78 protein-coding genes (1 of these 78 only partly in view) are annotated in these 49,944 nt (G+C 63.5%); 55 read left to right on the forward strand and 23 right to left on the reverse strand.

Translation table 11 applies throughout. From position 1 onward, the window contains the following. From KIP89_RS03630 to KIP89_RS03680, 11 genes are all read right to left on the reverse strand, one after another. Positions 1-496, reverse strand: the 5' portion of a protein-coding gene (locus KIP89_RS03630; protein ID WP_213754051.1) for a hypothetical protein. Its footprint begins 119 nt before the window's first position; only the first 496 of its 615 coding nucleotides appear in the window; it begins with the start codon at positions 494-496; its stop codon lies off the left edge, out of view. Then, entirely contained in the window at positions 489-701 is a 213-nt protein-coding gene (locus KIP89_RS03635) for a hypothetical protein (RefSeq protein ID WP_213754052.1), read from the reverse strand. The genes KIP89_RS03630 and KIP89_RS03635 overlap by 8 nt, the downstream gene beginning before the upstream one ends. Continuing rightward, complete coding sequence (locus KIP89_RS03640; RefSeq protein WP_213754053.1) at positions 701-901, reverse strand: hypothetical protein; 201 nt, start codon at positions 899-901, stop codon at positions 701-703. Before KIP89_RS03640 ends, KIP89_RS03635 begins: the two co-directional genes overlap by 1 nt. Before the next feature lie 3 nt (positions 902-904). Then, on the reverse strand, positions 905-1,213 hold the full coding sequence (locus tag KIP89_RS03645; RefSeq protein WP_213754054.1) for a hypothetical protein: 309 nt from the start codon (positions 1,211-1,213) through the stop codon (positions 905-907). Between the two features lies 1 nt (position 1,214). Next, positions 1,215-1,511: a hypothetical protein gene (locus KIP89_RS03650; RefSeq protein WP_213754055.1), complete on the reverse strand. Its 297-nt coding sequence runs from the start codon at positions 1,509-1,511 to the stop codon at positions 1,215-1,217. Beyond that, positions 1,504-1,671 (reverse strand): hypothetical protein, encoded by a 168-nt coding sequence (locus KIP89_RS03655; protein WP_213754056.1) that lies wholly within the window; start codon positions 1,669-1,671, stop codon positions 1,504-1,506. Before KIP89_RS03655 ends, KIP89_RS03650 begins: the two co-directional genes overlap by 8 nt. A gap of 81 nt (positions 1,672-1,752) precedes the next feature. Then, a complete protein-coding gene (locus KIP89_RS03660) occupies positions 1,753-2,142 on the reverse strand; it encodes a ProQ/FINO family protein (protein ID WP_213754057.1) in 390 nt (129 codons plus the stop codon). After that, entirely contained in the window at positions 2,132-2,365 is a 234-nt protein-coding gene (locus KIP89_RS03665; RefSeq protein ID WP_213754058.1) for a hypothetical protein, read from the reverse strand. The genes KIP89_RS03660 and KIP89_RS03665 overlap by 11 nt, the downstream gene beginning before the upstream one ends. After that, a complete protein-coding gene (locus tag KIP89_RS03670) occupies positions 2,362-2,619 on the reverse strand; it encodes a ribbon-helix-helix domain-containing protein (protein ID WP_250152179.1) in 258 nt (85 codons plus the stop codon). The genes KIP89_RS03665 and KIP89_RS03670 overlap by 4 nt, the downstream gene beginning before the upstream one ends. Before the next feature lie 9 nt (positions 2,620-2,628). After that, a complete protein-coding gene (locus tag KIP89_RS03675; protein WP_213754059.1) occupies positions 2,629-2,985 on the reverse strand; it encodes a helix-turn-helix domain-containing protein in 357 nt (118 codons plus the stop codon). Between the two features lie 91 nt (positions 2,986-3,076). Then, on the reverse strand, positions 3,077-3,589 hold the full coding sequence (locus KIP89_RS03680) for a hypothetical protein (protein WP_213754060.1): 513 nt from the start codon (positions 3,587-3,589) through the stop codon (positions 3,077-3,079). Between the two features lie 244 nt (positions 3,590-3,833). Between KIP89_RS03680 and KIP89_RS03685 the strand changes: the two genes are divergently transcribed. The 4 genes from KIP89_RS03685 (at position 3,834) to KIP89_RS03700 (ending at position 6,086) form a co-directional block, all read left to right on the forward strand. Then, positions 3,834-4,082, forward strand: a complete 249-nt coding sequence (locus tag KIP89_RS03685) for a hypothetical protein (RefSeq protein WP_213754061.1) — start codon at positions 3,834-3,836, stop codon at positions 4,080-4,082. Positions 4,083-4,110: 28 nt separating this feature from the next. After that, positions 4,111-4,359, forward strand: coding sequence for a hypothetical protein (locus tag KIP89_RS03690; protein WP_213754062.1), 249 nt, complete (start codon positions 4,111-4,113; stop codon positions 4,357-4,359). An 84-nt stretch (positions 4,360-4,443) separates the two neighbouring features. Then, positions 4,444-5,235: a HipA family kinase gene (locus KIP89_RS03695; protein ID WP_369807039.1), complete on the forward strand. Its 792-nt coding sequence runs from the start codon at positions 4,444-4,446 to the stop codon at positions 5,233-5,235. Beyond that, positions 5,232-6,086, forward strand: coding sequence for a DUF3037 domain-containing protein (locus tag KIP89_RS03700; RefSeq protein ID WP_213754064.1), 855 nt, complete (start codon positions 5,232-5,234; stop codon positions 6,084-6,086). The genes KIP89_RS03695 and KIP89_RS03700 overlap by 4 nt, the downstream gene beginning before the upstream one ends. Positions 6,087-6,121: 35 nt before the next feature. Here KIP89_RS03700 and KIP89_RS03705 read toward each other — a convergent pair whose 3' ends face one another. Beyond that, on the reverse strand, positions 6,122-6,811 hold the full coding sequence (locus tag KIP89_RS03705; protein ID WP_213754065.1) for a LexA family protein: 690 nt from the start codon (positions 6,809-6,811) through the stop codon (positions 6,122-6,124). Between the two features lie 56 nt (positions 6,812-6,867). On the opposite strand from KIP89_RS03705, the gene KIP89_RS03710 reads away from it, so the two are divergent. Both KIP89_RS03710 and KIP89_RS03715 read left to right on the forward strand, forming a co-directional pair. Then, the gene (locus tag KIP89_RS03710; protein ID WP_213754066.1) at positions 6,868-7,182 is read left to right on the forward strand and encodes a hypothetical protein; all 315 of its coding nucleotides are present in this window, start codon (positions 6,868-6,870) and stop codon (positions 7,180-7,182) included. Beyond that, positions 7,179-7,442: a hypothetical protein gene (locus KIP89_RS03715; protein ID WP_213754067.1), complete on the forward strand. Its 264-nt coding sequence runs from the start codon at positions 7,179-7,181 to the stop codon at positions 7,440-7,442. Before KIP89_RS03710 ends, KIP89_RS03715 begins: the two co-directional genes overlap by 4 nt. Positions 7,443-7,547: 105 nt before the next feature. Here KIP89_RS03715 and KIP89_RS03720 read toward each other — a convergent pair whose 3' ends face one another. Continuing rightward, entirely contained in the window at positions 7,548-7,832 is a 285-nt protein-coding gene (locus KIP89_RS03720) for a hypothetical protein (RefSeq protein WP_213754068.1), read from the reverse strand. 174 nt (positions 7,833-8,006) lie between these two features. Between KIP89_RS03720 and KIP89_RS03725 the strand changes: the two genes are divergently transcribed. The 15 genes from KIP89_RS03725 (at position 8,007) to KIP89_RS03795 (ending at position 18,056) form a co-directional block, all read left to right on the forward strand. Beyond that, a complete protein-coding gene (locus KIP89_RS03725) occupies positions 8,007-8,489 on the forward strand; it encodes a phage regulatory CII family protein (protein WP_213754069.1) in 483 nt (160 codons plus the stop codon). Positions 8,490-8,582: 93 nt separating this feature from the next. Then, positions 8,583-8,744, forward strand: coding sequence for a hypothetical protein (locus KIP89_RS03730; RefSeq protein ID WP_213754070.1), 162 nt, complete (start codon positions 8,583-8,585; stop codon positions 8,742-8,744). A 22-nt stretch (positions 8,745-8,766) separates the two neighbouring features. Continuing rightward, positions 8,767-9,054: a DUF2312 domain-containing protein gene (locus KIP89_RS03735; protein WP_213754071.1), complete on the forward strand. Its 288-nt coding sequence runs from the start codon at positions 8,767-8,769 to the stop codon at positions 9,052-9,054. A gap of 6 nt (positions 9,055-9,060) precedes the next feature. Then, entirely contained in the window at positions 9,061-9,366 is a 306-nt protein-coding gene (locus KIP89_RS03740; RefSeq protein ID WP_256441418.1) for a helix-turn-helix domain-containing protein, read from the forward strand. Further along, entirely contained in the window at positions 9,363-10,325 is a 963-nt protein-coding gene (locus KIP89_RS03745; RefSeq protein WP_213754073.1) for a helix-turn-helix domain-containing protein, read from the forward strand. The genes KIP89_RS03740 and KIP89_RS03745 overlap by 4 nt, the downstream gene beginning before the upstream one ends. 11 nt (positions 10,326-10,336) lie before the next feature. After that, complete coding sequence (gene dnaA / locus KIP89_RS03750) at positions 10,337-11,731, forward strand: chromosomal replication initiator protein DnaA (RefSeq protein ID WP_213754074.1); 1,395 nt, start codon at positions 10,337-10,339, stop codon at positions 11,729-11,731. Next, positions 11,728-12,327 (forward strand): MT-A70 family methyltransferase, encoded by a 600-nt coding sequence (locus KIP89_RS03755; RefSeq protein ID WP_213754075.1) that lies wholly within the window; start codon positions 11,728-11,730, stop codon positions 12,325-12,327. The genes dnaA and KIP89_RS03755 overlap by 4 nt, the downstream gene beginning before the upstream one ends. Then, entirely contained in the window at positions 12,324-13,241 is a 918-nt protein-coding gene (locus tag KIP89_RS03760; protein ID WP_369807040.1) for an adenine nucleotide alpha hydrolase family protein, read from the forward strand. The genes KIP89_RS03755 and KIP89_RS03760 overlap by 4 nt, the downstream gene beginning before the upstream one ends. Next, positions 13,238-13,552, forward strand: a complete 315-nt coding sequence (locus tag KIP89_RS03765) for a hypothetical protein (RefSeq protein WP_213754076.1) — start codon at positions 13,238-13,240, stop codon at positions 13,550-13,552. The genes KIP89_RS03760 and KIP89_RS03765 overlap by 4 nt, the downstream gene beginning before the upstream one ends. Further along, a complete protein-coding gene (locus KIP89_RS03770) occupies positions 13,549-13,911 on the forward strand; it encodes a hypothetical protein (RefSeq protein ID WP_213754077.1) in 363 nt (120 codons plus the stop codon). The genes KIP89_RS03765 and KIP89_RS03770 overlap by 4 nt, the downstream gene beginning before the upstream one ends. Beyond that, positions 13,902-15,557 carry an SNF2-related protein gene (locus KIP89_RS03775; RefSeq protein WP_213754078.1) on the forward strand — a complete coding sequence of 552 codons (1,656 nt, stop codon included), beginning with the start codon at positions 13,902-13,904 and terminating at the stop codon, positions 15,555-15,557. Before KIP89_RS03770 ends, KIP89_RS03775 begins: the two co-directional genes overlap by 10 nt. After that, a complete protein-coding gene (locus KIP89_RS03780; protein WP_213754079.1) occupies positions 15,554-15,886 on the forward strand; it encodes a hypothetical protein in 333 nt (110 codons plus the stop codon). The genes KIP89_RS03775 and KIP89_RS03780 overlap by 4 nt, the downstream gene beginning before the upstream one ends. After that, positions 15,883-16,917, forward strand: a complete 1,035-nt coding sequence (locus KIP89_RS03785) for a helix-turn-helix domain-containing protein (RefSeq protein ID WP_213754080.1) — start codon at positions 15,883-15,885, stop codon at positions 16,915-16,917. Before KIP89_RS03780 ends, KIP89_RS03785 begins: the two co-directional genes overlap by 4 nt. 88 nt (positions 16,918-17,005) lie before the next feature. Then, the gene (locus KIP89_RS03790; RefSeq protein WP_213754081.1) at positions 17,006-17,578 is read left to right on the forward strand and encodes a hypothetical protein; all 573 of its coding nucleotides are present in this window, start codon (positions 17,006-17,008) and stop codon (positions 17,576-17,578) included. Between the two features lie 247 nt (positions 17,579-17,825). Beyond that, on the forward strand, positions 17,826-18,056 hold the full coding sequence (locus tag KIP89_RS03795) for a hypothetical protein (RefSeq protein WP_213754082.1): 231 nt from the start codon (positions 17,826-17,828) through the stop codon (positions 18,054-18,056). Between the two features lie 19 nt (positions 18,057-18,075). Here the strand turns inward: KIP89_RS03795 and KIP89_RS03800 are convergent, their stop codons facing one another. Continuing rightward, on the reverse strand, positions 18,076-18,288 hold the full coding sequence (locus KIP89_RS03800; RefSeq protein WP_213754083.1) for a helix-turn-helix domain-containing protein: 213 nt from the start codon (positions 18,286-18,288) through the stop codon (positions 18,076-18,078). A gap of 831 nt (positions 18,289-19,119) precedes the next feature. Between KIP89_RS03800 and KIP89_RS03805 the strand changes: the two genes are divergently transcribed. The 16 genes from KIP89_RS03805 to KIP89_RS03880 all read left to right on the forward strand — a co-directional run bounded on the left by KIP89_RS03805 (position 19,120) and on the right by KIP89_RS03880 (position 29,942). Beyond that, complete coding sequence (locus tag KIP89_RS03805; protein WP_213754084.1) at positions 19,120-19,551, forward strand: P27 family phage terminase small subunit; 432 nt, start codon at positions 19,120-19,122, stop codon at positions 19,549-19,551. Continuing rightward, positions 19,496-21,343: a terminase large subunit gene (locus KIP89_RS03810; RefSeq protein WP_213754085.1), complete on the forward strand. Its 1,848-nt coding sequence runs from the start codon at positions 19,496-19,498 to the stop codon at positions 21,341-21,343. The genes KIP89_RS03805 and KIP89_RS03810 overlap by 56 nt, the downstream gene beginning before the upstream one ends. 8 nt (positions 21,344-21,351) lie before the next feature. Further along, on the forward strand, positions 21,352-21,492 hold the full coding sequence (locus KIP89_RS03815) for a hypothetical protein (RefSeq protein WP_213754086.1): 141 nt from the start codon (positions 21,352-21,354) through the stop codon (positions 21,490-21,492). A 2-nt stretch (positions 21,493-21,494) separates the two neighbouring features. Then, on the forward strand, positions 21,495-23,222 hold the full coding sequence (locus KIP89_RS03820; protein WP_213754087.1) for a phage portal protein: 1,728 nt from the start codon (positions 21,495-21,497) through the stop codon (positions 23,220-23,222). Between the two features lie 10 nt (positions 23,223-23,232). After that, a complete protein-coding gene (locus tag KIP89_RS03825; RefSeq protein ID WP_213754088.1) occupies positions 23,233-23,955 on the forward strand; it encodes an HK97 family phage prohead protease in 723 nt (240 codons plus the stop codon). Positions 23,956-23,980: 25 nt separating this feature from the next. Further along, positions 23,981-25,426: a phage major capsid protein gene (locus tag KIP89_RS03830; RefSeq protein ID WP_250152180.1), complete on the forward strand. Its 1,446-nt coding sequence runs from the start codon at positions 23,981-23,983 to the stop codon at positions 25,424-25,426. An 83-nt stretch (positions 25,427-25,509) separates the two neighbouring features. Then, a complete protein-coding gene (locus KIP89_RS03835; protein WP_213754089.1) occupies positions 25,510-25,938 on the forward strand; it encodes a hypothetical protein in 429 nt (142 codons plus the stop codon). A 62-nt stretch (positions 25,939-26,000) separates the two neighbouring features. After that, positions 26,001-26,438 carry a hypothetical protein gene (locus KIP89_RS03840; protein ID WP_213754090.1) on the forward strand — a complete coding sequence of 146 codons (438 nt, stop codon included), beginning with the start codon at positions 26,001-26,003 and terminating at the stop codon, positions 26,436-26,438. A gap of 5 nt (positions 26,439-26,443) precedes the next feature. Continuing rightward, positions 26,444-27,010 (forward strand): head-tail connector protein, encoded by a 567-nt coding sequence (locus KIP89_RS03845; protein WP_213754091.1) that lies wholly within the window; start codon positions 26,444-26,446, stop codon positions 27,008-27,010. 26 nt (positions 27,011-27,036) lie between these two features. Beyond that, positions 27,037-27,447, forward strand: a complete 411-nt coding sequence (locus KIP89_RS03850) for a hypothetical protein (RefSeq protein WP_213754092.1) — start codon at positions 27,037-27,039, stop codon at positions 27,445-27,447. Next, complete coding sequence (locus KIP89_RS03855) at positions 27,444-27,797, forward strand: phage head completion protein (protein ID WP_213754093.1); 354 nt, start codon at positions 27,444-27,446, stop codon at positions 27,795-27,797. The genes KIP89_RS03850 and KIP89_RS03855 overlap by 4 nt, the downstream gene beginning before the upstream one ends. 179 nt (positions 27,798-27,976) lie before the next feature. After that, on the forward strand, positions 27,977-28,450 hold the full coding sequence (locus tag KIP89_RS03860; RefSeq protein WP_213754094.1) for an HK97-gp10 family putative phage morphogenesis protein: 474 nt from the start codon (positions 27,977-27,979) through the stop codon (positions 28,448-28,450). Beyond that, positions 28,450-28,851: a DUF3168 domain-containing protein gene (locus tag KIP89_RS03865; RefSeq protein ID WP_256441419.1), complete on the forward strand. Its 402-nt coding sequence runs from the start codon at positions 28,450-28,452 to the stop codon at positions 28,849-28,851. The genes KIP89_RS03860 and KIP89_RS03865 overlap by 1 nt, the downstream gene beginning before the upstream one ends. Before the next feature lie 61 nt (positions 28,852-28,912). Further along, positions 28,913-29,356, forward strand: a complete 444-nt coding sequence (locus tag KIP89_RS03870; protein WP_213754096.1) for a phage tail tube protein — start codon at positions 28,913-28,915, stop codon at positions 29,354-29,356. Then, complete coding sequence (locus KIP89_RS03875; protein ID WP_213754097.1) at positions 29,356-29,772, forward strand: gene transfer agent family protein; 417 nt, start codon at positions 29,356-29,358, stop codon at positions 29,770-29,772. The genes KIP89_RS03870 and KIP89_RS03875 overlap by 1 nt, the downstream gene beginning before the upstream one ends. Positions 29,773-29,798: 26 nt before the next feature. Next, the gene (locus KIP89_RS03880) at positions 29,799-29,942 is read left to right on the forward strand and encodes a hypothetical protein (RefSeq protein ID WP_213754098.1); all 144 of its coding nucleotides are present in this window, start codon (positions 29,799-29,801) and stop codon (positions 29,940-29,942) included. Here KIP89_RS03880 and KIP89_RS03885 read toward each other — a convergent pair. Next, positions 29,919-30,194, reverse strand: a complete 276-nt coding sequence (locus KIP89_RS03885; protein WP_213754099.1) for a hypothetical protein — start codon at positions 30,192-30,194, stop codon at positions 29,919-29,921. The two genes, KIP89_RS03880 and KIP89_RS03885, sit on opposite strands and share 24 nt — an antisense overlap. Positions 30,195-30,277: 83 nt before the next feature. Between KIP89_RS03885 and KIP89_RS03890 the strand changes: the two genes are divergently transcribed. The 15 genes from KIP89_RS03890 (at position 30,278) to KIP89_RS03960 (ending at position 45,236) form a co-directional block, all read left to right on the forward strand. After that, on the forward strand, positions 30,278-33,016 hold the full coding sequence (locus KIP89_RS03890) for a tape measure protein (RefSeq protein WP_213754100.1): 2,739 nt from the start codon (positions 30,278-30,280) through the stop codon (positions 33,014-33,016). Position 33,017: 1 nt separating this feature from the next. Then, positions 33,018-33,584, forward strand: a complete 567-nt coding sequence (locus tag KIP89_RS03895) for a hypothetical protein (protein WP_213754101.1) — start codon at positions 33,018-33,020, stop codon at positions 33,582-33,584. Next, positions 33,572-34,033 (forward strand): hypothetical protein, encoded by a 462-nt coding sequence (locus KIP89_RS03900; RefSeq protein WP_213754102.1) that lies wholly within the window; start codon positions 33,572-33,574, stop codon positions 34,031-34,033. Before KIP89_RS03895 ends, KIP89_RS03900 begins: the two co-directional genes overlap by 13 nt. Further along, positions 34,033-35,817: a phage tail protein gene (locus KIP89_RS03905; RefSeq protein WP_213754103.1), complete on the forward strand. Its 1,785-nt coding sequence runs from the start codon at positions 34,033-34,035 to the stop codon at positions 35,815-35,817. Before KIP89_RS03900 ends, KIP89_RS03905 begins: the two co-directional genes overlap by 1 nt. Continuing rightward, on the forward strand, positions 35,814-36,482 hold the full coding sequence (locus KIP89_RS03910) for a hypothetical protein (RefSeq protein WP_213754104.1): 669 nt from the start codon (positions 35,814-35,816) through the stop codon (positions 36,480-36,482). Before KIP89_RS03905 ends, KIP89_RS03910 begins: the two co-directional genes overlap by 4 nt. Before the next feature lie 34 nt (positions 36,483-36,516). Continuing rightward, on the forward strand, positions 36,517-38,916 hold the full coding sequence (locus KIP89_RS03915) for a right-handed parallel beta-helix repeat-containing protein (RefSeq protein WP_213754105.1): 2,400 nt from the start codon (positions 36,517-36,519) through the stop codon (positions 38,914-38,916). 47 nt (positions 38,917-38,963) lie between these two features. Then, on the forward strand, positions 38,964-39,995 hold the full coding sequence (locus KIP89_RS03920; protein WP_213754106.1) for an acyltransferase family protein: 1,032 nt from the start codon (positions 38,964-38,966) through the stop codon (positions 39,993-39,995). 65 nt (positions 39,996-40,060) lie between these two features. Then, positions 40,061-40,912 (forward strand): hypothetical protein, encoded by an 852-nt coding sequence (locus tag KIP89_RS03925; protein ID WP_213754107.1) that lies wholly within the window; start codon positions 40,061-40,063, stop codon positions 40,910-40,912. Continuing rightward, positions 40,909-43,230 carry a sialidase family protein gene (locus tag KIP89_RS03930; protein WP_213754108.1) on the forward strand — a complete coding sequence of 774 codons (2,322 nt, stop codon included), beginning with the start codon at positions 40,909-40,911 and terminating at the stop codon, positions 43,228-43,230. The genes KIP89_RS03925 and KIP89_RS03930 overlap by 4 nt, the downstream gene beginning before the upstream one ends. Before the next feature lie 36 nt (positions 43,231-43,266). Further along, positions 43,267-43,500: a DUF7940 domain-containing protein gene (locus KIP89_RS03935; RefSeq protein WP_213754109.1), complete on the forward strand. Its 234-nt coding sequence runs from the start codon at positions 43,267-43,269 to the stop codon at positions 43,498-43,500. Next, positions 43,487-44,071 carry a lysozyme gene (locus KIP89_RS03940; protein WP_213754110.1) on the forward strand — a complete coding sequence of 195 codons (585 nt, stop codon included), beginning with the start codon at positions 43,487-43,489 and terminating at the stop codon, positions 44,069-44,071. Before KIP89_RS03935 ends, KIP89_RS03940 begins: the two co-directional genes overlap by 14 nt. Further along, the gene (locus KIP89_RS03945) at positions 44,068-44,496 is read left to right on the forward strand and encodes a hypothetical protein (RefSeq protein ID WP_213754111.1); all 429 of its coding nucleotides are present in this window, start codon (positions 44,068-44,070) and stop codon (positions 44,494-44,496) included. The genes KIP89_RS03940 and KIP89_RS03945 overlap by 4 nt, the downstream gene beginning before the upstream one ends. Before the next feature lie 10 nt (positions 44,497-44,506). After that, positions 44,507-44,689 (forward strand): hypothetical protein, encoded by a 183-nt coding sequence (locus KIP89_RS03950; RefSeq protein WP_369807041.1) that lies wholly within the window; start codon positions 44,507-44,509, stop codon positions 44,687-44,689. After that, positions 44,689-45,045 carry a hypothetical protein gene (locus tag KIP89_RS03955; protein WP_213754113.1) on the forward strand — a complete coding sequence of 119 codons (357 nt, stop codon included), beginning with the start codon at positions 44,689-44,691 and terminating at the stop codon, positions 45,043-45,045. The genes KIP89_RS03950 and KIP89_RS03955 overlap by 1 nt, the downstream gene beginning before the upstream one ends. Then, positions 45,042-45,236, forward strand: coding sequence for a hypothetical protein (locus KIP89_RS03960; RefSeq protein WP_213754114.1), 195 nt, complete (start codon positions 45,042-45,044; stop codon positions 45,234-45,236). Before KIP89_RS03955 ends, KIP89_RS03960 begins: the two co-directional genes overlap by 4 nt. A gap of 11 nt (positions 45,237-45,247) precedes the next feature. Here the strand turns inward: KIP89_RS03960 and KIP89_RS03965 are convergent, their stop codons facing one another. The 8 genes from KIP89_RS03965 to KIP89_RS04000 form a co-directional block, all read right to left on the reverse strand. Continuing rightward, complete coding sequence (locus KIP89_RS03965) at positions 45,248-45,433, reverse strand: hypothetical protein (protein WP_213754115.1); 186 nt, start codon at positions 45,431-45,433, stop codon at positions 45,248-45,250. After that, entirely contained in the window at positions 45,430-45,819 is a 390-nt protein-coding gene (locus KIP89_RS03970) for a hypothetical protein (protein ID WP_213754116.1), read from the reverse strand. The genes KIP89_RS03965 and KIP89_RS03970 overlap by 4 nt, the downstream gene beginning before the upstream one ends. Then, positions 45,816-46,130, reverse strand: coding sequence for a hypothetical protein (locus KIP89_RS03975; RefSeq protein ID WP_213754117.1), 315 nt, complete (start codon positions 46,128-46,130; stop codon positions 45,816-45,818). Before KIP89_RS03975 ends, KIP89_RS03970 begins: the two co-directional genes overlap by 4 nt. 7 nt (positions 46,131-46,137) lie before the next feature. Then, positions 46,138-46,458 carry a hypothetical protein gene (locus KIP89_RS03980; RefSeq protein ID WP_213754118.1) on the reverse strand — a complete coding sequence of 107 codons (321 nt, stop codon included), beginning with the start codon at positions 46,456-46,458 and terminating at the stop codon, positions 46,138-46,140. 231 nt (positions 46,459-46,689) lie between these two features. Continuing rightward, positions 46,690-46,950 (reverse strand): hypothetical protein, encoded by a 261-nt coding sequence (locus tag KIP89_RS03985; protein ID WP_213754119.1) that lies wholly within the window; start codon positions 46,948-46,950, stop codon positions 46,690-46,692. A gap of 17 nt (positions 46,951-46,967) precedes the next feature. Beyond that, a complete protein-coding gene (locus KIP89_RS03990) occupies positions 46,968-47,183 on the reverse strand; it encodes a hypothetical protein (RefSeq protein WP_213754120.1) in 216 nt (71 codons plus the stop codon). 3 nt (positions 47,184-47,186) lie between these two features. After that, positions 47,187-47,441, reverse strand: a complete 255-nt coding sequence (locus KIP89_RS20095; protein WP_213754121.1) for a Lar family restriction alleviation protein — start codon at positions 47,439-47,441, stop codon at positions 47,187-47,189. 336 nt (positions 47,442-47,777) lie between these two features. Further along, the gene (locus tag KIP89_RS04000) at positions 47,778-47,963 is read right to left on the reverse strand and encodes a hypothetical protein (protein WP_213754122.1); all 186 of its coding nucleotides are present in this window, start codon (positions 47,961-47,963) and stop codon (positions 47,778-47,780) included. Between the two features lie 168 nt (positions 47,964-48,131). Here KIP89_RS04000 and KIP89_RS20100 point away from each other — a divergent pair, with 168 nt between their 5' ends. The 3 genes from KIP89_RS20100 (at position 48,132) to KIP89_RS04015 (ending at position 49,924) form a co-directional block, all read left to right on the forward strand. Then, positions 48,132-48,584 carry a DUF1488 family protein gene (locus KIP89_RS20100; RefSeq protein ID WP_369807042.1) on the forward strand — a complete coding sequence of 151 codons (453 nt, stop codon included), beginning with the start codon at positions 48,132-48,134 and terminating at the stop codon, positions 48,582-48,584. A gap of 405 nt (positions 48,585-48,989) precedes the next feature. Beyond that, positions 48,990-49,355 carry an NADH-quinone oxidoreductase subunit A gene (locus KIP89_RS04010; RefSeq protein ID WP_213754123.1) on the forward strand — a complete coding sequence of 122 codons (366 nt, stop codon included), beginning with the start codon at positions 48,990-48,992 and terminating at the stop codon, positions 49,353-49,355. After that, a complete protein-coding gene (locus KIP89_RS04015) occupies positions 49,346-49,924 on the forward strand; it encodes a NuoB/complex I 20 kDa subunit family protein (protein WP_213754124.1) in 579 nt (192 codons plus the stop codon). Before KIP89_RS04010 ends, KIP89_RS04015 begins: the two co-directional genes overlap by 10 nt. The last annotated feature ends 20 nt before the right edge of the window (positions 49,925-49,944 follow it).

Genomic DNA, 49,944 nt, shown 5'->3' on the forward strand with positions numbered 1-49,944 from the left:
TGATCTTCTGGAGCAGCAGAATTCTGGCGCGATTTGCTGCATAATTATTGCGCTTGCGCTGCCTGTGCGCCTCTGGGTCGCGATCACGCCGCCTTTTCTGTATAGAGCGACGATACGCGAGATACTCGGGATCAGTCTTGCGTATAGAATAGCGGTTTCGCTCAAGTTGCCGGCGGCGATCCGCGTATTCATGTTTTTTATGTAATTTATATTCAGATTTGCAAGTTTCACTGCATGTCACTGCCAAACCATGGCAGTCAGCAAGGCTATTACCGCATATTTGGCACTTCTTATTTGCCTTGATGACGCCACTAGTACGTCTCTTATAAATTCTGTCCCGCTCCTGATGCGCTGCTTTGTTTCTTGACCTATATCGTAAAACGCTTTCTTGCTGGCGTTTCCGCGCGCACGGGTCGCCACAGACTATAGACCTCTTGGCTCTATGCCCAATATTTGCCCCGCAGATGACGCAGGTCCGTTCCGTAACTTCAGCCATGACGAGCCTCGTGCCGTCCGGCGCACAGGGCTTCGACATTGCGCGCATTGGCGGCGAGGGCCACGGCTTCGTGCCGATGGTTGGCGACCTCGCGCTCGTCATAGCCGGCGCCCAGCAACAGCAGCGCCGTGTCGCGATCGTTGGTCAGGTCGACCGAGGATTGGGCGAGGGTGATCGCCATGGCCTTCACCAGGGGCGTTTCCATCACTTGGGCCTCTTGCCGTCGACGATGACGCAGGTGACCTGCGGCTCACCAATGAGGGTGAAGCGAAAGCCGATGCCCTTGCGGATCGAGCAGACGGCGCTCTCCGCCGCCTGCGTCGTGACCTGCTCGAGGGTGTGCTCGGGGCCCCAGGTATCGTTGACCTCGACATCGAGGGTGAGCTTGACGCGTGCGGTGGCCATGGCTCAGGCCTCCCGCGTCGCAAACTGGTGCAGAGTGTTGTCCTGCCGCTCGCCGTCGAGGGGGAAGCGGTACGGGTAGACCGCGTCCATGGCGATGGCCCGCAGGACATCCGGCCGCTCGCCGCGATCGATGCCGTCGATGATCTGGATCAGCGCCGTCGATTCCCGGCTCACGGCCTCGAAATAGCGGGAGGTCTGGAGCCGCGCCCGGCGATTGGCTCGCGCGTCGTAAGCGGCCAGGCCGATCGCGGTGACGGCCATGGCAACGACCAGCACGAGCAGCGCGAGGGCGAGGGTGTCGGTGTTCGACATGTCACACCCCTCCCGGCACATAGATGCAGATGGTCGGCGCCGTGGTGACACCGCCATGCATGCAGCGATGCATGGCGCCATCGCCTGACGGCCGGACCTTCGGTGAGTTGAACGGCACCACCTCCCCGGTGGGCGCGACTTCGTAGCCATTGGGCGAGGCCGTGACCTCGCCGGGCTCGACCGGCCGGCAGTCCTGGCCGGAGCAGCAGGCCATGTCATAGGACCAACCACCGGGCGCCTGATGGGCGGCCGCCGGCAGGGAGGAGAGGCACGCGAGGGCCAGAAGCGCCTTACGCATGGGGCACCTTTCCGGGGTGATCGCCGTAGGGGGCGGCGTGGGGATCGGGGAAATCGTCCTGTGCGCATGAGCGCCGGCCACAGACGAAGCCGAGAACGAAGAAGGTGGCGCCGACGGCCAGCCAGATCAGCAGCGTCCAGACCGCGGAGGAGAGGGACATCACAGCGCCCCCGTGAACACACCGGACCAGACGCCGACGGCGGCCAGGAACAGCCCGAGCGCGCCAAGGGCGGCGGATTCCTCAAGCAACGCTTGCAGCATGGGGAGCCTCCCTCGGGGAGTTGCGGGCGTCGATGTCGCGCAGGGTCTGCGCGGCGATCACGGCTTCCTCGGTAGTGACGACACCTTCGGGCCATCCATCGAGGTCGATGCGGTGGGCGCCGGCGACGAGGGCGCGCAGATAGGTGCGGCCCGTGGTGTAATCGTGCAGCGCATCGGCCATCTTGCGGGCCGATAGATCGGGCGCGGCGATGCGCAAGTCCTGATAGATGCCTACCTTGAGCGGGATCTTTCGTTCGCCCTTGGGCATGAAGGTGCGAGGGAAGCGTTCCACCAGCACTTCGCGGGTGGCTTCCGCGCGCAGCCAGCGATTGCGCCGGGCCACACGGCCTTTCTTCGACCTAGCCGACATGGGACGCCTCCGAGGGAGGCGCATGGTGATCAAAGCCGCGGCGCCGGAAGGCGTTTGCCTCGTTGCGCAAGCGAGCCACGAGAGCGCGCAGCTTCTCGAGGTTGTCCTCCTGCGGCTTGATCAGCCGCGCATAGGTGTCGGCCAGGGCATCGAGTTCGCCAGCCACCTGATATTCATGCGTATCGGCGAGCGAGGCCGGCGCGAGATTGAGGGCGGTGTTCACCGGGCACCTCCGTTCTGCAGGTGCCGCAGCACATGAAGGCGGAGCGCCGAGGAGAGATTGGCGTTGGCCCGCATGTTGTCGATCTGGGCGACCAGGTCGGAGACCGTCCGCTTCTCGGCAGTGGCGATGCTCTTGAGCGCGGCCCAGAATTCGTCTTCCAGCGACACGCTGGTCTTGTGCCCGGCGATGACGACGGACCGTTTGACCACGGCGTGACACAGGGCGGGCGCGGCTAGGGACGTGGTGGACGACATGGTGCGCTCCTAGATGAAGGCTCGGGACACGCTCTCGACGGCGCGGACCGCGCCAATGCGAGGGGCTCCCGGGGGCATCTGCTGAATGATGGCGGCCGCGCGCTGGGCGTGGACGTCGACGATCGCGGGGGAGGGCATCTTCCCGGTAAGCATCCAGTCGGTTGAGACGCCCAGGACCTCGGCGAAGACCATCATCACGCCGGCGGAGAGGCGGTTCTCGCCCAGCTCGTAGCGACGGACCTGATCTTTGGTCAGGCCAGCACAGGCGCCGAGCTTGCGCTGGCTCAGCTTTGCGGCTGTCCGCGCCTGACGAAGGCGGGAGCCAATCTGCACGTCCAGTGCTCGCAGGATCTCGTCGATGGACATGGAACGGGCCTCGAAAGAGAAGACGGCCGGGTCGACTTGGGATTGGGGAGGAGCGACCCGGCCGGGCGCGCAGTACGCAGCGGCCAGAGTTTCAGGAGGCGAGGGCCGGCTCGGTCGCCAGGCGCGCACGCTCAAACGCGATGACCCAACCGCCCTTGTCGCCGAAGTGGTGTTCGATGGCTTCTTCGGGCTTCAGCGGCTGGATGATGATCTGCGCCGTCCCGGGATAGACATCGACGATGCGGCCGGTCTTCTCGCCCTCGGCGCACTGATAGGTGACCACATCGCCGGCCGAGAAGGGCACGGTGATGCCGTAAGCCGCGACCCATTTGATAACAGCCGCGCGGGTGGCGCTGTATTCGTCATAGCCGCTGAGGATTTCGACCAGGTCGGCATCCGCGTCCCAGAACCGGGACTCGAGATTGCGGGCAAACCGGTAGGCATCATCATCTGCGCAAAGGATCAGCAGCTTGCGGACGCCTTCGGCCTCTGCCTGGTCCGCCTTCAGCCATTCCATCACATCCTTCAGGATGTCATCGACCGCAGCTTCCTTGATCTCGGGAGAGCGGCACGGGCGGGGCGGGACGCCGTTGGGAAGGGCCATGGCAAGCTCCATCAGAATTGGCGCGCCCGGCAGGCCTTGGGGGCTGGGGGGGGGCAGGAGACCCGCCGGGCGCATCAGCAGGAGCGCTGATGGGATGAAGCATTTCGGAAAATCAGAAACGTGTCAACACATGAAATTCGGAAAAACAGAAATTTGTGACTGTTAACCGATTCGACTCGACAATAGGGCTACCTCGCCTCACGATAAGAACAGAACAAGAACATTCTAGTCAGGGTGTCTGGTCATGCAGTCCAACGGAAGTGGCGTCGTCGCCGCGCGGTTCCGCCTTCATCTGCGCTGCGAGCAGTGTGTCACGGAGTGCAAGAGGATCCTCGACGTGCCGCGGGCAGACGATGCCCCGACCGACATCGAGGAACTGCTGGAGAGTGCATTTCTGCGGCGCCAGAACTTCATCTGCGGGGTTTGCGAGAGCCCCATTGGCGTGATCGCGGCCGTGGCAAAGCTGCGGGTGCCTGATCTGGCACAGACGTAGCGGCAGCCATCAACGACAGGAGACAGAGATGCCGAAGAAGACGTTCTTCGTGGTGCAGCCCTTTGAGGCTGGCAAGCGCGGCGCGCTAAAGCCGGGCCAGGCGATGGAGGTGCGGACGGCCGAGGATGCCGACCGTGTGGCGAGGCGCATGAGCCTGATCAAGAAGGGCGCTATCGCGTTCTCCCGCGAGGTCGACCCGGAATCCGATGATGCCGATGCGCCGGTGCTGATCGCCAGCTATGGGGAGGTGCCGGACGGGGTGCTGGAGGCTACATAGTTTCAGACGTGGCCGCCTCAAGACTCGACTCTTGGCAACCTGTTGTTACCTTTCGCTGGGGAATTAGTAGCGAAGGGCCGGGGCGTGCTAAGACGGATTATTCCTGTTCAGTTCGATCTAGCAGCTAAGAATGGGCGAACAAAGCCGTCGTTTGTAACTTGTGAAGCAGATGACGATGAACGAATTGAAGTTGTAGCAAAGTTTTCCGCGGGATGCGACCAAGGGAATATAAACTTGGCGCGCGAAGTGCTGGGCGCCTGCCTAGCAGGCGACCTAGGGCTTCCCGTGCCCGAGCCATTTCTGATCGATGTGGACAGGGAGTGGGCCCTGACTATTCAGGATGAGGCTCGCCAGTCCGCCATTTTACGCAGTTCGCCTGTGGCATTTGGATCGCGGACGCTGGTCGGTCAGTTCGGCATATGGGGGCCGGGAAGCTGGATCACCGACATAATGCTGCCTGTGGCTGCGGGCATCTTTGTTTTTGACGCCGTTATCCAGAACCCAGATAGGCGAACGGAGAACCCGAATTGCCTGGTGCGCGGAGATCAGGTGAGGATCTTCGATCACGAACTCGCTTTTTCACACCAGTTGGTGATCGGCTGGCGGCCGCCGTGGCAGCCTGGGAGCCTCAGAACGTTGGAACACAACGGGAATCATATTTTCCGCGATGGCCTTCGGCGGAGAGAGATTGATTTTGAGGGCATCCGCGATGCGTGGGGGCGCTTGTCTGACGCGCAGATCGCGGACTATGAGGCTGCCATCCCCGCAGAGTGGCACGATGCGAAGGAGTCTGTTGCGGCCTCCATTGAACTGATAAAGGGCGCGCGCGACAACATCGATGCGGTTCTCGAGGAAGTCAGGCGGGTGCTGGCATGACAGACAAGTTGCCATATAGCTACACGCTGCTTCGCTACGTCCATGACGTACTGACGGGCGAGTTCGTAAATGTCGGGGTTGTCGTTTTCGCCCCCTCGGGTGGCCAGGTCCGTTTCAAAGTGCGCCGAACGATGGGGCGCCTAAAGGGGGTTTTCCCCGACCTGGACAGAGCTGCGTTCATGTCGGCCATGGCCTCGACCCGCCGAGCGTTGCAGCAGATTGCGAAGCGCGAGCAGGATGCCGGCATGTTCAGCAGCTTGGTGAATGCTGGTGACATAGCTCGGCGGGCCCTACCTTTGGACAGCAGCTCCCTGCAGTGGTCGGACTGCGGAACGGGGGTGACGAAGGATCTCGACGCTACCCTAGACCGCATCTTCGAACGATTTGTCGCCCGCTATGACACGCATGCTCGTGATCGGAAGACGGATGAGGACGTTTGGCGACCTGTTCGTCAGAGGCTGGAGGAGCGCGATCTCGCCCAATGCCTCCAAGAGAAGTCGATTCAAGGTGGTCTGGATGCCATTTTCTTCAAGCACGCTTGGAAGAATGGCAAATGGCACGTCTATGAGCCGCTGTCCTTCGATCTGGTGGATGCCGACGGCATAAAGAGTAAGGCCCGTGAATGGTTGGGGCACCTATCAGCTGTCGTCGCCGACGGCCGGGCGGAAGACTTCAAGCCGCACTTCATCGTAGGCGCGCCGAGTGACCCCTCTCTGCATGATGCTTATCGAACTGCCATTGCAATTCTTGAGAGGGCCCCGAATGGACCAGAAGTGTTCGAGGAAGGGGAGCTTGACGCTCTTGTGACCCAGATCGAGGACGAGGTGAGGGCCCACCGCCAGAGCCATTAGAGGCTGCGGTAGGCCGCCGCCGTTCGTTTGGGCTCTCACGATATCGGAATGGTGTTCATCACTTTCCGGACAAGGCCGATCACCTCTACCGTCCGCCCGTCGTCGGCCGTGAAGTCCCGGTCGACGACGATCGGCTTGTGCTTCGCATTCGTTGAGCGCGGGTGGAACTCGTAGTGGTCCTCGAAAAGCTCCAGCTGCTTGATTGACCGTTCGCGCATGTCCCCGCCAGCCGTGCGCTGTTCGATGATCAGCACCATGCCGTCGCGTAGTGGCACGCGCCCCCGCAGATCTTCGAAGACGACGCTGATGACCCGGTCGCCCGGCAGGATGGGGCGGGGCTTGAGGTCGTTCATGGAATCGCCGGCAATATCATTCGCCATGAGGCGGGCGTGCGGGAATTCCAAATCCCGCGTGTCATAGGTCATCTCATCCTGGACGTCGTCGAACGCGTCGACCTCGCGCCACGATCCCGCTTCGACCGCCCCCTGTACCCTCACCGGCACCAGGCTCTGAGAAGGCACCTTGATCAGGTCGCCCTGAGCACCAGGTGGATCGACCTCAAGATAGGCCGCGATGACCGGGATCTCCCGCGCCTTCAGTTGCCGCTGGCCTGCCAGCATCGCTGTGACCGCTGACGCGCTTCGCCCAAGGGCCGCCGCAAGGCCGCCCTTGGTTTTGCCCGGCTTGGCGAGGCCGGCAACGATCCAGTCGAGGTCAATGCTCATGTCGCTATTTTCTGGAAAACAGAAAGGAAGGCTATTGCGAATTTCCGAAATCGCACTTGACAGAAATTTCGGAAAATCAGAAGTTCGAGGCTATGGAACCTGCTAGCTCTGTCATCGAACTGCTTGGCGGCGAAAAGGTCGTCAGCAAGATCACCGGCACCGCCTACACCGCTCCCTACCGCTGGCAGCAGCCGCGGGAAAAGGGCGGTACGGGTGGCACGATCCCCCAGCGCCATCACAACGCGCTGCTGGCCTATGCTCGTGAAAACCGCTTGCCGCTCACGGCGGAGGCGTTGCTGCCTCGCGCCAGCGACCAGGAGCGTCGTGATGACTGGGCGAACAATTTCAGCGCGGTAGGGGAGCCGGCATGAGCCAGGCGAGCCTGATCCGCGCGCTGATGCGCAGACATTTCATTGGGCCGCTTACCTTGGTTGAGCGGCGCACATTATTGGATGGGGGTGGATGGGTTGAGCTGACGGCCGTTGAGAAAGACGGCCGCAGCCCGCACAAATCTCGCTCGTCAGCCGTGCTGGTCGACTTCATCCTTTCGCTTGCGCTTGCCGAGGCTGAGCGCCAAGAGGCGCAAGACGCTCTTGCTGCTTGCGACACCGCACAGGGAGACGCCGCATGACGGCTACCCTCCCATCTCTCCCCCCCCTCTTGCAGCAGATTGCTGCCCAGATCGTGAAGCGCGCCCGGCCGGACGCCGACGCGGTGCGCGGGGCTGTTGATGCGCTCAAGCCTGGGCATCGCCAGCATTTCGGATTGATTGAGAGACGGCCGAAATGATGTCGCTTACACGGATCATCGCATGCTCTCGCACGACCGTAAGATCGGTTGCGCTGATGCCCGGTATCGGCAGCATGCGAACGGCCTCATACCCGGCTTCTTCCAGCTTTCTGAGCACATCGTCGCGCTGCTCGGCTGGGACGCAGGCCTGCGCGAAAAGCTGCAACGTCATTACCAGCACGGCCGACTGCGCGGCATGCTCGCCGAGCAAGGCGGTTTCGATAGGGCTCATCTGGGCTCTCCTCAAGCTGTGGCGTTCTGTTGGACTTGGACAGTGCCGTTTCCCGTTGACCCGGCCTCCGCCGTGATCTGACGGGAAGACTATCGCACCTGACTGACCTTTCCCCCTCCGGGAAAACGCACGTCGTTTTCCCGCGTGAGAACTCTTGACTTTTGCGAGGATGACATGAGCGAGCGTGCTGTTTCCGATGTCTGGTTCCACCGGATCAAGGCGGCGACGCGTGATCTTGTGAAGGCCTGCGGCGGGGTGGAGCGCGCCGCCGACATGGCCCGCGTGAGCAGCTCGACCATTCAGCGCTGGTACAGCCCGAAGGACAATGACGTGATCCCGATCACGGCCGTGCTGTCGCTCGAGGCCGACTGCGAGATGCCGTTCGTCACCCAGGTGATGGCGGAACTGAACGGGCGCACGTTGGCGGACAGCGACCCTTCGCCCGACTGCACGAGCAGCATCGCGAGCGGCCATAACAAGCTGATGGGCAAGCTGGTTGAGCTGACCAAGGAAGTGATCGCCGCCAAGGCCGATGGCGTGGTGACTCCCACCGAAGCCGAGGTGATCGACCGCAAGACCGCCGAGATGGTGCAGGTCGCCGGCGAACTCCGTCAGACGTGCGCCGCCAAGAAGGCGGGCGTGCGCCTGGTCCGGTAGGCGACCATGCCTCGGCTCTACCGCCGCACGGCTGATCCTGTTCCCCCGCCGACCGAGGTGCGTCGGCGGAAGCTGGCGAAGCAGCGGAGGGACATGATCGCCGAGTACGAGCGCCTGAAGCAGGCGCATGGCGTGCGCGCCGATGTGGCGCGCGACCTGGTGAAGCTGACCGCCGCCCTGCTGGCGACGGAGCTGAAGCCGCACAAGCCCGCCGAGAAGCCGGCCAAGCCGGTGGCGGACCTCTTCGCCGACTAATCCTCACAACCGGAAACCAACCATGTCCGACGCGAACGACATTCCCAACGACCAGCCGCTGTCCGATGCCGCCGCCGGCTTCGCCAAGGAGCAACTCCAATCCTTCATCGAGCGCATCGAGCGTCTTGAGGAGGAGAAGAAGACCGTCGCCGAGGACATCAAGGATGTCTTCGCCGAGGCCAAGGGCACCGGCTTCGACGTGAATGCGCTGAAGGAGATCCTGAAGCTGCGCCGGCAGGACGCCGACCAGCGCGCCGAGCATGAGGCCATCGTGGACCTCTACATGCAGGCATTGGGCATGCTGAGCTGACGCCCGATGGACTGGCGCGCACAGGCCTTGGCGATGCACGCCTCAGGGGACCCGGTCGGCAGGATCGCCCGGGTTCTCGGCGTTTCGCGTGACCGCGTGTCCCGGCTGCTCGACCCGACCTATGCCGCCAAGCGCGCCGCGCAGGTGAAGGCGCGTCGCGCCATCCATGGCCGCCCCATTGACCGCGCCCGCCGCCCGGAGATTTCGGAAGGCGAGGGGACCATCGTCAAGGAGCGCGGTGACGGCAGCCGCATCTCTCTGCCGCGCGTGCGCTGGCTCGAGCGGCCGATGCCGGAGGGGCGTTCCGCATGACTGGCCGCGTTCTCCCCAACCTGCTGAACCCTCTGGACCGATCGGGTGACGTGCTGGCGTTTCCGCGCGGGCGCCAGCCCAAGCTGACGGAAGCCGAACTGCGCGCGGCCGTGGCGGCGCAGATGAAGGATGCGGAGATCGCCGAGAGGTTCGGCCTCTCCAAGCAGCGTGTCTACCAGCTGCGCCAGAAGCACGGCCTTGTCCGCAAGCGGCAGCCGCGAGGTGCCCGTGCGCGCTTTGAGCCGAAGATCGCGACCGAGCGCCCGGCCACCATGCCACCGGTGGATCACCCCGCCTTGACCGAGGCGCGCACCATCTACCCGGCGACGGTTGTGCCGGTTGATGGCCTGCTGAACGTTCTGGTCTCCGGCGCGAACCACTGGAAGATCGGCAGCAGGATTCAGAAGGGGAGATGGGCCGGCTTCCCGGTCTACACGCTCACCCTCGAGGAGCGGGCGACATGTCCCGATAGCTGCCGGCATTGGCGCTCCTGCTACGGCAACGCCATGCACCTCGCCAAGCGAGTAAGGGTGGGGCAGGGGCTTGAAGATCGGCTGGGCCACGAGCTGGCCATCCTTCAGTCCCGCCACCCGGCGGGCTTTGCTGTGCGCCTTCATGTGCTCGGGGACTTCTATTCGGTCGGGTATGTCGACCTGTGGGCATCGTTCCTCGCCCGGTTCCCTGCGCTGCATGTGTTTGGCTTCACCGCGCGCATTGATGGCCGGAATGATCCGATTGCCGCGGCGCTGGTGCACCTGGTGCTGGCGCAGTGGTCCCGCTTCGCCATCCGCTTTTCCAACGCGCCGATCGATGAGTGCTCGACCGTCACTGTCGAGCATCCCCGACAGGTCCCGGCCAATGCGGTGCTGTGCCCGCAGCAGGTCGGCAAGACCGATTCCTGTTCCACCTGCGCGCTGTGCTGGCAGAGCCGCCGCCGCGTGGCCTTTCTCCAGCATTGAGGTGCCGTGTGATGATTGACGAGAGCGCATGGACCGGTCTACGCGAGCAACTGAAAGCTCTTGTCGGCGCGGACATCTATGAGAGCTGGTTCCCTCGCCTGCGGTTCCATTCCGTCCATGGCCGCATCGTGCGGCTGTCCGTGCCAACCCGGTTCCTCCGGGCATGGATCACCCAGCACTATCTGGACCGCCTGACGGAGCTTTGGAGCACGGTGGCGCCGGATGCCGAGGTGCAGATCGTCGTCCGGTCGGCGATGGTTGAGCGGCGTGCGGATGCGCCAGTGGTTCACGTTGCCTCTCCGGTCGCGCCCTCGCTTCCGCGCGCGGCTGAGCCCGTTGCCCAGACATTGCCGATCGAGGCCGCGGCGCTGGGCAGCCCGGTGGACCCGGCATGGACATTCGCGACCTGCTGTGTGGGTGATTCCAATCGACTTGCGTTCGCGGCTGCGCAGCAGGTGGCCAATTCCTATCGGGCGCCGGTGTTCAACCCGCTGTTCATCCATGGCCGTCCTGGCCTGGGCAAGAGCCGGCTGTTGCAGGCGATCGCCAATGCGGCCGGCGGGCAGCGCGTCCTGCATCTCACCGGGGGGCGTTTCGTGCACGGCTATCTGGCGTCGTTGAAAGACGGCTCCACCAACCAATTCCGCCGGGCCTTGCGTGAGGTGGACCTGCTTCTGGTCGATGATGTGCAGGAGGTGCGCGGCAAGCTCGTATTGGCTGATTTCAGCTATCTGCTCACGGCGCTGATGGAGTTCGGCCGGCAGGTCGTTATCAGCGCGGACAGGCCCCCCGCCGACCTCGAAGGCTTTGACAGCCGGACGCTCTCGCGCCTTGGCGGCGGGCTGGTGGCCGAAATCGACGTGTTCGATGCGGCTCTCGCGCGCGACATCCTCGCGGCGAGGGTTGACGCTCTCAAGGTGCAGGATCCTGCTTTCGCGATAGAGGGCGCCATTGTCGAGCTGGTTGCCCAGCGTTGTGGTCGCAGCGGCCGGGACATTGAAGCGGCGGTCAACCGGCTGTTTGCTCATGCGCAGCTGGGATGCCCCCTGACGCTGGAAGAAGCCGAGCGGGTGCTGCACGACAACCTGCAAAACAACACCCCGCGACGGGTGAGGATCGATGAGGTGCAGCGCGCCGTCGCGCACCATTTCCATGTGTCGCGGGATGACATCCTCTCCCAGCGCCGGACCGCCAATGTGGTGAAGCCGCGGCAGATCGCGATGTATCTGGCGAAGACGCTCACGCTGCATTCCCTCCCGGAAATCGGCCGGCGCTTTGGTGGGCGCGACCACACCACAGTTCTGCACGCCGTGCGCAAGATCGAGGGGCTTCAGGCGCGCGATGACGACCTCGCCGGTCAGTTGAGCGCCCTGAAAGCCACTATCACCAGCGAGGAGCGGCGATGAACTGGCCGTTTTCTCCGCTCGCCATGTTCGGCTACGACCTCGCCGAGATCGACCCGCCCTGGAACTTCGACCTGTATTCGGCCAAGGGGGCCGAGAAGTCGGCACAGGCGCAGTACATCACCATGTCGCTGGCCGACATCGCGGCCCTGCCGGTGGGCAATTTGTTGGCGCCGGGCGGCGTGTGCATCATGTGGTGCACCTGGCCGTTGGTGGCGACGGGCGCCCATGTCGAGGTGATCCGCGGCTGGGGCTTGCAGCCGGTCACCGGCGGCGGCTGGGCGAAGCGCACGGCCAGCGGCAAGCTGCGCTGGGGCACGGGCTATTCCGCCCGCTCGGTGCACGAGCCCTACATCATTGCCCGGCTTCCCGGTTCACGCTGGAAAGGTGCGGGCTTCCCGAACCTCGTTGAGACGCTCGAGGCTGATTCTCTCGACGGGCTGGCGCGCGAGCACTCCCGCAAGCCGGATGAGTTCTACGCCCGCTGCGAGGCCGCGTGGCCGGAAGCGCGGCGCGTGTCGGTGTTCTCGCGGGAGAGCCGGCCCGGCTGGGCTGTCTGGGGCAATGAGGTTGCAAAGTTCGACGGAGTGCCGGCGTGACTGATTTCACACTTACTCCTCCGCCGTCTCCCAAAGCACCGCGCGTCCGTCGCGGCGGCTGGTCGTGGGGTCCTGTCGAGGGGGCGAAGCTGCGCGTGCTGTCGCTCGGCGCGGGCATCCAGTCCACGACGCTGCTTCTCATGGTTGCCCATGGCGAACTTCCAGCGCCGGACCTCGTGATCTTTGCCGATACCGGCGCGGAGCCGGTGGCGGTCTATGAACATGTGAAATGGCTGTCGCTGCCGCAGGTCCAGCACCTGCCGATCATCATCGTCACGGCGGGAAATATCATCCACGATATGCGCGAGCAGATTGCCGGGAGCTCGTCGGGCCCCGGTGGTCGATCGCCCACGGCTCCCTTCTTCGCCGTGGGCCGCGATGGCGCCGCCGCCCCTATTCGCCGGCAATGCACCGGGCATTACAAGATTGACCCTATCAACCGGGAGGTTCGCAGCCGGTTAGGCTTCAAACCCCGCCAACGCATCCCCGCCGCTTCTGTTGAAATGTGGATCGGCATCAGCACAGATGAAGTTGTGCGCGCCGGTCCCTCGTTTGAGGCGTGGATCGTCAATCGCTACCCATTGCTCGAAGCGCGGATGTCGCGCGGCGACTGTGAAGAATGGCTGCGGCGACGCGATTATCCTGTCCCCCCCAAGAGCGCGTGCATGTTCTGTCCCTATCGGACGAACGGCGAGTGGCGGCGCCTGCGCGAAGCGGATCCCGAGGCCTTTCAGGCAGCTGTCCAGATCGACGCCCTGATCCGCGGCGGCTTCATCCGCAATGAACGCGGAACCTCCACCGGTGCCCTGTTCGTCCACCGCTCTCTCAAGCCGCTCGATGAGGTCGACCTCCGCACCGACGAAGAAGCCGGCCAGGGCATGCTCATGGTCTGTGAAGCGGGGTGCGGCCTGTGACGCGCGAGCTTCTCCCCACCCGCCGCGCCTGTGAGAGCTTCGATTTCGAGGCGCGCGGCGTGACCTATACGGCCTCCCTTGGCTTCTACGACGACGGCCGGCTGGGAGAGGTGTTCATCTGCGGGCCGAAGGCGGGCACTGACGTCGAACTGAACGCCCGCGACGCCGCGGTGGTCACTTCCATCGCTCTGCAGCATGGGGCGGCCCCTGACGTGCTGCGGCATGGCCTTTCACGCGATGAAGAGGGCAGGCCGCTTACTCCCATCGGCACGGTGCTGGACCTGCTGGCGAGCGGGGAGGGCGAGGCGTGACCGGTGCCACCCAGAAACTGGCGGAGCTGAAGCAGTTCTTCGGCATGGTTCGCTTCCCGCTCAATGACGAGAAGAAGCTGCAGGCCGCGATGCAGGAGCATCTTGACGGCGGTGGGCGGGCATTCACGCGCGAGCACGTTCTAGGTCCCGGTGACGTCGTCGACTTCATGGTCGACGGGATCGCGGTCGAGGTGAAGATCAAGGGCCAGCGCCGGGCGATCTATCGCCAGTGCAAGCGGTACGCGGCGCATGAGGCCGTCGAAGGTCTCCTGCTGATTACCAATGTCGCCATGGGCTTTCCCGAGGATATGGAAGGCAAGCCGACCGCCGTGCTCAACCTCGGGAGGGCGTGGCTGTGAAGATGTACGGCACCCTTCACCATGACGGCAGCCGCTGGGTGATGAGCGGCCTCGACCCGCATGTCGCCATCAAGCTCAAGGCGATGTTCCCGGCCGTTCCGAAATGGAGCGCGGGGCCCTTCACCTTTCCCGATTCGGTGAGCATCGCGACGGATCTGGAGTGGTTCCTGCATCGCTACCCCATGGAGATGCGGGAGGACGATCGCCGACGCTTGGCCATGGGCAGTGAGGCGTTCACGCGCCAGCGTAGTGAGGTCGAGGCGATTTTCGTTCCCGACTGGCAGCCGCCGTCCAATGTCGGTTTCCGTCCGGGCCGAGAGATGTATCGCTATCAGGCCGAAGCGGTGGAAGTGATCCGCAAGCTCGACCGACTGCTCCTCCTGGACGATGTCGGCCTCGGCAAGACGGTCACGGCGCTAGGTGCACTGACGGACGGCCTGAACCTGCCGGCCGCCATCGTGGTGCAGCCCCATCTACGTACCCAGTGGCAGAAGGAGTACGTCGAAAAGTTTACGACGCTCCGCTCCCACATCATCAAGAGCACCGCGCCGTATGAACTGCCGGTGGCGGACCTCTACATCTTCGCCTATTCCAACATCGCCGGATGGGTCGATGTCGCCGCCCAAGGGAAGTTCAAGGCTGTCGTCTATGACGAGGTCCAGGAGCTGCGCACCGGCCCGACCACGGCCAAGGGGCATGCGGCCGAGGTCTTCACGGCGAACGCCAAGGTGCGCATCGGCCTGACGGCGACGCCCGTCTACAACTACGGAACCGAGATGTTCCATGTCGTCGAGGCGATCGAGCCCGGCGCGCTGGGGACATTCGAGGACTTCGACCGCGAGTGGTGCAGCCACGGCACCGGGAAGGCCATCGTCAAGGATCCTGACGCGCTAGGAACCTACCTGCGCGAAATCCAGCTCGTGCTGCGGCGGGAGCGTGCCGGGGGCAACGTGAATACGCTGCCCATCGAGGTCGACTATGACCTTGAGGTTGAGGCCGATTCCCTCTCGCTGATGCGTATGCTGGCGGGCACGGTCATCAGCGGGTCCTTCTCCGAACGAGGGCAAGCGGCGCGCGAGCTCGACATCATGGCGCGCATGGTCACCGGGCTCTCAAAGGCCAAGGCGGTGGCGGCCTATGTGCGGCTGCTTCTGGAGGCGGGCCATCCTGTCCTTCTCGCCGGCTGGCATCGGGAGGTTTACGACATCTGGGGCCAAGAGCTCGGGTCGTTCAACCCGGTCCTCTACACCGGAACCGAGACGCCTGCGCAGAAGGATCGCGCCAAGGCCGCGTTCATCAACGGCGACACCAACCTGATGATGATCTCTCTGCGCTCAGGCGCAGGGCTGGATGGCTTGCAGCGCCGGTGCAGCCATGTGGTGTTCGGCGAGCTCGACTGGTCGCCTAAGGTCCACGAACAGGTCATAGGGCGGCTCGACCGTCCCGGTCAGGAAGATCAGGTCACCGCGATCTTCCTCCATGCCAACGGCGGTTCCGATCCCCTGATTGTCAGCATGCTCGGCCTCAAGGCCAGCCAGGCACAGGGCATCGTCGACCCGGGCAAGAGCGTCGTCCCGGTTATTTCGGACGGCAGCCGCATACGGGCGCTGGCCGAGCGGTATCTCCAAGGGAGTGCCGCAGCATGAGCGGGAGCATCATCATCCGGCACGGCTACACAATCGACGATGCCGGGCGCATCCATTACCACGAGGCGCCGGCGTCGTGGGAGCAAGCCGACGCCTTGGCGGGCCGCCGCGTCGACCGTCGCCGCTCCTATGCCATCATCGATGGCTCGCTCACCGAGCTGGTGCACTGGTCACAGCCATGCACGGGCTGCTTTGAGGCGCCCGAATACACCTCCTACGACATGGAGACGACGAAGGGCCACGGGTGCCGTGAGTGCGGCTTCACCGGCCGGGTGCGCTGTGGTGCCTTCATAGAATGCGAAATAATTGAAGCGGGGCGGCAGTCGTGATCATCCGCCGCCGCTACAACCGCAACTTCACAGTGCTCCCTAACACCGTGTTGGACGATGACCGCCTGTCCGCCGAGGCGATGGGCGTGTTGTGCTATCTGCGCTCCCGGCCGGCCGACTGGAACGTGGAGCTTTCACACCTCTCCGAGCGCTTCCGCATCGGTCGCGACAAGACCCAGCGGGTGGTCGCCGAGCTGGTTGATGCCGGGTGGATAAAACGAGAACGGACGCGTGATCCCGTTACCCGGGCGTTCAACGGCATCGACTATGTGGTGTACGACGAGCCTGCCGACACAAGCGATAGCGTGTCTGAGGCCGACCAGCCGAGCGAGCCACAGCCTGAAAATCCGGTTGTGGCTCATCCCGCACTTAAACACCACCCACAACCGGCTTTGCCGCGCGCGGCTTTTCAGGCTGTGCATATAGAAGAACCAAATACGGAAAAGAGAACAAATACCCCCATAGCCCCCAAGGGGGCGGTTGGTGAAGAATCCGAGAAGCTGGGAAAGGACGACCCGCAGTACCAGAAGTTCATCCGGGAATACGCTCCCCCACCGACGGCCAGCCTGACCACGCCATTGCGCCATTGGGCAAAGCTCTCCGAGGCGCAGAGGGTGGCCGCAATCTCCTCCGTGGCGCCCTACCGGACGGCGTGCAAGGCAGAGCGGCGAAAGCTGGCCGATCCCAGCACCTACCTGTCCCGGCGGCTTTTCGAGAACTTCCAGACCAGCACGGTGCCGAGGGCGCCTGACAGCCCCGCCGTGGCGGCTCTGCGAGCAGCCCTCTCGCCGAATTTCTCGGGCGGCGTGCTGGTGGAGATCAACACACCGGCTTGGAGAGCCTGGGAGGCCGTGGCCGACGAGGCCGGCTACCCGCTTCGGGCGATCCTCTATCCGGCCAGGCCCATCGCCGGCCGGCCGAAGGCAGCGACGGGAAGGTTTCTCCCGTCGGAATGGCCGCCAACGCGTGAAGGGCCGGACAGACGGCAGCAGGCGGCAGGCGAGGAAATGGTGGGAGATCAGCGTGGCTAAAGGTCGGAAGCGGAAGATGGGGAAGCGGACGGCCTCGGGCCAGCTTTCCCGCTCGAAGACCGAGCGCGCCAAGCGGGGCCACAGGGACGTGCGCTCCGTCGCGCTACAGCAGCCGCACCGGGCCTGGCTCGGGGAAACGCGCCGGGCTGATCAGCGCGCCGAAAGCGAGATTGGCCGGCTCTGCCTCGCCGGCCGGCTGACGGAAGCGCAATATTGGGCGGGCGAACGCTGGATGCAGCTGGTGCATGATTTCCACCGCGTGATGGCGACGCCCATGTCGACCTGTTCGGCCATGGCCAGGATGGTGGCGGAGCCGGTGGGGAAGGAAGATGTGGCCGGCGAGGTTGGCGCAGCCGAGCGGCCGGAATCGGAAGAGGAGCGGCGCGACCGGGTGCTCGGGCATCACCGCAAGGCGATGATCACGATCCGCAAGCTGGGCGATATGGCGCGGCCGGCATTCACGGTGATGGAGAACACCATTTTGCACGATCGCGGCGTGGAGAGCGATGCCGACCTTGAGGCGCTTCGCTTGGGTCTCTCTCAACTCGCGCGGCTGTGGCGCCTGACCGACCCGACGGAAGAGCGGCCGATCCGCTCCCACCGGGACGACACGGCGACGTGGGATCATGAGGAGAAGGAGATCAACATCATTCTGCGATGACATGTTGGTATGGGGCTGGACAGGACGGCGCAAATCAGCCCTAATGTGCATGAAATTCATGATCGGAACGAAATGCGCCCGGGGCTATCGCTCGCGGGCGTTTTTTTGTTTGCCATGACCGGGGCAGCTTCGGCCGCTCGAAAAGGGCCCAAGAGACCGCGCGATCAGGGGCCCTGCGGCTTGCAAGCCAATACCCATTCAGATCGTCTGTAGGCGCGGCCCGGTCTTAAGACATCGGAGAGCGAAGATGCCGGCTAACGCATGGGCGATCTGGAACGATTGCAACGGCATCTTCACCACCGAGATTTACGACACCAAGGCGGCGGCCGACGCCGAATGTGCCAAAGACTTTTGGCTGCGCGCGGGCTGTCGTGTGGTCCCGGTGAAGGTGACCGCCGAGCCGGAAGACAAGTGGCACTTCCGGGATTGGCAAGAGCGCGACCGGACGGTTGGCCCTTCGGTCGACCGCAGCTGGTAGGCGCGGCCCTGCGTCGGACCTATAGAGCATAAGGCCACGGCCCCAGCCGGTGGTATAGCGCGGAGCAGGCGAGCGCCACGGTAAGGGGGATGATAACGGGCCTCCCGTCATCACGCCGCTTGCCGGCCTCGTAAAGCTCGATGCTTCCCTTGGAGATGCCTAGGGCCTTCGCCGCCGCCGTCTGGGACATGCCCATTGCCTCGCGCCAAGCCTTGAAGTCATCGGGGCTCATGATATCTTCTCCATTGAAGGGGTGAGACGCTATTCGCTCCGGTGGGGCCGGGCTTTCGCCCGACCCCGGTTCTTTAGAATTCGATATCAAGTCTCAGTGTGCAGCCGAGGAACTTGATCTCGAACCGGAACCTCCGGAACTTCATTGCGTCTCACCCCCTTCCGTTGCCGGGACACAGCGACCCGGTAAGAATGTTGTAGCGTACACAGTACGCTAAAGCAACGAATTAATACCATTCTCAGTACGAATGCGAGGTATTTTGTGGCTGCTGATGGACGCATCAGCGCACGGCGGCGTGGTTATGACTCCCGTTGGGAGAAGGCGCGCTCCACTTTCCTCGCAGCCCATCCCCACTGCGCCCGGTGTGCGCAGGCTGGGCTTCAAGTCGCTGCCGTACTGGTCGACCACAAGACGCCGCACCGAATGGGGCAGGCGCGTACAGCTGAGGAAATGACGGCGGCTCGCAAGCTGTTCTGGGATCCGTCCAATTGGGAGCCGATGTGCGTGACGCACCATTCGAGCGCGAAGCAGCGCGAAGAACGGAACGGTGTCGTGCTCGGCTCTGCTATCGACGGCCGCCCTCTTGATCCGACACACCCTTGGAACCGGCGAAGCCCCGCCTGATCCCATGTTGGGTTGGCAGAGGGATAACCAGTCACTCGTTATTTCGCGAGTTCATGGCCAACTCCGACCCTGAATTTTTGGTCCATGGGAGGGGGCGGGGGGGTAAAATGTCTGAAGCCTTTTCAGGCAGGACCGGCGTCCATCCAGCGTTCGCATCGAGAGTGATTTTTGGAAGGGGGGTTTCGACCACCCCCATAGGGGGTGCAGGTGAAACTTACCTCTCTCGAAGGGGGCGACGGCATTCCACCGGAGCCGGACTGGACATCCCAGTTCACGGATGAGCTCGACATCGCCGAGGCGCATGAGCGGTGGGGTTTGATCGAGCGCGAGATGAAAGACGCCGGCACGCTCGCTATGGTCAACGGCCATGCGATGCAGCGGCTGGTCGAGTTCTATGTCGAGTATCGTCGTGCCTCCCGGCAGATCGCCGAGCACGGCACCATCCTAAAGGCCCGTCGCACGAAGGTGCCGCAGGTCAGCCCGTACTGGACGATCATGCGCCAGGCCGACGAGCACATCCGCGTGCTTGAGGCCGAGCTCGGCATCGCTCCCGTCCGTCGGAACAAGGCTGGGAAGGTGCCACATGGCAAGAAAGCCCCGCGCGCCGCGGACAGCTACCTCGGCTCCCTTTCCAAGTGATCCCACGACGAAGTGGGCGCGGGACGTCGTCGATGGGCGGATCGTCTCCGGCGAGCTGGTGCGACACGCTGCGGAGCGGCATCTCCGCGACATAAGGGACGGGCCCGCTCGAGGGTTGCACTGGCGCCCTGAGAAGGCGGCCCATACGTTAGGGTTCTTCCCCGCCATGCTCACTTTGACCGAAGGAGCTAGAGAGGGGCAGCCTTTCAACCTGCTTCAATGGCACACCTTTTGTGCAGGTTCGCTCTTCGGTTGGCGCCGTGACAGCGGGCGGATGCGGTTCCGCACGGGATGGCTAGAGACGGGCAAGGGGCAAGGGAAATCGCCCTTCATGGCGGCCATTGGGCTGTACATGAGCGGATTCTACGGGGTGAGGCGGGCTAAGGCCTTCGCCATCGGCCAGGACAAGAACACGGCCAACGTTCTGTTCAAGGATGCGGTGGCGATGTGTCGGGCTCCAATCCCGGGCGGCGACGAAGAAGACACCTTGGTCAACAACGGGCACGTCGTGGTGCGTGGCGAAGGCGACAACGCCTGGAAGCTTGAGTTCGTCGAAAGTGAAGCGATCTTCCAGTCGCTTGCCAATGGCGAGGCGATTTCGGGCCCGAAGCCGACGTTCGTCGCAGCCGACGAAATCCATGAGTTCAAGAGCAACACGTCGATCGAGCTCTGGAAGGCTGCGCTCTACAAGATGCCTGGCGACGCGCTGATGCTGCTCGGGACGAACACTCCGTCATCAACCCAGATCGTCGGTACGGAATATTCGGAGTTCTACCAGAAGGTAGCCTTGGGCGAGATCGACGACGATGAGGCCTTCGCCTTCGTTGCCCGGGTCGATAAGGCCGACCGGGAGACGGTGTTCGACAACGAAAGCTGTTGGCCCAAGGCGCTGCCGGCGCTCGGCGTAACGTTCCCGATCGAGAACATCCGCGGCCAGGTGAAGACCGCCAAATCGCTGCTCTCGACGGCGCTGTCCCTGAAGCGCCTCTATTTCGGCATCCCGATCGGTGTCACCGAATTCTGGATCGCTGAGGAGGCATGGAGCGCCGTTCAAGGCGAGGTCGATCCGGGCGCCTTCAAGGGCTGCCGGTGCTGGCTTTCGCTGGACCTCTCGCAAAAGAATGACCTGACCGCCCTGACTGCCGTTTGGGAGAAGGACGGACGGCTCTTCGCCAAGACCTGGTACTGGACGACGAAGGATGGCCTCGAAGATCGGGCCAAGGCCGATCAGGCGCCCTATGACCGATGGGTGGAGCAGGGTTTCCTGACCGCTGTGCCCGGCGCGGTGATCGACAAGTCTTTTGTCGCGCAGCAGGTCGCCGAGATCCTTGCCGAGCACGACGTGCAAGCCCTGGTATTCGACCCGGCCGGCATCGGCGACTTCATGAAAGCCTGCGAAGAAGTCGGTCTTCCTGTCTGGCTGTATGAGGGGCCGGAATCGGAGATGGGCAACGGGCTGATGCTCATGCCGCACGGGCAGGGCACCAAGGTGTTCTTTTACAAGCAGATCGATGATCAGGGGAAACCCATCGAGCGGCTGTGCATGCCGCGCTCCATCGAGCGTCTAGAGGACCGGATCCTCGAGCAGACGATCACGATAGACAGTTCGCCGGTCACCTACTCCTGCGCCGCCAATGCGCATGTGATCTCGGACGGCATGAAGAATCGGGCCTTCGACAAAAAGCGGTCGCGCGGGCGCATCGACGGCATGGTCACGATCGCGATGGCCGCAGGCGCGGCGGAAAGCGGTCTGAGCGTGCAGCCGGCTTCGCTGGAAATCCACATCATCTGAGGCCAGCGATGGACAGACTGTTTGATGCCCTCGGCATTGTCGGGGCGGTGTCGGTCGTCGTCGGCTGCGCTCTGATCCACCCGCCCTCGGCGTTCATCGTGGGAGGTCTCCTGCTGATGGGCGCTGCCATTCTGGGCGCGAGGTCCTGAGCATGGCTGGTTTCTTCCGCCGGCTGTTCGGGGACACTCAGGAGACGAAGTCGGTCGACTTCTCGGAGGAGATGTGGGCTGCCATCAACGGCGGCTGGGGTGTCCCCACCAAGTCGGGTGCGGACGTCTCGATTAACTCGGCCTTGTCCCAGTCGCCGTTCTATCGTGGCGTGCTGGTTATCGCTGATGGTGTGGCGCAGCTGCCCGTCGAGATCTATCGGTCGCTTCCAGGAGGGCGCGGGGCGGAGCCCGCCATCGATCACCCGCTCTACGACATGCTGCTGTACCGCCCGAGCGGCGTGCAGGACGCGCCGACCTTCTTCGGCACCATCGTCATGCATGCGGTGGCGACCGGAAATTCGGTCTCCTATCGCGTGATGGTCAACGGGCAGATGCGGGAGCTCCTGCCGTTCCGGCCGGAGCATGTGACGATCGACACCAATCCCTACCTCGGGGAGACCGTCTACGACTGCACCTTCGAAACTGGCCAATTCGCGACCCTCGGGGCTACCGAGGTCTTCCATTTGCGCGGGCCCAGCTGGCGCGTTCACAAGGGGCTTGATCCGTCGCTGATCGGTCGCGAGGCCATCGGCCTGGCGCAGGCGACCGAAGAGACCCATTCTCGCCTGCACAAGAACGGCGCGCGCCCGAGCGGTGTGTTGTCGTCGGAAAAGAGCCTCGACAAGACGCAGATCGAGCTTCTCCGAGAGCAGTGGGAGAAGACCTATACGGGGACCGAAAACTCCTCGAAGACGGCGGTTCTGCCTGCTGGTCTCAAGTGGGAGCAGATCCGGATGAGCGGCGTGGATGCCGAGCATCTGGCGACCCGGAAGCATCAGATCGAGGAGATCGCGCGGTTCCTCGGCGTGTTCCCCATCATGCTGGGCCATGCCGGCGACCAGTCGCCGACCTTCGCCAGCGCCGATGCGTTTCTTGAGGCCCATGTCCGGTACACGCTGCAGCCGTGGATTCGGCGTCTGACCGGCGCCGTGAATGCCCAGCTGCTGACCGAGGATGAGCGGCGCGCAGGCTATCGCTGCCGGATCGACACGAGCGAACTTCTGCGGGGCTCCCTGAAGGACCGCACCGAGTATTACAAGGCCGCGCTGGGCACAAACTCCAGTCCCGGCTGGCTCAAGCCGAACGAAATCCGTGAGGACGACGGCTGGAACCCCGACGACGATCCCGACATGGATCAGGTCTGGCAGCCGGCGACGATGGCGCCGGTCAATGCGACGTCGCAGGATCCTGCGAACCCGGCCTCCGAGGCGAAGTCCAGTACCCCGCGCACGCTCTATGTCAGCCGACCGCTCAAGAATGGCGCAGAGCTTTTGCGTTGGGCCAAGGCGCAGGGTTTCAGCGAGACACTCGGAGCAGGAGACCTGCACGTCACTCTGATTCACAGCCGCAGCGAGATCGACTGGATGTCGATCGGGCGCAGTTGGAATCCGAACGACATAGGCGAGTTGGTCATCCCGCCCGGCGGGCCGCGCGTCGTGGAAGCGATGAACACGGCCAAGGGCGCCGCTATCGCGCTGAAGTTCTCGTCTGCTGAACTGGAATGGCGTCACGAACAGATTGTCGAGGCCGGCGCCGTGCACGATTGGCCCGGCTATCAGCCACACATCACGATCACCTACGACGCCCGCAGCGTCGACCTCTCGGCCGTTGAACCGTACCAAGGCAAGCTGGTGTTTGGCCCTGAGCGGTTTGAAGAAATCTCCGCCTGAGGAGGGCATCATGGAATTGAACGTCGTCGGCGTGCCCTTCGAGATCAAGTTCGCTGCCGACGATGCGCCGGCGGGCTCTTTCGAGGGCTATGGCGCTGTGTTCGGCAACATCGATTCCCATGGCGATGTGATCGAGCCTGGCGCTTTCGCGAAGTCGCTTCTGGATCGTGAGCGCGCCGGGCGCGGCCTGCCCCCGATGTACAAGATGCACGGCGCCGTCACCGGCAATCGGACGGATCCGGTTGGCGTGTGGGAGGCGATGTCGGAAGACGCCAGCGGGCTGCATGTGAAGGGCCGGCTGGTCGGGCTCGATACCGACCAGGGCAAGTGGACCTATGCCCAGATGCGCGAGGGCGCGCTGAAGGGACTGTCGATCGGGTATCGCGTGCCGCCGTCCGGCTCTCGCAAGGGTTCCGGCCGGGCCGGCGAGCCGCTTCGCTACATCAAGTCGGTATCCCTGCGCGAGGTGTCGCTGGTAGATGACCCGTCCAACGTTCTGGCCCGCGTCTACAGCGCCAAATCTGTCGATGAGCAGATTGATAGCTGGTCCGACCAGATCAAGACGATCCGTGATTTCGAGGAGTTCCTGCGGGATGTAGGCGACTTCTCGCATTCGGCCGCCAAGGCGATTGCCGCAGGTGGTTTCAAGGCACGACCGGAACCTCGGGATGAGGACGGAGAGGCCCTCGCTGCGTTCATTTCGAACGCCGCCAAACGCATCCGCGGGCTCTAAGCCCACCCCACCATACGAGGTTCACATGAAGAAGTTCGGCATCTTGGCGGTGCTGGGCGCGCTTGCGCTCGTCGCCGCCATCTCCCTCACCGACGTGATGACCATCTCGCTGCATGTCGCGCATGCGGCGGCCTCCGGCATCGACGTCAACCACATGATCATCGCCTCCGCCGCGGCGGCGGGCCTGTCCGACGAGGTGAAGTCGGCGGTGACGCCCCTGATGGTAGCCTTCGAGGAGTTCAAGAAGACCAATGATCAGCGGCTCGCCGAGCTCGAGAAAAAGGGCGTGGCCGACCCGCTGACCACCGATAAGCTCGGCAAGATCGAAGGTACGTTGGCCTCCTTCGAAGGGCTGAACCAGAAGCTCACCACGGCCGCCGAGCAGGCGAAGGCCGCCAAGGAAGCGTCCGACCGCATCGAAGTGATGCTGGCGCGGCTGCCGAAGAACATCCGCGTCGATCCCGCCGGTGCCGATGGCTGGAAGTCGGTGGCCAACAACTGGGCTCATGCGGTCGTGAACGCTCACGCCCTCGGCGTCGCAAACCTTTCGCGGGACGAACAGAAAGTTCTTGCCGACATCACGGCGGAGGCAAAAGTCCTGAACGTCGGCACCGATACTGCCGGCGGCTACCTTGCCCCGGTGGAGTATGTCCGTGAGATCATCAAGGGCGTCACCGAGCTGAGCCCGGCCCGCGCTCTGGCGCGTATCCGCAACACGGCGGCGAAGTCGATCCAGCTCCCGACGCGCACCGGCCAGTTCGCCGCCCGGCGGGCTCACGAAACCGCTACCAAGACCGAGACCACCGGCCTCTCTTATGGTCTGGAAGAAATCCAGGCGCCGGAGGTGTGGGCTCTCATCGACATCACCAATCAGATGCTCGAGGACAGCGCCTTCGACATGGAAGCCGAGATCCGCGAGGAAGCGGCCGAGCAGTTCGCGGTCAAGGAGGGCGCGGAGTTCGTGTCCGGCACCGGTGTCGGCGAGATGGAGGGTATTCTCGTCAAGGTTGGCATCGGCGAGAGCATCTCCGGTTCGGCGGCGACCATCGCCGACGCCGATGGTCAGGCCAATGGCCTTCTCAGCCTCAAGTACGGGCTGAAGACTGCCTATGCCCGGAACGCAACCTGGATCATGAACCGCACCACGATGGGTTCGGTCCGCAAGCTCAAGGATGCAGACAAGGGCTACATCTGGATGCCGGGCATCGCGCAGGGCCGCCCCAACACCATCGACGGCGATCCCTATGTCGAGTTCCCCGACATGCCGAGCGAGGGAGCCGGCGCCTACCCCATCGCCTATGGCGATTTCCGGCGCGGCTACACGATGGTCGACCGCATCGCCATGGAGATGCTGCGCGATCCCTACACCCAGGCGACCAGCGGTGCGATCCGCTTCATCTTCCGCCGCCGCGTCGGCGGCCAGGTCGTGCTGGCGGAGGCCATTCGCAAGCTGAAGTGCTCGGCGAGCTGATCCGCGCCTGACTGACAGGGGAGGGGCTCTAGCGGCCCCTCCTGCCGTTTCGGACCCCATCCCATCATTCTGGAGGCGCCATCATGCGCGATCTCATGAACAACATCACCCCCAAGGTGGTGATTGCCCCGCCGGCCGCAGCCGCGACCGACAACACCGCGCAGGTCGGCTCGATCGTCGACGTGGCGGGCTACGATTCCCTGACCTTCATCATTGCGACCGGGACGCTGGCGGATGCCGATGCGACCTTCGCCGTGCTGGTGGAAGAGGGCGCCGCGTCCAATCTGTCGGATGCGGCGGCCGTCGATGACAAGGACCTCATCGGCACCGAGGCTCTCGCCGGCTTCACCTTCGCGGCTGACGGCGCTGCCCGGAAGATCGGCTACAAGGGCGGCAAACGCTATGTGCGCCTGACGGTGACCCCGAGCGGCAACACCGGCAACGCGCCCCTTTCTGCCATCGCCCTTCTCGGCCATCCCCGCAGTGCGCCGACGGCGAACCCGCCGGCGTAACGCGCCGCCCACGCGGGCGGTCGTGCTGACCGCCCGCATCCATCCCCTCGGAGACGAACATCATGGACATGGTGAAGGTGACCGTTCTGCGCAGCGTGCCCGTATCTGACGACGGCATTCGCCTGCGCGACCTGGTGGAAGGCACCGATGATGTGGTGCGTTCCGACCAGTTTGAAGATCTGCGGGCCGAGGGCTATCTGGTCGCAGCAGGCGAAGACGCGCCCACGCCTCAATTGGTGACGATCCCCAGCGACCCGCAGGCCATGGTAGCGCCCGTGACCACCACCAACGGTGAATCGGTCTCGACCGCACCGGTGGCCGCTATTGGCGGTGTCGGCCAGCCGTTGGAGCCGGTGACGATCCCCAGCGACTGGAAGAATCTCCACCACGCCACCAAGAAGAAGCTCGCTCGCTCGATCAGTGGCGAAGATCCCGCTGACCTCGCCGCGGCCGAGGTCGTCATCGAAGCCTATCTCGCCGAGCAGGCGCCGAAGGGCTGATCCACATGTCGGTCGTCATCATCACCCCGCCGGAAGCCGTCGACCTGCTGGTCGAGGCCAAGGCCAAGATCATCGTTGAGCACGATGATGACGACGCCTACCTGACGTCCCTCGTCAATGTCGCTCTTGCGATGATCGATGGCCCCTTCGGTCGCCTTGGGCGATGCATCCGCGAGCAGACGCTGGAGGCGAGCTTCGACGGGTTCGGATGCCGGCCGCTGCTGTGGCTGCCCTATCCGCCATTCATCAATCTCGTGTCCGTGACCTATGACGATCCTGATGGCGTCGAGACCACGCTCAACACGAGCGTCTGTGGGCTCAAGCAGGATCGCGGCCTCTACCGCAAGGATGGTCAGGGTTGGCCCGCGACGCGGCGAGGCGGCTACGACACCGTGCGCGTTCGCTACACGGCCGGTTATCCAGAAGGCCTGCCGGCGCCCGTGCAGGAGGCTGTGCTCGGCCTTGTAGCCCAGTGGTACGCGGTCCGAGAGCCGGTGACCGACAAGCCCTTGCATGAAGTGCCGTTCACGGTGAGCGACCAGCTCGCCCCCTATGTCATGCCCGTCGTCTGACGGCGGCTTATCAAGGATCCTCTCCTATGGCCGATCTCAGCATCACCGCGGCGAATGTCGTCGCGGGCAGCAATTCCGTGCAAGAGCACGGCCTCGCCGGTGAGGCTATCGTCGCCGGGAAAGCGGTCTACAAGGCATCCGCCACCAAGAAGTGGATGCTCGCCGACAGCAATTCGGCGACGGCCGAAGCGAAAGTAACGCGGGGCATCGCCCTGAACGGCGCGGCGCTCAACCAGCCGGTGACGATCCACAAATTCGGCGATCTCACCCTGGGCTCGGTGCTGACCGCTGGCACCTCCTACTATCTGAGCGATACGCCCGGCGGCATCTGTGTCTTCGCCGATCTCGCTTCGGGTGAGGATGTCAGTTTCATCGGTGTGGCGAAGAGCTCGACCGTGCTGGCCGTCAACGTCAACACACCGGGCGTCACCCTGTGATTTCCGGCGCGCCGGGCGCTGGCGAGCTCAGTCGCCATCGCCTGGTCTTCGAATGCCGGCGGGAGCAGCCGGACGGCTACGGCAACACCGTGGCCGACTGGATCGAGCAGTTCCGCCGGCACGTCGTCATGCGGCGCCGGGGCGGCACGGAAGCCGTGATCGCCGCTCGCCTCGAGGGCCAGAACCTCCTGGGCCTCTACGTCCGCTCCGATAGCCTCACGCGAGGCATTACGACGGAATGGCGGGTGCGGGATCTGCGCGCGGGGACCGAGTACGCGGTGATCCATGTCGACGCCGTCACGGATCCTCAGTGGGTCTATCTGGATGTGCGCAGCGGAGTGCCCAGCTGATGCCGTGGGTCCGATTCAACCGCGATTTTGACTTCAAGCCGCGCCCGTCACTCACCTTGGCGTATATGGCCGGCCGAGCTTACCTCGTGTCCAGAGCATGTGCCGAGGCAGCTGAAACCGCTGGCGCCGGGGCGCTCACGCGCCGGCCGACCGAAGCGGGCAAGGCGAAGGGCGAATAGATGGCTCGCGCCGCAAAAATCCTCGGGCTGGCGAAGCTACAGCGAAAGCTCGACCGGCTGCCGAAGGTGGCGCGCGAGCAAATCCGGCTGGCAATGGAGAACGTCGCCAACGACATCGTCGCGATGGCACGCAGCCTCTGCCCGGCGGACAGCGGTGCCCTCCGGGAAAGCATCGGCTGGACGTGGGGCTCCCCGCCGCGCGGCTCGCTAACCCTTGGCAAGGTGGCGCGGTCCAGCCTCGGCAAGGACCTGACCATCACCGTCTATGCCGGAAACAACGAAGCCTATTACGTGCGCTGGGTTGAGTTCGGCACGGCGCCGCATGTGAACGGTGGCCTCTTCGCGGGAACAGAGCATCCCGGTACGACCGCGCAGCCGTTCTTCTTCCCGGCTTACCGGGCCAACCGCAAGCCGGGCATGCGGCGCATCCGCAAGGCGTTGCGCGACGCGGCGAAAACAGTGGCGCGCTCCTGATGATCGGTCCGAGACTTGAGCTTCAGGGCGCTATCGTCGGCCGGCTGCAGGGCGATGGCGCTTTGTCGGCGCTGGTCGGGAAGCGCGTCTTCGACCGCGTGCCTGCTGACACCAAGATGCCCTATGTCTCGATGGGCCCCACGGAAGGCATTTCAGACGACGCGGACTGCATTTTCGCCGACAACATCACGTTCCAGATCGATTGCTGGTCGGAAGATCCGGGATTCGTCGAGGTGACGAAGGTCGCCGAAGCGGTTGAGCAGGCTCTCGACGCTGACCTCGATCTCACCGTCCATGCCATGGCGCTGTTCCGGCATCGGCAAACCCGCGTGTTCCGCGATCGCGGGGCGATCATCAGCCATGCCGTGGTGACGTTCGAAGCGATCATCGAGCGGGCTTGAACCTCTCTCATCCTGCCACCGTCGCGGCCCGCTTGCGGGCCTTTCTCTATTGGAGGCCTCCATGGCAAAGCCTGTGACCACTACCTTCGGCAAGTTTCGTGTGCTGCTCGGCGATGACTCCGATCCCATCGCCTATGCCGCGCCCTGCGGCTTCACCAGCAAGTCATTCAATCGGACCAAGAACCTGTCGGAGCAGGTCATCCCGGACTGCGATGACCCCGATGCCGCCGCGGATATCATCCGCGATGTCGTGTCGAAGGATTGGACGGTCGGCGGCGAGGGCCTGCTCGCGGCTGGATCGGTGCCGACCTGGGAAGCCGCTTACGACAGCGATGTGTCCATCCCGGTGAAGATCGAGATCGAGTTCTCGACCGGCACGCTCACCTATACCGGCCGGGCTCACCTCAACACCTTCAATATCACCGGCGAGCAGGGTGGGCGCGTGACGGCTTCCATCGAGATGTCTGCCGATGGCGGCCTTACCCGCGCGAGTACGTTGCCCTGATGGCCCGCGACGCACGCGTTGAACTGGACTGGGCAGGTGGGCTGAACAGCTTCCGCCTGGGGTGGGGCGAGCTGGCGCGCCTGCAAGAGGCCTGCGATGCCGGGCCGTTTGTGGTTCTCAACCGGCTGCAGGCCGGCATGTGGCGGGTTGAGGACATCTCGTCGGTGATCCGGTTTGGCCTGATCGGGGGAGGGCTTGACCCGGCGAAGGCCATGAAGCTGACGCGCGACTATGTCGAGGCTCGCCCACCCATGGAAACCCTCCTTCTGGCTGAGGCTATCCTGTCTGCGGCGTGTTTCGGCGTCTCGGATGAAATGCTGGGAAAAGCCAAGGCGGCGGATCAGGGGAGCGTCTCGACGACCTCCCGAACGGAAAGTTCAGGTTCGCCGCCCTCTACGGAACCGGAGCCGTCCTAGGTTTCACGCCACAGGACATCAACGCCATGTCCATGTGGCAGTTGATGGCGGCGCTTGAAGGTTATGCCGAGGCGCATGATCCGAAGCGCGAGGAACGCCTCAGCGAGGCTGACAAGGATGAGCTCGCGGCCTGGCTTGGGATCGGGTCAGCGTCGGACATCCGAAAGTGAGAGGCCGCAGCTTTTGAGCTGGGATTCGATGGCTGCGATCTCTCCGCTGCTTCCGACCGAAAAGCTCCGCGCCCGGCTCAAAACGCCCTCGCATCTCATCTGCTCGTCGTAGGCAAGAACTGCCTGCCTGACCGCGCGGGCCCGTTCTTCAGCGGCAGTATCAGCCCGGTGCTGCCGCAGCAGCTGGGCAGCCATGAAGCCCAGTGCCGCCAAGCACGTGACGCCGACCAGCACGTAGAGAGCGGCTTTCACGTCCAGACCTCCTCTGCTCCCGGGCGGGTTCCTGCCTGCAACCGGCCGACCGCGCTTCGATACCACAACAGGGCTGGTGCTGCATGGCCGTCGACCTTGAAAAGCTCGTGGCTCAGCTGTCGGCTGATCTGAAGGGCTACGAGAATGGGATGAAGCGCGCGGTCGGGATCATGAACCGGACCGCGCGGGATATCGAGGGAACCTGGCAGAAAACGAACAGGCGGCTGGACATCATCGGCCAGGCCATGGGGAGCAGTATCCTCACGCCGCTGGCGGGCATTGGCGCGGCCTTGGGCGTTCGGGAGGTCCTGCAGTATGCCGACGCTTGGACCACTGCCAAGAACAGCCTTGCCGTCGCCGGTGTCGTCGGCGACGAGCAGGTGGCAGTGCTGGATCGACTGTTCCAGTCTGCGCAGGACAACGCCACGCCCATCGGTGCCCTTGCCGATCTGTTCGGCAAGGCGGCTCAGGCTTCCGACAATCTAGGTGCCAGCCAGGATGATCTCCTGAAGTTCTCCGACGGCGTCGCTGTATCGCTTCGCGTCGCGGGAACATCGGCCGGGCAGGCCTCTGGCGCCCTGACGCAGCTCGGCCAGCTGCTGGGGTCGGCCCGCGTGCAGGCAGAGGAATTCAACTCGGTCAATGAGGGCGCGCGCCCCATCCTTATCGCTGTGGCGAATGGGTTGGATGAAGCCGGCGGATCGGTGAACAAGCTGAAGCAACTCGTCAATGACGGAAAGGTCTCTGGGCAGCAGTTCTTTCAGGCGTTCCTGAAGGGTCTGCCCAGCGTACAGAAGATGGCTGCTGATGCGACGCAGACCATCGATCAGGGTCTCACGAAGGTTAACAACGCCCTGACGAAATACATCGGCGAGACCGACAGCAGTCTCGGTGCCTCGCAGCGGCTGGTTGGCGGCCTCAACACGCTTGCCGACAATTTCGACACCACGGCAGACGTGGTGTTGAAGGTGGCGGCTGTGATCGCTGGCGCCTTGGTGGGGCGGTCAATCGCCGGCATGATTACCTCGCTTGGTTTCGCGACCACCGTGGTGCTTCGGTTTGTGACGGCATTGCGCGCGGCGGCGACGGTGGGCGGCCTTGCAACCGCCATCGGGGGGCTTTCCGCTGCTGCAGGTCCGTTGGGGCTGATCATCGGCGGCACTGTGGTCGGTGCGCTGGCATTGTTCAGCCAGTCATCCGAGCGCGCGAGTTCTGGAGCCACAACCTATGCGGCGGCTCTCAAGAAGGTCGAAGAAGCCGCCAATGACGTCGCGCCGGCTATTGATGGCGCCTCCCAGTCGATAGGGAACAAGCTCGCTAATCAACTTGCAGCCGGCGTTGACCAGGGCGTTGAAAAGATCGGGGAAGCGAAGACGGCGGCCGTGCAGTTGTTTTCTGAGATCATCGATAATGCGCCGCGCCGGCTGATCACCGAAGAACAAATCGAGAGCATCTCCGATCTTCGGGATGGTTTGAAGGACGGGACAATCAGCGCCAAGGATGTCTCGGAGCGGCTCTACGCGCTCGCTAACGACAACCCCAATTTTCAGCGGCTGGCTGATCAATTGGCGCCTCTGCTTGAGCAGCTGGGCAATGCCATCTCGGCCACGAAGATTCTGAAGGAACAATTGGCGGGTGTGGCCGCTCCATCTTTCCGGGAAGCTGAGAATGCCTCCATGGTGTCCTATGACAGGATGGCCGCGGCCGGTCAGCAGTTTCTCGCGGATGCAACGGCGCGAGCTAATCTAACCAAGCAGGAGTTGGCGCTCGAAAAGGAGATAGCCGAGGTTAGAAAGGAAGCGGCAGCGGCGGGGGTAACTCTCTCCGACAAGCAGGTAAACGATCTTGCGGGCACGCGTGTTGCCCGCGACGCTGCCCGATCGACAGAAGGTAAGGCACCCAAACTCCAGCGGGCGACTGCCGACAGCCGGTTTGACCAGGATGTGCAGGCTGTCCGGGACCGCATCGCCGCGCTTGCCGAAGAACAGACCATGCTGGGGCAGGGGATGGCCGCGCAGGAGTCCCGGCGCGTTGCCATCCAGCTGGAGCAGCAGGCCCTCGCGGATCTCCGTGAGGAGGCCCGGCGAAAGGGTGAGGCCGACCTCGCCAGCATCCAGTTGGCGCCCGAACAGATCGCCGCTATCCGCGAAGTCGCCGATGCCTATGGGCAGCAGTCGGAGGCCCTCTACCGGGCGCAGGAATCCTTTGGAAACCTGAACGATACGGGGCGTGATGCGGTGGGCGGCATAGCGTCCGATCTTCGAGCCGGGGCCAGTGAGGCGGAGATACTGGCAAACGCCTTGGAGCGTGTCGTTGATAGGCTGCAAGACGTCGCTCTTGACGCTCTGTTCGGTGGAGCGTCGTCGGGGGGAGGAATTTTCAGCGCGCTTGGCGGTCTGCTCGGGTTTGATGCCGGCGGCTATACAGGCGATGGGGGTAAGCACCGACCCGCAGGCGTCGTTCATAAAGGCGAGTACGTTTTCGATCAGGCGTCCGTGAAGGCCGCTGGCGGGCCGCGCGCCCTCGATGCGATGCGCCGAGGGCTCAAGGGCTATGCTTCCGGCGGCTTCGTGGGGCCGCGCATTCCGACCAGCATCCCGAACAATGTAGCCAGCGCGGCACGCTCGAACCCCGGCGCTGTGAATGGTCGGATCGATATCGGCGTGAGTGTCGATGATCAGGGCAGCCTGCAGGCATACGTGAAGAAGCAGACGGACACGGCTGCCCGCGAAGCCGCCGCTGCCGGCGCTGCCATAGCCCTTAGTCAGGTGCCCGGCCTCGCCGTGCGAGCCGTGACCGACCACAACCGCCGCAAGGGCTGACATGCTGGATTTGTCATCCGCCATAGCGGCGCAAGTGGCGGGCAGTAAGGTCCGCTATAACTTCCTCGTCTATTTCGATTTCCTGTCCGGCCCGCGCCGTGTGTGGAACGACATCTACCCCCTGACCAGCGGCGGCCATGCCTGGGATGGCGTCGGCCCGGCTTTCGTTACGCTTGACCCGGGCACGCCATCCGCCGATGGCTCCGCCGAGCCGTTCAGCGTTGGTCTTTCCGGCGTCGACCCGACTTTTCTTGCACGCGTAAGAGCGTCGGAAAGCGACGCCATCGGGCGCGCCATCGCGATCTATCTCCAGTTCTTCGATGAAGACTGGCAGCCGCTCGATAGCCCCGTGCAGCTTCGTAGGGGGCGCATGACGGGCTTTTCGTTCTCTGGCGCTGGCGACCAGCCCCGAAGCGTCACTTGCCGCGCTGAGGGCTCTCTGGTCGCGCGTGGTCGCGCCACGAATCTCTACCTTTCTTCTGTGGAGCAGAGGACGCGTTTTCCTGGCGACGGCGGCTGCGACTACATCCCCAATATGCGCGAGGCGACGGTGGTATGGCCGAAATGATCGTCCGCGACGCGACGCTTGGCGACGTGGCAGCTCTGGTCGCTCACGGGCGCGACTTCCTTATGGCCGCTATGCCGGAAGGCTATTCTTATGACGAGGCCGGCGCGGCGGCACTGGTGTCCGGTCTCATCGTATCGCCAGCAGGGCTTGTCGTCGTCGCAGAGTGTGACCGGCGGCTTGTCGGTGGGTTGGTGGCCATCGCCTACAAAGCGCCGTTCACCGTCGAATTGCAGGCCCGCGAAATCGCATGGTGGATTGAGCCTTCCGCGCGTGGGTCGCGCCGCGTCTTCGACATGATCGGCCGGTTGGAGGCATTTGGCGCCGCGACCGGATGCAAGCATGTGGTGCTATCCACCATCGATAGCGTTTCGCCCGATGCGCTCAACCGCTTTCTGACCAGCCGGCGCGGGTATACCCACGCTGAAAACGCTTTCATCCGGGCTGTCTGATGGCTGCATTCACAACTGCGCTCATTGCCTCCGGGTTCGCGGGACTTGGCGCGGGCAGCATCGGCGGCGGCGCGCTTATTATTTCCGGCGCCTATGCGGGCATTACGACGGGCACGTTGGCGCTGGCGCAGGTTCTTTCTGCCGTCGTCACAGTGGGCGCGTCGGTCGGCCTTAATGCCGCGCTGGGGCTGCTCAATAAGCCGAAAAACACGCAACAGAATAAGATCACGATCAAGCAGCCACTCCCGGCTCGCTTCATAGATTTTGGGCGCGTGCGCAGTGGCGGTTGTATAGCGTGGTTCTTTTCGCCGGATCACCGCCTTGTCACGGTGCGCATCATCACGTGCACCAAGATCGAGCAGCTAGAAGTCTTTTATCTTGATGACTATGCCTGCGACGCTGCGACGGTAAACACGGGCGTCGTTAGCAACAGCACGCCGGCCCATCCGTGGGACAGCTTTGCCTATCTCCAGATGACGCACGGCGCGGATGACCAGGTCGCCATTCCGCTTGCGGCGGAAATCGCGGAATGGGGCTCAACGCGCCGCCTTCGTGGCATGGCGGCATTCTGCGCCTCCTACGCTCAGGGCAACAAAGACAACTGGAGCCAGCGTTACCCCAACGGCGCGCCTAACCCGACCTTTGTTATCAAGGGCGCGATGGTGCCGGACCCGCGTAACCCCGCGCATGATCTGGAAGACCAGAGCACGTGGACCTATTCCGACAATTGGGCGCGGTGCTTCCTGCGCTGGTGCCTTGATCGAGACGGATGGGGCCTGTCCCCGGATGACCTTGACCTTGATTCCTTTGAGGCGGCCTGCGACGACTGCGACGCCAGCGTAGCCACCACCACCGGCACGGAGCCCCGCTATCTCGCGTGGGGGCGCTACACCACCTCGGACACCCGAGCTTCCACGCTGGCTAACTTTCTAGCCTCTGCCGGCGCGACGCTTCTAGAGCAGCCAAACGGCAAACTGGCGGTCTTTGTCGGCAAGGATCGCACGCCCAATTCGGCCACGGATATTACAGACGAGCACATCCGTGACGTTCAGCTTGACCGCTTCCCCGATGCGCTCGACCGGGTCGATGGCATCCGCGCCCGCATCACGTGGCAGTACGCTTCTTGGGAGGAGCAGGAAGTCCCGGCGGTCTATTCCGGGGCCTCATTCTACGGGGCGCAGGCGGACGTTGACGACTTGCCGCTGGCCTATTGCCCATCCCCCTATCAGGCGCAGCGCATCGCCTATGCCACGCTGAAGCAGCGCCGCGCGGATTGGTCGGGGACGATCAAGACCACGCTTCAGGGCCTTCGTTGCTACGGCGAGCCGGTCGTTCGACTGACGATTTCGGAGCTTGGGATAGACGGCGAGATTTTCGAGATTACCTCTCCCCCCGCCCTCGATCTGTCCGACATGAGCGTGTCGATAGGGGTTCGCTCCTATGCCGCCGGGACGTGGTCAATGCCCGGCGCGGAAATGCAGGAAATGGGAGAGACCGCGACTAATCCGCAGGACTTCACCGTGCCTGAGCCGGAGGGGCTCGGCTCCAGCGTGTCGACGCTGACGGTGACGGTCACTTGGGACACGATATCGGGCGAAGATGCCTACACCACCGAAGCGCAGTGGCGCGTCGCGGCCGGCGTTTGGGTAGCGGCTACCGCGTCGGCGGGAACGGGGTCTTTCACCGTGCCATCGGCCGGAACCTATGAGTTCCAGTGCCGGCGCGTATCGGATCGTGGCTATGTCTCGGATTGGGCGGTGCTGACAGGGATTGTGGTTATATGACCATTGACGCATGGCCGCCGGCTCTTGTCCCGCAGATGATTGGGCGTCCTGATCTTCGGGGCTCCGTCACCTCCGGCACGCGTACCACGAGTGGCGTTGAGCAGCGGGTCTATTCCGGTGCTGGCCGGTGGGAGTTCCGTTACCGTATCCCCGTTCACACCCGCGCCAAGGTTCTGGCCGCATCCGCGATGATGGATCGGCTTCGCTCTGGCGAAAGCATCGTCCTCAAGATCTACGATATGCAGCGCGCGATGGGGCTAGACGGTGATGTGCCGGCGGCCACCATTGCTGGCGCGGTTTCGGCGGGCGCTACGTCTCTGACCCTCGCCAGCCCAACGGCGGAAGTCGAGCCTGGCCTGCATTTCTCGATCGGTCAGCGCCTGTACCGGATCAACCGCGTGACGGACGGAGCGGCATCCGAAACCATCCCCGGCGTGATCCTGTCGGATGACGCAGCTTGGGACGATGAACTTGATTGGGACGACGGCGGAAATGTCACCGTATCTTTCCTGCCGCCCCTTCGCGCCGCCGCATCATCCGGCGCGGCTGTGACATTCGAAGACCTTGTTTGCCTTGCTGACCTTAAGGACGTGACCGAGGGCGATATGGACCTCGATCTTGGCAAGTTCGGCACGCTGTCGCTCACCTTCGTCGAAGCCCGCTAGGGCCTCCGACCTCCTGACAATCTGAGGGCCCAAGATGACCATTCCCGATATTGCCGATGGCGATAGCGGCGCAGTCGTGCGCGCCAAGATCAATGCCGCGTTTGCCAAGGCGAACCTTGTTGATAGCAAGGCGGACCTCCTGATTTATGCGGAGGAATCCCCCGGCGACGCGCTGTCGTTTTTTACCGAGTCCATGCTGAGCAGCACAAGCGTGCTGGCGGGAGAGGCTGCGTCCAAGGCCATCGCCTCGAGCGGCTCGCTGGTCACCAATCTTGAGGGCAAGTCCTACCGTCTGATCGGCTCCGGCATTGTGACGCAGCGCGCCACGCGGCGCCTGCGCAACCAAGCCGTCTATGCTGCCCGCTGGGGCGCCAGCCGGGACGCGATGCCGGCCGATCCGGTGGGCGACACCGTCCGCTATGGCATCGCGTGGCTCGCCGCCGACAAGTCGCTGATCTCCACCACGACCGTCGATGAATACAACATCTTGCCGGCGACCGGCGTTCGCGTCGTCACGGCGACCGTCTCGCGCGACATGGATGCGGACTACACCGCCCCGTCCAATGCGCGGTATTGGCGCCCTTATGTGCAGACTTTCGGCGGCGCGGGGACCACGACGGACATCGAGTTTATCGACGTCTGGAAATCCTCCGGCTTGCCTGGTCCGAAAGGCGACACCGGCGATGTGACGGTTGAGCTTGAGGCCCTCCGTGACGAGGCGGTCCAGGCTTATGTCGATGCGGGTGAGGCGCGGGATGAGGCCGAAGCCGCGCGCGACCTCGCCGTAGCCGCGTCCGAGACGCACGCCATCTATGTGTCGCTCATGCCGGGCGCCGATCCCACCGGCGTGACGGACAACCACACGGTGCTTGAGGACGCGATTGCGGCGGCCGAAGCCCTCCCTGTCGGCAAGCGTCTGCTGATCGTGGACGGCATCTACAAGAACAGCGACCGGCTGACAGTCAGCGCATCGGATCTGGAAATCCGGGGCAAGCCAGGCGCTGCCATTGTCGCTGCGACAAGCACTTATGCCCCGGATCACGTGTTCGCGTCCTCGGGCGGCGCCGATCGACTGCAGCTTATCAATCTCACGCTAACGGGAAACGGCTCTGACCCGGTAGGCGACCACGGCACGGCACCGCAGGCCGTTTATCTCGCTGGTTGCGATGATGTGGTCATCAAGGGCTGCACGCTCCACAATTTCATGGGCACCGGTATTGCGCTGGTGAACTGCCTGCGTCCGCGCGTCAGGAATAATCGCCTTCACGACATCGGGCAGCTTGTCGACGGCGCTACGCCCCGCAACGCGGTCCCTGCAATTTGGGCCGGCTTGGGCAGCCGATATGTCAAGATCCAGAACAACTATTTCCACGATTGCCGCTGGTCGGCGGTGTTCCTGTTCTCCGATGAAAGCATAGTGTCTGGAAATACCTGCACCTTTATCGGTGAAAGCGCCTTCTATTCCGAGGGTGTCGACCCGACCGGTAATGGCGGCGTCGAGGTACGCCATAACCAGTTCACCAACAACACGGTGAACGGCACTTACATCGTCGACATGTCCGCGTGTGGCTTTGAAATTCTGACGCACGACACCGCCGTTTCGGATAACACGGTGGTCAACGCAGGCACCCACGGCATAGCGGTGGGTATCGCCAATAAGATATTGGTGGCGGACAATATCGTCCGGGCTTGCAACGTTGAGGACGTTTCGAACGGGTCCGCCATTATCGCGACCCTGAGCAGCTCGGTCTACAACGCAACATCGGGGTCAATCGGCGACCAGATCACCATCACTGGCAACGTCGCCTATGACGAGCGTGGCCTGTGTCGATATGGCATCTATCTCAATTCCAACGACCTGCCGAGCCGGGTGTTCTCTCGGCTGAATGTGAGCGACAACAGCTTTGCCGGCATCGCAACAGCCGACATTTACGCGGACGCAGGCGCCGCACCGAACGCGGACGGGCGCGACGTTATCAAGAACAACAGCGCCTGGCTCGATCAGTCGCTTGACGGATATCTCGCGGCCACGACATCGGCCACATCGGAAACCGCCATCAAGAGTTACTCGGTCCCGGCAAGTTCCATGCGCGAACGGGGAGGGATTCGTGTCACGGCGGGCGGGTCCATTACCGGAAGCGCTGGAAATAAATATGCGCGGCTCCAGTTCGGGGGCTTTGCCGGGTTTATGACTGTGGCGGCCACATCTGGGCAGGCTGGAAACTGGCATATTGAGGCGCTGATCATCAACCGAGGCTATAACAGCCAGATCGTCAGCGGGCGGGCTTTCTTCGGCAACGCGGTCGTCGACAATCAGCGCGCTACCAAGACCATCAACACCTCCAGTGCGGCTCTTGTGCAGGTAACGGGGCAGGTGGCAAACGCGGCCGATGCCGTGACCTGTGACTACCTGATTGTCGAGCGCATCAACTGATACATGCGGCGCCTCTCGTGCTAGCTATTAGCTCGGGAGGTGCCGGGATGAGTGGGAAGCAGGACAACAACAGGTATGCGGCGCTAGACGGGCTGCGCGCCGTTTCGGCTATTATGGTCTACGGGGTGCATTTCGGCGGGCCGGCATGGGCGCCATATTCGGGGTGGCTCGGGGTTCAAGCATTCTTTGTTCTGAGCGGGTTCCTGATAACCGGGATGCTGCTTCAGGAAAGGGAAGCGAGCGGCACGGTTGCAATGGGGGCGTTCTACCTTCGCCGCGCCGCGCGCATTCTACCGGCATACTCGGTCGTTTTGTGCATCGTTGTGCTCCAAGCTTATATCTATGAGCCATTCTGGCCCGCGGTGCGCGAAGCTCTGCCGTTCTTCCTGACCTTCACCAACGAGTTTGCTCCGCCGACAAACTTCATGCCGAGTTGGACGCTCGGGATAGAGTGGAAATTCTATCTCGTCTGGCCGCTGGTGTTCCTTCTGCCGTTGTCGTGGCGTGGGCTAGCTGTAGCGTGGGCTCTTGCGGTCGCCGTCTTTGTAATCAATTGGAACGTCAGGATTTTCCAAGCGAGCCACTATTCAGTCCTGTTGATCGGGGCGGGGCTGGCGATTGCCATGCAGCACGAGGGGCTGCGGAGGCGGCTTGAGCATCTTTCCTCGCCTCTGGCGTCGGTCGCGTTACTTGCGGGAGTGGTGGCCTTCCATGTGTGGTCGCTCGACTTAAAGGCACTCCTTGGCGATGGGCGAATGAACATCGTTTACGGGGCGCTGATCGCCGGGCTTCTGGTGGCACTGCTCGGCAATAACCCGGTACAACAACTGTTCGGATCCGCGCCGCTCGCCGCCATCGGCCGGCGGTCATACTCGTTCTATCTGGTGCAGATCATTGCGCTCCAGGCTTTCAACGGCGTGATCCTTGGCGTGCCTCCATCGACCGGCGGGCTCGTCGGGGCTGTCGTGGTCGGGCTTATGCTCGCAGACATCATGTATCGATACGTCGAACTGCCGGCCATATCCGCCGCAAGGGCGCTGCTCGTGAGACCAAAACGAAAGGCGGCACAGCCCGCCTGAACCGATCAACATCAACGTCAATCAAGCCGCCTTCGGGCGGCTTTTTTCATGCCTGGGATTCCGACATGACCGATTTCACGATCACGCTCTATCGCAGCACGGACGACCCGCCGCGCACGGTGCGTTTCGATGGGCTCGACACCACGGGTAAGGGGTTGGAGCTTGTCATCCAACCCAAGAACAAGATGCGCATCACGCTTTCGACGGCGGATGAGACGCTGGCGAAGACAGATGATGAAGACGGGTTTGTCCTGTCCTACACCAAGGACTTCGTCGCGGGCCTGCCGCTGGGGCTCAACACCACCTGCGACGTGTTCCTCGTCAACGAAAACGAGACCGAGCGTAAGCTGGCGGCGGGCGTCATCAAGGTTGGTGGGGAAGGTGAGTTCTTCGATGCCGCCGAGGCGACCGTCTATGTAGCCGGGCCTCAGGGTATCACCGGGGCGTCGGTGCTTAAAGGCGCCGGAACGCCATCATCCGAAGCCGGCGCCGTGGGTGATATCTACATCGACGAGCTGACCCTCGCGACCTGGGGGCCGAAGACCGGATCTGGTTGGGGCGGCGTCGCCTCCGGCTCGCTGCTGAGCGCTTTCGTTACGGCCAAGACCGCGACCGTGAGCGTGGCGTCGTCCGTGACCTTCGTGCCCGCCACGCACGCAGGTAAGATGCTGCTGCTGTCATCCTCCGGTGAAACGACGATCACGCTGCCTGATGACATCACCATGGCCGGCTATGGCTTCACGGTGAACTGCGCTTCGGATCGGTACTGCACGTTCTCGCCCGCGTCCGGCGCGTCGCTGGAGCATCCCGACGATCACACGGCGGGGCTCGAAAAGGGCATCGCCGTAGCTCACGCCGTGCTGAACGCGGCCGGCGATCACCTCATCTGGAAGATCGCGGGGGCGACGCAGGCATGACTACGACCGTTGGGATTCCGCTCGGCACAGCGGCGGCGCGGGGCGCTGTTGCGACGCGCCGCTGGTTTGACGGCTGGGCGTTCTCGCGCGATTCCGTCACCACGGGCTGGACCTATGACGGCTATCTGCGGAGCTTCCCAACCGGACGCAAGGCGATCACTGATCTGGGGCTGATGGTCGAGGGGGCGTCGGCCAATTATTACGACAACCCGACCGACTTCACGCAGGCTAATTGGACCAAGGTCAACGCGAGCATAGCGACGGGCGGACCTGCCGGCCCTGACGGTGTCGCGGGGCAGTATATTGTCGAAGACACAGCGTCAGGCGAGCACGGTATCCAGTCGCAGTCTGTCAATTGGACGACCGGTGATACTAAAAGCATATCGTTTATCCTCGACCAGGATACCGCGAAATACTTTCAGTTGAATGCGTCATCGTCTCGATTTGGCCTGAACGCTTGGGGTAATTTTGACGTTGAGCTTGGGTATGTCGGGTCTTCCGGGTCGGCCCTGAAAAAGATCGGCATGATGCCGGTTGCTGGCGGTCAGTATTATTGCTGGGCAACGATGGAGGCGACCGGCACAGGGGCCGGCAATGATTTCCTGACCTTGGTGACTTCTGCCGGATCGCCTCGGTCTGAAGCTCACGACGGCACTGAGGAGCGCGGCTATATCCAGAGGGTGCAGGTCGAGGAGCTAACCTACGTTAGCGCCCCATTCGCTGGCACCAAGGCTTCAACCGAGATGACGAAGGCGGAGCCGCTACCCGCCGGAAGCTGGGATATCGAGTTCGAAGCCACGTGGCTGTCGGAGCAAAACACCAGCACGAAAAATCTGGCTCGGCTGTTCTCTTGGAGTGATGAGACATACGACCACCACATCACGATCCTGCCGGACGACGAGAATTACCTTGGGCTTGAGTACAATGAGGGCGGCACCACGTCGCTGCTCTATATTGAGACCAGCGCCGATTGCGATTACGGCTCGTATCGCCCCTATAGGTCAGTCCGCGCGGCGGTTCGCTACGATGATGAAACCAGCAGCCTCGCTCTGTTTATCAATGGCCGCAAGGTCTATGAGGGCGTCGTCACGGAACCGACCGCGTGGACGACAATCCGCCTTGGCGGTTCGCCCGACAACGCCCGCCGCAGCTCCGCCTATTGGGACGACTGCCGCCTGACCAAGCGCCTGCGTACCGATGATGAAATCGTCGTGTCAACCACCCGCAAGGCGCTCGCCGCGCCCATCGTCGAGACGGATGTTGACCCCGAGGATGGGGGACGGGTCTACCGCGCCTCCCGCATGATCCCGGCGATCTGCCGCGTCGGCACCCGCACTTTTTACGGCTGGCAGGACATGGACACCCTCACGCATCCCTCTGGCGAGGGGCCGGGCGCCTATGTCGTGCTCGCCTATCGCGATGACGGCGACACGGTGTCGACGGTGTTTGCGCATATTCGCCCGCCCAACCGCTATTGGCAGCACACCCATGTTCCGCATTTCTGGCTTCGGCCGGATGGCGAGTTGGTGTGCTTCTTCTCGATGGGCGGGAGCGGCTGCGTCCACGACGGCTACACCGGCATTTGGGCGGCGCGGATCACCGATCTATCATCTGCCGCCCCGACCGTGGCGCTCACAGGCCGGCTTGCTGATGGCGAGGCTCACAAGCCCTTCGACTTCGACGGCGGCCATTACATGGGCGTCGAAATATGGCCGAGCGCCATCCTACCGACGCGGCCGGGTCTGACGCCGGGCAAATATATCTACCAGATCGACTATGACACTCTCGCCCTGACGCAGATCGGCGTTCTGCCTGTCGGCCGCAACGACACGTTCGGCGAGGCGGCCTACGTCGAACTGGATGACGGAACTTGTCTCGCCCATTGGCGGACCACACTAGGCGATCAATACGCGGTGTCGGCGGTGGGTGATCTATCCTCTTGGGGTTCGGCGCAGGACTTCACCGCCTTCACCACGTGCAACAGCCGCGCCGCGCTGATGCGCTCTCCATCTGGTCGCCTGGTCAAGGTGTTCAACAATTCGGCCAGCCGCACGAACATGCGCGTCGCTCTTTCTGACGATGAGGGTGCGACTTGGCCCTATTACTACACCTTCGACACCCGTTCTAACATCTCCTACCCAGATGTGACCTTCACCGCCACGGGCACGATCCAAATCACCTATGACCGCGAGCGTTACCCTAATGCGGGGACGGGCGCTCGGCAGATCATTGAGGCGCAGGTTGTCGAAGCCGATGTCGTCGCAGGTACCGCCTCCGGCAGCACTGTCTTGCTGACAGTCGCGGACGCCAGCCCGTAATCGCCCGCCCACCACTCCCACAATCGGAGCCTACCCATGCGCCTCGTCCCTCATTGGCGGGCGGTGCTGCTGCGCGCCTGGAGCGTCTGGTGCATCGCGCTCATCGCGGTGATCCAGGGGCTCGACGCCGCGCTGCCGCTCATCGGCTTTGCTCTGCCCATCCCCGAGGGGTGGCTGCCCTGGGTGACGCTGTCCGTCGCCATCCTCGCCGCGCTGATGCGGCTCATCCCCCAACGATCGATCAGCGGAGGCCGAGATGCCGATCAGTAAACTGCGCCCAACCAAGCGGGCGGGGGCGGCGATTGCTGCTGTCGTCGCCGCGAGCATCGGAGGCTATGTCCTGCTTCCCGGCGGGGGCAAGGTGCCGGCGCCCGTCGCGCTCGCCATGGAAACGCTGGTGCAGCCGTGGGAGGGGCGCGAACTGCGGGCCTATCACGACCGCCTTGCAAAGCCCCCCGTCTGGACGATCTGCGACGGCGACACGGACAATGTGCGGCCGGGCATGGTGGAGACACCGGCGGGCTGCGACAGGCGCCTGATCACGCGGCTGGTGAGGGATTTCTATCAGCCGCTCACCCGGTGCATCGCCGGCTTCGAGGCGCGCCCGATCGCGTGGCAGGCGATGATGACATCGCTCGGCTACAATGTCGGCGTGGCGGCGACGTGCCGGTCGACGGCCGCGCGCCTTGGGCGGGCCGGACAGTACCGGGCGAGCTGCGAGGCGGCGACGGCGTTCAACCGCGCCGGCGGCAAGGTGCTGATCGGCCTCCAGCGCCGCCGCGAGATGGGCGACGCCACGCGCATCGGCGAGGGCGAGCTTTGCGTGACGGGGCTCGAATGATGGGTGCCCTGCTCGACCTGTTTCCGGCATGGGCGAATAGCCTCACGGCTTCCGGCCTGCTGCTCGCCGGCATCGCGGGGGTGCTATACGGCCTGTTCCCACTAGCCCCCTATGGCCGCGTGGTGCAGATCCTTGCCGCCGGGATGATCGGCTATGCCTGCTATCTCGGCGGCTATGCCGGGGCGCAGGCGGCGTGTGAGGCCGATTCGCTGCGGCAGCAACTCGCCGACACCAATCGCGACCTGACCGCCGTCACCGAAGCCGCCGCCGACGCCTCGCGCCGGGCCGCGATCCTTGACGAAACCCTCGAAGCCAATCAGCACAGGATCGACGCCTATGAGGCCGAACTTGCCGCGCGCCCTGCGGATAGCCGCTGTGCTCTCCGCTCTGATGACATTCGCGGCCTGCTCGGCGGCAAGCCCTAAGCCGTCGCCCGTGGTGCTCCCCGCCGCGCCGGACTGGCTCGCCCCTGTCGCGCCGCCCAAGATCGCGGCCGGCATGGATGCCCGCGTCGCGCTGGCGCGGACCTATACCGCGCTCACGCTCGCCAATGGCCGGCTGGAGCAGGGCCGCGCCTGGTACGGCGATATGAAGGCTGGATATGAGGGGGCGCGCTGATGACCGGAGCTGTGACGGGAGAAATGGTCCTCTTTTTTCTGGCCATCATGGGCGCCGTCGCCGGGGTGTGGTGGCGGATCGAGGGGAAGATCGACAAGGCCATGAAAACGGTGTCCGACGAAGCGAACACCCGCGCCAACGCGGCGCATTCGACAGCCGCGCTGGTGCAGAGCCAACTTGGCGAATTCAAGCTGGAGGCGGCCCGCAGCTACGTAAGCAAGGATGACGTGCAGCAGGTGCGCGACGAAATCCTCGGCGCTGTGGGAGGGGTTCTCAAGTCGGTTGACCGGATCAACGAGCGGCTCGACCGCGTCGTCGAAAACAACGCCAAGCGGCAACCCGTGCACCGCCCATGACCGCCGATCGCGAGGGCTTCCGGGCCGCCTATCACGCGCCCCTTGACCGGCTAATGCTGTCCGGCCCCGGCTGGTCCGGCATCGGCACGCCCGAGCAATGGGAGGAGCGCGCCCGGCTCATCCTGCGCGAGGTGCGGCGCCGGAAGGCCGATCCCTATGAGGGCGAGTGGCCGGATGGCTTCCTGAAGTAGATCGCGGACGTTTAGGCTGGATGCATATTGACGCTCGCCATGATCAGGCGAGTGATTTCCTGCGATCGACCGCCCGGGCCGACACGCGCGTCGATGACGGCGAGCGCTGCGGGCGGCAGGGAAATGTTGACTCTAACGGCCTTGGCATCGTCATCGACGGGAGGGCGGCCACGAGGGCGTTTTAAGGTTTCGCTCATCGTTGGGCACACATCCCGGATATGATTTGCTTGATCAGAGGCAGGGCCGCGCGCATCTCAGGCCATTGATCGGCTGGCACAAGCCAGATGTCGACGGCTTTGCTGCCCCGGCGTCTCGGTATCATGACCGCACCCTTAACCGACTTGAGGATGTGGTGGCACCGGATATCCAGAGGGATGCTGACCTCAAAAGCGGGGCCACCGATGAGCGTGGATGACTCTTCAAGCCGGCAATAATAGGCCGGCATGTTGGTGGGCCGCTGGCCGACAGGATGCCGCGTATATTGCGGCCATCCCCCGAGCGAGCGCCATTCCGACCAGTCCTCGAAAAAGACCCCGTCGCGGTGCCTTTGCCTGTCGTGATCCGCGCTTGTGGTATCGCTCATATTTCGCCAACCGTTTTATCTCGGGCGACGATGTCCCGGACCTGCTCGTCGCTCGGCCGTGCGTCCAGCACCCACCCTCGGTAAAGCACAACGTCCGGGGGGAAAAATATCTCGGCCTCAATCAACCAGAGATGCTGGCCATTTGACGGGCGCGTGTAGCTGTAGAGGTCGATTTTAGGTTGCGTCCACTTGGCGGTGCGCGTCCCCTCTATATCGGCTGTGACAAGCGTCGCCTCTATATTGTGCTTGTCGACCAGCGTCTTGCGGATACGAGGCCCGCTTTCGGTTTCGTCGTACTGCAGGATTTTCATGGCGCCCTCAGTAATCGCTATCGGCGCGGTCCATCTCGCGGGACAGCCAGGCGCTCCCGCGGTACTTGCCCTGAGCGTCGATGGCGGAGCGGCGCGCCGGAGCGGAGGCTTTGGCGCGAGCTTCCTGCCGCGCGGCGCGGGGGTTTTCACCCGACACAACGACGTAGTGCAGACCGCGGGACTGGAACGTAGTGTCGCTGGTCATCGTGATTTCGGTCGGCGCGGCGCCGGCCCAAGCGGGGGCGGTGAAGGCGGCAATAGCGTCAGCAACGGTCTCGTAGCTGTCGGAACCGAAGGGGGAAGACTTGTGCTCGATGTGGAAGGCCATTTTCGTCTCTCCCGTTCGCGCCGCAGCGCCGCTATCCATGTGAATTAATATACACACGACAAATAGAGTGCGCAAGAGTTTTCTTGTGTAATTAAATTCGCGCGACCGCGCGGATGGCGGCCGGGACCTATCCCGGCATTGTGGTGCGCGCCTCCCCGGTGCGCGCCGGATTTCCTCCCCAAACCTTGCCCCGCCTCTCCTTCGGGAGGGCGGGGCTTTTCGTTCTGTGGCTTATTCCCCCGACGGCGGCTCATGACGCTTGAGCATCTCCGCTGTGTCGAAAAATACGCCCTTCCCATCGTTGACGAAAACGTTGCCATAGACCGACATTTCGCGCGGCGGGTTCAGCACCGCGTAAATGGCGTCAGCCACATCCTGTATAGCCGCTCTGCGAACATCTCCGTCCGGCTCAGAGCCCATTCTCTCGGACTGGTAGCGCAACTGGTGTTCAAGCCGGGCGAACAGTTCGGCGGCTGTCGGTTCCTTGTCCATCCTCTACCCCTCTCGTTTCACCGGTACGCCGGCTCGTCCAGATCGTTGCCATTATAGCGGCTCGGTTCGTCGTCCGCGGTGCCCACGGCAAACACCAGCGTGTCGCAATTGGCTATCTCGCGCCGCGCTCGCTGGTCCCATCTGCGATGGATGAAATCGGGGCGCCCGAACACGCGAACGGCCGACATGTATTCGTCGCCTCGGAAGCCGACGAAATGCACCGCCGGTTCCATCCCTCACCCCTCCTTGTCAGGAGGGGAGGGGTGAGGGGCGCGGCGATTCCAAGCGTCAATGGCAGACTGCTTGAGGGAATCCCAATCAACGGCCTCAAAATCGGCCTCCGTTCCCTCGTGATCCAGGTGCCTAACGCTTTCTCCATAGATGACGGTTGAAAACGGCTTGCATTGATCGCATCGCACAAAAAATATCACGCGATCATCTAATACCTCAGGTTGCCCGCCGCAGAACGGGCAGGGTAGAAGTTCACTCATCACCCTTCTCCTTGGCTAGGGCGGCGCGGCCGGCTGGCTTCACCTGATCGATCCTTAGACCGAGTGACACTTTTTGCGAATCACTGGCCAGTTCTGGCATCAAAAAGTGTCACGCACTTCTGAAGTCATTCCGATTCCATCGGCCTGTCACGCCGGAGGTCGCGGGTTCGAGCCCCGTCACTCCCGCCATTCCATCATGGATGGGCGTCGTTTCCCCAACTACTATCTAGTCAGCACTAAGATATTAAAGGTCGCCCGGCGGATTGCTGCCGTTTGGCGGTCGCCCGAGATTGGCCAATGCGGCCCGTGGCGCGCCATGCCACGGGCCTGTGACCTTTACTTGTCGTGCTTATCGGCCGGCGGGTTGCTTTCCTCGCCGATGGTCTCTCCGGCATGGGGCATCGCGCTGCGGGCCTTGTCATTCGACACCTTGCCGGCGGCGGCCTTCTCGGTGTCGGCCTTGGTCTCGCGCGTGTCGCCGGGTTTGGCCGGGTGCGGCTTGTGCTGGTCTGCAATGATCATGTGAGCCTCCATGGGTATGAAGGGTCAATGATCGGCGCCCCGTTCCGTTCCCCGGCGCTTCATCCAACATCTGGCAGCGCCCGCGTGCGGGTATGAAGGCGGCATACCCTGTCGGCGGGACATCTTATGGCGTCGCGCGCCCCTCGACAGGGTGCACGCGGCGGCGCCGTGACGTGGCGCGAACCCCGGCAGCGGCGCCGACGGAATCAGGCTGTTTACGAACTTCTCGTCCGCTGGGCCGTTAACCCCTCGACGATTGCTCGAAACATCAGCCTGAAAACAGGAGCCATCATGACCGATCCGCATTCCCCGCCGACGTCCGGCCAGCTTGACGCCGCCAAGCCGCACTCCGCCATGCCCCCGGACGACCTGCCGGAGAGCCGGGCGATCCGCTTCCATTTCCGCGGTGATCACGATCTCATCGAATGTTGGGTAAGCTGGGAGGCGCTGGAGAGGCTGGAGGGCGGACCCGCCGACAGCTCGTCCGACCGGCTGGCCCGCTTTGAGCAGCACCGCCCGCGTATTGAAGCTGCCGCATTGCGAAAGATCGGCCGTGCCGGCGGGGCAGGGGCACCCTTACGCATCGATGCGGAAGATATTCTCAACGCGCCTCAAGCCTGACGATCACAAACAGGCTCGCGCATCCCCGCCCGCCAGGCTTGCGCGAGCCTTGCATCGTGACGAGGGGCGGCCGCTCTCATTGCTGCCCGGAGCAAAGCCTGTCAGCCCCTACGTCAGTGCGGCGGGACGACGCGTTGCGTGAGTGCCCCGTGCCGGTCGATCGCGCGACGCTGATGGCCCAAATGCCTACGGGGCCTCAAATTCCTTGGCTTTTCCAGTCGCTAAACCGTTACCTGGCGGCGGCTCGCCCGCAAGTTGTGAATTCTGTATACCAGCCGACGAAGAAGGCGCATCGTTGCCCTTGCCTCGCCTAGGGCGGTGCGATAAGCCTGCCCCGTGCTTTGAATATTTCGCAACTGCGATGGTGCGTCCGATGACGTATGCTGACCGGGGAGGGTGTCGTCCATGAGCAGCTTGCTGCAGGATTATCTGCCCGTCGTCATTTTCATTGGCGTGTCAGCAGTGATCGGTCTGGCGCTCCTTGTGGCGCCGTTCCTGGTGGCCTTCAGCCGCCCCGATCCGGAAAAGATGTCGGCTTACGAATGCGGCTTCAATGCGTTCGACGATGCGCGCATGAAGTTCGACGTTCGCTTCTATCTCGTGTCGATCCTCTTCATCATCTTCGACCTTGAAGTCGCCTTCCTGTTTCCCTGGGCCATCACCTTCGGGGAACTGGGCAATTTCGGTTTCTGGTCGATGATGATTTTCCTCGGCGTGCTGACCGTCGGTTTTGTCTATGAGTGGAAGAAGGGAGCGCTCGAATGGGATTGAGCGCGAATAGCCCGCTCGTCGCTCCGGCGGCCAAGGGCATCATCGACCCCAATACCGGCCGTCCGGTCGGCGCCAATGATCCGTTCTTCCTCGATGTGAATGCGGAGCTGGCCGACAAGGGCTTCATCGTCACCGCGACGGACGATCTCATCAACTGGGCGCGTACCGGCTCGCTGATGTGGATGACCTTCGGTCTCGCCTGCTGCGCGGTCGAGATGATGCAGACCTCGATGCCGCGCTACGATGTGGAGCGGTTCGGCTTCGCGCCCCGCGCCTCGCCGCGTCAGTCGGACGTGATGATCGTCGCGGGCACGCTGACCAACAAGATGGCCCCGGCGCTACGCAAGGTCTACGACCAGATGCCCGAGCCGCGCTACGTCATCTCCATGGGCTCCTGCGCCAATGGCGGCGGCTACTACCATTATTCCTACTCGGTGGTCCGCGGCTGCGATCGCGTCGTACCGGTCGATATCTACATTCCGGGCTGCCCGCCCACCGCGGAAGCCCTACTTTACGGTGTGCTGCTGCTGCAGAAGAAGATCCGTCGTACCGGCACCATCGAGCGTTGACCATCCGGCCGACGCTGCGG

Source organism: Ancylobacter radicis (genome assembly GCF_018449475.1).
GTDB classification, from domain to species: Bacteria; Pseudomonadota; Alphaproteobacteria; order Rhizobiales; family Xanthobacteraceae; genus Ancylobacter; species Ancylobacter radicis.

What these genes read in the sequence shown, in the direction of transcription:
- KIP89_RS03635 (WP_213754052.1), bottom strand. Translation starts at nt 701, where the DNA reads ATGGAAACGCCCCTGGTGAAGGCCATGGCGATCACCCTCGCCCAATCC.
- KIP89_RS03640 (WP_213754053.1), bottom strand. Translation starts at nt 901, where the DNA reads ATGGCCACCGCACGCGTCAAGCTCACCCTCGATGTCGAGGTCAACGAT.
- KIP89_RS03645 (WP_213754054.1), bottom strand. Translation starts at nt 1,213, where the DNA reads ATGTCGAACACCGACACCCTCGCCCTCGCGCTGCTCGTGCTGGTCGTT.
- KIP89_RS03650 (WP_213754055.1), bottom strand. Translation starts at nt 1,511, where the DNA reads ATGCGTAAGGCGCTTCTGGCCCTCGCGTGCCTCTCCTCCCTGCCGGCG.
- KIP89_RS03655 (WP_213754056.1), bottom strand. Translation starts at nt 1,671, where the DNA reads ATGTCCCTCTCCTCCGCGGTCTGGACGCTGCTGATCTGGCTGGCCGTC.
- KIP89_RS03660 (WP_213754057.1), bottom strand. Translation starts at nt 2,142, where the DNA reads ATGTCGGCTAGGTCGAAGAAAGGCCGTGTGGCCCGGCGCAATCGCTGG.
- KIP89_RS03670 (WP_250152179.1), bottom strand. Translation starts at nt 2,619, where the DNA reads ATGTCGTCCACCACGTCCCTAGCCGCGCCCGCCCTGTGTCACGCCGTG.
- KIP89_RS03675 (WP_213754059.1), bottom strand. Translation starts at nt 2,985, where the DNA reads ATGTCCATCGACGAGATCCTGCGAGCACTGGACGTGCAGATTGGCTCC.
- KIP89_RS03680 (WP_213754060.1), bottom strand. Translation starts at nt 3,589, where the DNA reads ATGGCCCTTCCCAACGGCGTCCCGCCCCGCCCGTGCCGCTCTCCCGAG.
- KIP89_RS03685 (WP_213754061.1), top strand. Translation starts at nt 3,834, where the DNA reads ATGCAGTCCAACGGAAGTGGCGTCGTCGCCGCGCGGTTCCGCCTTCAT.
- KIP89_RS03690 (WP_213754062.1), top strand. Translation starts at nt 4,111, where the DNA reads ATGCCGAAGAAGACGTTCTTCGTGGTGCAGCCCTTTGAGGCTGGCAAG.
- KIP89_RS03700 (WP_213754064.1), top strand. Translation starts at nt 5,232, where the DNA reads ATGACAGACAAGTTGCCATATAGCTACACGCTGCTTCGCTACGTCCAT.
- KIP89_RS03705 (WP_213754065.1), bottom strand. Translation starts at nt 6,811, where the DNA reads ATGAGCATTGACCTCGACTGGATCGTTGCCGGCCTCGCCAAGCCGGGC.
- KIP89_RS03715 (WP_213754067.1), top strand. Translation starts at nt 7,179, where the DNA reads ATGAGCCAGGCGAGCCTGATCCGCGCGCTGATGCGCAGACATTTCATT.
- KIP89_RS03720 (WP_213754068.1), bottom strand. Translation starts at nt 7,832, where the DNA reads ATGAGCCCTATCGAAACCGCCTTGCTCGGCGAGCATGCCGCGCAGTCG.
- KIP89_RS03725 (WP_213754069.1), top strand. Translation starts at nt 8,007, where the DNA reads ATGAGCGAGCGTGCTGTTTCCGATGTCTGGTTCCACCGGATCAAGGCG.
- KIP89_RS03730 (WP_213754070.1), top strand. Translation starts at nt 8,583, where the DNA reads ATGATCGCCGAGTACGAGCGCCTGAAGCAGGCGCATGGCGTGCGCGCC.
- KIP89_RS03735 (WP_213754071.1), top strand. Translation starts at nt 8,767, where the DNA reads ATGTCCGACGCGAACGACATTCCCAACGACCAGCCGCTGTCCGATGCC.
- KIP89_RS03740 (WP_256441418.1), top strand. Translation starts at nt 9,061, where the DNA reads ATGGACTGGCGCGCACAGGCCTTGGCGATGCACGCCTCAGGGGACCCG.
- KIP89_RS03745 (WP_213754073.1), top strand. Translation starts at nt 9,363, where the DNA reads ATGACTGGCCGCGTTCTCCCCAACCTGCTGAACCCTCTGGACCGATCG.
- dnaA (WP_213754074.1), top strand. Translation starts at nt 10,337, where the DNA reads ATGATTGACGAGAGCGCATGGACCGGTCTACGCGAGCAACTGAAAGCT.
- KIP89_RS03755 (WP_213754075.1), top strand. Translation starts at nt 11,728, where the DNA reads ATGAACTGGCCGTTTTCTCCGCTCGCCATGTTCGGCTACGACCTCGCC.
- KIP89_RS03780 (WP_213754079.1), top strand. Translation starts at nt 15,554, where the DNA reads ATGAGCGGGAGCATCATCATCCGGCACGGCTACACAATCGACGATGCC.
- KIP89_RS03795 (WP_213754082.1), top strand. Translation starts at nt 17,826, where the DNA reads ATGCCGGCTAACGCATGGGCGATCTGGAACGATTGCAACGGCATCTTC.
- KIP89_RS03800 (WP_213754083.1), bottom strand. Translation starts at nt 18,288, where the DNA reads ATGAGCCCCGATGACTTCAAGGCTTGGCGCGAGGCAATGGGCATGTCC.
- KIP89_RS03810 (WP_213754085.1), top strand. Translation starts at nt 19,496, where the DNA reads ATGGCAAGAAAGCCCCGCGCGCCGCGGACAGCTACCTCGGCTCCCTTT.
- KIP89_RS03815 (WP_213754086.1), top strand. Translation starts at nt 21,352, where the DNA reads ATGGACAGACTGTTTGATGCCCTCGGCATTGTCGGGGCGGTGTCGGTC.
- KIP89_RS03820 (WP_213754087.1), top strand. Translation starts at nt 21,495, where the DNA reads ATGGCTGGTTTCTTCCGCCGGCTGTTCGGGGACACTCAGGAGACGAAG.
- KIP89_RS03825 (WP_213754088.1), top strand. Translation starts at nt 23,233, where the DNA reads ATGGAATTGAACGTCGTCGGCGTGCCCTTCGAGATCAAGTTCGCTGCC.
- KIP89_RS03830 (WP_250152180.1), top strand. Translation starts at nt 23,981, where the DNA reads ATGAAGAAGTTCGGCATCTTGGCGGTGCTGGGCGCGCTTGCGCTCGTC.
- KIP89_RS03835 (WP_213754089.1), top strand. Translation starts at nt 25,510, where the DNA reads ATGCGCGATCTCATGAACAACATCACCCCCAAGGTGGTGATTGCCCCG.
- KIP89_RS03840 (WP_213754090.1), top strand. Translation starts at nt 26,001, where the DNA reads ATGGACATGGTGAAGGTGACCGTTCTGCGCAGCGTGCCCGTATCTGAC.
- KIP89_RS03845 (WP_213754091.1), top strand. Translation starts at nt 26,444, where the DNA reads ATGTCGGTCGTCATCATCACCCCGCCGGAAGCCGTCGACCTGCTGGTC.
- KIP89_RS03850 (WP_213754092.1), top strand. Translation starts at nt 27,037, where the DNA reads ATGGCCGATCTCAGCATCACCGCGGCGAATGTCGTCGCGGGCAGCAAT.
- KIP89_RS03860 (WP_213754094.1), top strand. Translation starts at nt 27,977, where the DNA reads ATGGCTCGCGCCGCAAAAATCCTCGGGCTGGCGAAGCTACAGCGAAAG.
- KIP89_RS03865 (WP_256441419.1), top strand. Translation starts at nt 28,450, where the DNA reads ATGATCGGTCCGAGACTTGAGCTTCAGGGCGCTATCGTCGGCCGGCTG.
- KIP89_RS03870 (WP_213754096.1), top strand. Translation starts at nt 28,913, where the DNA reads ATGGCAAAGCCTGTGACCACTACCTTCGGCAAGTTTCGTGTGCTGCTC.
- KIP89_RS03875 (WP_213754097.1), top strand. Translation starts at nt 29,356, where the DNA reads ATGGCCCGCGACGCACGCGTTGAACTGGACTGGGCAGGTGGGCTGAAC.
- KIP89_RS03880 (WP_213754098.1), top strand. Translation starts at nt 29,799, where the DNA reads ATGTCCATGTGGCAGTTGATGGCGGCGCTTGAAGGTTATGCCGAGGCG.
- KIP89_RS03890 (WP_213754100.1), top strand. Translation starts at nt 30,278, where the DNA reads ATGGCCGTCGACCTTGAAAAGCTCGTGGCTCAGCTGTCGGCTGATCTG.
- KIP89_RS03895 (WP_213754101.1), top strand. Translation starts at nt 33,018, where the DNA reads ATGCTGGATTTGTCATCCGCCATAGCGGCGCAAGTGGCGGGCAGTAAG.
- KIP89_RS03900 (WP_213754102.1), top strand. Translation starts at nt 33,572, where the DNA reads ATGGCCGAAATGATCGTCCGCGACGCGACGCTTGGCGACGTGGCAGCT.
- KIP89_RS03905 (WP_213754103.1), top strand. Translation starts at nt 34,033, where the DNA reads ATGGCTGCATTCACAACTGCGCTCATTGCCTCCGGGTTCGCGGGACTT.
- KIP89_RS03910 (WP_213754104.1), top strand. Translation starts at nt 35,814, where the DNA reads ATGACCATTGACGCATGGCCGCCGGCTCTTGTCCCGCAGATGATTGGG.
- KIP89_RS03915 (WP_213754105.1), top strand. Translation starts at nt 36,517, where the DNA reads ATGACCATTCCCGATATTGCCGATGGCGATAGCGGCGCAGTCGTGCGC.
- KIP89_RS03920 (WP_213754106.1), top strand. Translation starts at nt 38,964, where the DNA reads ATGAGTGGGAAGCAGGACAACAACAGGTATGCGGCGCTAGACGGGCTG.
- KIP89_RS03925 (WP_213754107.1), top strand. Translation starts at nt 40,061, where the DNA reads ATGACCGATTTCACGATCACGCTCTATCGCAGCACGGACGACCCGCCG.
- KIP89_RS03930 (WP_213754108.1), top strand. Translation starts at nt 40,909, where the DNA reads ATGACTACGACCGTTGGGATTCCGCTCGGCACAGCGGCGGCGCGGGGC.
- KIP89_RS03935 (WP_213754109.1), top strand. Translation starts at nt 43,267, where the DNA reads ATGCGCCTCGTCCCTCATTGGCGGGCGGTGCTGCTGCGCGCCTGGAGC.
- KIP89_RS03940 (WP_213754110.1), top strand. Translation starts at nt 43,487, where the DNA reads ATGCCGATCAGTAAACTGCGCCCAACCAAGCGGGCGGGGGCGGCGATT.
- KIP89_RS03945 (WP_213754111.1), top strand. Translation starts at nt 44,068, where the DNA reads ATGATGGGTGCCCTGCTCGACCTGTTTCCGGCATGGGCGAATAGCCTC.
- KIP89_RS03955 (WP_213754113.1), top strand. Translation starts at nt 44,689, where the DNA reads ATGACCGGAGCTGTGACGGGAGAAATGGTCCTCTTTTTTCTGGCCATC.
- KIP89_RS03960 (WP_213754114.1), top strand. Translation starts at nt 45,042, where the DNA reads ATGACCGCCGATCGCGAGGGCTTCCGGGCCGCCTATCACGCGCCCCTT.
- KIP89_RS03965 (WP_213754115.1), bottom strand. Translation starts at nt 45,433, where the DNA reads ATGAGCGAAACCTTAAAACGCCCTCGTGGCCGCCCTCCCGTCGATGAC.
- KIP89_RS03970 (WP_213754116.1), bottom strand. Translation starts at nt 45,819, where the DNA reads ATGAGCGATACCACAAGCGCGGATCACGACAGGCAAAGGCACCGCGAC.
- KIP89_RS03975 (WP_213754117.1), bottom strand. Translation starts at nt 46,130, where the DNA reads ATGAAAATCCTGCAGTACGACGAAACCGAAAGCGGGCCTCGTATCCGC.
- KIP89_RS03980 (WP_213754118.1), bottom strand. Translation starts at nt 46,458, where the DNA reads ATGGCCTTCCACATCGAGCACAAGTCTTCCCCCTTCGGTTCCGACAGC.
- KIP89_RS03985 (WP_213754119.1), bottom strand. Translation starts at nt 46,950, where the DNA reads ATGGACAAGGAACCGACAGCCGCCGAACTGTTCGCCCGGCTTGAACAC.
- KIP89_RS03990 (WP_213754120.1), bottom strand. Translation starts at nt 47,183, where the DNA reads ATGGAACCGGCGGTGCATTTCGTCGGCTTCCGAGGCGACGAATACATG.
- KIP89_RS20095 (WP_213754121.1), bottom strand. Translation starts at nt 47,441, where the DNA reads ATGAGTGAACTTCTACCCTGCCCGTTCTGCGGCGGGCAACCTGAGGTA.
- KIP89_RS04000 (WP_213754122.1), bottom strand. Translation starts at nt 47,963, where the DNA reads ATGATCATTGCAGACCAGCACAAGCCGCACCCGGCCAAACCCGGCGAC.
- KIP89_RS04010 (WP_213754123.1), top strand. Translation starts at nt 48,990, where the DNA reads ATGAGCAGCTTGCTGCAGGATTATCTGCCCGTCGTCATTTTCATTGGC.
- KIP89_RS04015 (WP_213754124.1), top strand. Translation starts at nt 49,346, where the DNA reads ATGGGATTGAGCGCGAATAGCCCGCTCGTCGCTCCGGCGGCCAAGGGC.